Below are 57,671 nucleotides of genomic sequence, written 5' to 3'. Positions count from 1 at the left end.
TACAACCTTAAATGGCGCTTATGGCTCTAAAGTGCTGGTAAATGGAGCGGGCTTCTTGCTTAACAACGAGATGGATGATTTTAGTGTGAAGCCGGGCGTGCCTAATATGTTCGGTCTGGTAGGAGGGGAAGCAAATGCCATTGCGCCCGGCAAGCGCATGTTAAGCTCCATGACGCCAACTATACTCGAAAAGGATGGGAAATTATTTATGGTGGTAGGTACGCCTGGCGGCTCAACCATTATTACGTCGGTTTTCCAGGCTATCCTGAATGTGGTGGAGCATAACATGACCATGCAGCAGGCAGTAGGAGCACCACGTTTTCATCATCAGTGGTTACCGGATGTAATACAGCATGAGCCCAATGCAATTAGTCCAGCCGTGAGATCGGTATTAGAAAGTAAGGGCTACAAACTGGAGCAGCGCAAACCATACGGGCGCGTAGATGCCATACGTGTATTGCCAAACGGAAAACTGGAAGCAGGCGCCGACCCACGTGGTGATGACGCAGCAGCAGGTTTCTAAGATTTGTCGGGACTATAGTTGATCCTGCGCCATCAACTTAAGCCGAATTTGTAATTCCGAGCATTATTGAAACTCTAGTCCATGAGAGCTAGCGTAGCTGTGAGAGATCTATTTAGAATACGAACTTGTTTAAATTTTTTAGTTTCTCAAGTAGAAAACGAGCCATTGTTGGTGTTTTCACCAACAATTCAATTACCTGGCTTTTACCCTTGCTGGTGACAACACGTAGCAAGGGCATAAACTATAGCAGATAATACCCTAAACAGCTTCTACTCTTGCATACATCCGGGATAGATTTCTCACTAAGTTCGAAATGACAGTATAGAAATTAAAGCCCCTTAAATTAACGGTATAAGTTCGCCATCTGTCCCTATTACATATCACACCCATAATCTGAGTTTTACATTTGTGTAACTTATGGCTGCCTGCTGGCCCGTTGCAACTATACAACTATAGATATAAAAAACCAGAATGTTAAAATGCATTACAGGCTCGGGTTTGTGATTATTGCTGGAGCGCTGTAAAACAGGTGTGTTTGTAAAAGGTTGTGAGATAGGGGTTAAAATTGTAAATAAAAAAAATATTTTAGGATTATATAAACATTTGATTTTTTGATGTGTTGGGGAAAATATCATTAACCTCCAAAATATCAAATTATGAAAAAGATTATTTTCTCCTCTTATCTCAAGCTGAAGTCAGCTCCTTTGGCATTTATGTTCGCGCTGCTTTTTGTCGCAGCCAGTTGCGATACCCAGGATGATGTACAGCCAGACAGTCGCGCACTTGTTAGCGACAATATAACGGCCGCGCTGAAAAATAACAACTGGAGTGCGCCTGGAAATTCTTCTGCAAAAGAGCGCAAGCCAACCTTTAACACGCTCCTGGTAGCCCTGGCCAAAACCGGTCTTACATCTACTGTAGCAAAAGAAGAACTGACACTTTTTGCTCCTTCCGATGAGGCCTTTGCCGCATTGGGGCTGTACCCGAATAACATCGGCAATGTACCAAACCTGGAACAGATCCTGCTTTACCACGCAGTGCAAGGCGAACTATACGCCAGTGACCTTTCTGCCGGATTTGTACCTACACTGAATGGAGCGGCGGTGGAAGTAACCCTGAACGGTGGTGTGCAGGTAAACGGTGCCGATGTGATTCTGGCAGATAAGCGCGCCCTTAATGGTGTGATCCATGTAATTGATGAAGTGTTGATGCCACCAACTTTAAACCTGGTAGAACTTGCGTTGAGCTTTAACCCGGAGTTTACCATACTGGTAGCCGCCGTTCAGAAAGCGAACCTGGTAAATACCCTGGCCAATGATGGGCCATTTACTGTATTTGCGCCTACCAACGATGCCTTTGTAGCCTTATTGAACGAGCTTGGTTTCCCTAACCTGGATGCAGTGCCAGACGAAACACTCAGAGATATTCTGCTTTACCATGTGGTGCCCGGCAGAATTTACTCGTCTGATTTAAGCACTGGTGATGTAACTGCTGCCAACGAAGATACATTTTATGTAAACACAAGCAACCTGACAATAACGGATGCGAATGGAAGAGAAGCTAACTTGGTTCCTTCGTTATTGAATGTGCAGGCCACAAATGGTGTAGTGCATGTGATCGATAGAGTCATTCTACCTGAACTCGGAAACTAAACAGCCGGCATCATTTAAACTAAAACAGGGGCCCGGCATACCGGGTCCCTGTTTTAGTTTTATAGTTCATATAGACAAACTTTTCGCTGTTTCTGATTTGCTATCCGAATGCTGGTTACTTGTGGATCTGTAATTTGCTTTATTCTGGGGCACGTTTATAACAGACCCGCAGATTTCAAATCAGAAACAGGAGAACCAGATAGTGGATAGTGGCACTAATTTGCACTCCGCACCAAACAAACTAACCTTGAAACAGGCTACAACTATAGTTTTGTCCTAACTCTTCTCAAAAGGTGCTTCATTTCATTAACTTCTGCAGTTACTTAACGTTAATTGGCTTTAGGTTAACTTTTGAGTTTAGGTTCAGAGCCTGATCCTTGGGAGTTACCAACTATAGTTACCGCATGAAGACACAACATTTTAACGAGAGTATCACCTCCACTTTTATAGAGCAGGTTAAAGAGTACGCCATTTTCGCTATGGACCCTAACGGCATTATCGCGACCTGGAACGAAGGCGCTGAACGTATGAAGGGCTACAAGGAAGAAGATGTGATCGGGAAGTTTTACGGCATGCTCTTTACCGAAGAAGACAGAGCAAATCATAAACCTGAAGAAGAGCTTGAACAGGCGAAGACACACGAGCAATATCAGACTGAGGGCTGGCGTCTGAAAAAAGACGGCTCGCTGTTTTGGGCCAGTATTACGCTTACGCCTATCTATAACGACGAGAAAGAGCTTATAGGCCTGACAAAGGTAACCCGCGATCTGACTGATAAGCGGCGCGCAGAAGAAAACCTGACCCGTAAACACGACGAGCTTGTAGTTACCAACCGCGACCTGGACAACTTTATTTATACTGCCTCCCACGATCTGAAAGCACCCATCCTGAACATTGACGGCCTGGTACACCGCCTGGTACACCTGTTCGAAGATAAGAAGATTGAAGACCCCGAGTTGCTGGAACTGGTCGATTTTTTCAGGAAATCAGTGGACCGTTTTAAATTAACGATTGAAGATTTGACCACCATCAGCAGGCTGCAACGCACAATAGAAGATGAAAGCAACCTGGAGCAGGTTAGTGTTCAACAGGTATTCGATGACATACTTGATGATCTGAAATTTCTGTTCGAGGTGAACACTTTTCCTTGTCAGGTGCAAAGCAATTTCCAGGTTAACGTGCTGAATTTTTCGCGCAAGAACTTCCGAAGTATTCTTTATAACCTGCTCAGCAATGCCATAAAATACCGTTCGCAAACCAACAACTGCCAGATCAACGTCAGTACTTATAAAGAAGGAGAATGGGTAGTGTTATCGGTAAAAGACAACGGGTTGGGTATGAGCCCTGATGACCAGGAGAAACTGTACACTATGTTCAAACGCTTTCACGACCATGTTGACGGGTCCGGCATAGGCCTTTATATCGTAAAACGCATTGTAGAGAATGCAGGTGGCAAAATAACCCTGACTTCCGAAAAAGGAAAAGGGTCCGAGTTTAAGGTTTACTTCCAGAGCTGAACTATAGCCTGACTGAGCGACAACCCAATAAAATAGAATAAAAATAAGAACAGCCGCTTTACCTGTTACGGGCAAAGCGGCTGTTCTGCGTTTATTGTTGGGTTAGCTTAGTTGCCCGGCCATGCACCCCACGGAATACGGATAAGGATAAGGAGCAGACCGATACCATAGAAAATAGCGATGCTCTTAAAACCTTTATTTCCGGCACCAATCTGGCGTTTGGCACGCGAGTAACCGATCGTGATCAGCACTACTGCAATGATCATGGTAAGTGGGTGTTCCAGCATATAAAGTCTGGCTGTTGAGTCGCCCATATTATCGCCCGAAAAGTTTTGCATACCCAGCGGCGATACAAAATACAGGATTAGACCAAACACCCATTGCAAATGCACCGGTATTAAACCAAGTAAACCTGTTTTCCTGTTTTTATCTGTAAATTCTTTGTTACCCAGCCATCCAGCAAGGGCAGCTATAACGCTTACTAGCAAACCTAGCAGCACAAGGTAACTCATAAAAGAGTGTAGGTGTTGTAAACCTGTATACATGTCTTAAGTATAGTTGATGTTGGTTGTAAATATATAGAATAATTGAATATAGATGCCATTAAAACTGATGTAGTTTAAGTAAACTCGATTAGTTTTAAGAAAAGCAAAGGTGACGCTATAAATGATGCTATAGTCTGACTGCCTGTAAGTTAAAATTAGTTTGTAATGGTCTGAATGAGAGTTGTAACTATAGCCTGTTGCCTTGACAGTGTTATCTAATGACAACTGAATGAACATGTTATAATGCCGGTAAATACAGCAGACTTAGTTGAAATATCGCTATTGTACCGTAAAGCCCTGCATGGTATACAGTATCCCCAGGCCCAGCGATTGATTGTATTGCACACCGGGATCCTGGTCATAGTCGTAGATTAAGTTGCCCATCAGGTTTACATTGATGTAGCGGTTAACTTTTGCGGAAAGAACTGCATTAAACAGGTGGTCTATCTTCTTACCTGATAGTTCTTTATAGTTAATGTAGGACAGGTAATTTAGCCTGAGATTCACATTCGTCATGATGTCGCGGGTATAGCTGGCTTGTATCATGGCTGCCAGCCATTCCATTCTTACACTTTTACCTTCCGGCACACCATAGCGTTCGTTTTCGGCTACGGCATCATCCACCAAAAAAGTAAAGCGCGGAGCAAACGGGCTCAGGCGCACCGAGAAATGGGGGTTAGGCTTATACTCTGCACCTAACGCAAAAGTAAGAAACCCGGGTGATAGGAAATTGGATATCAGGCGGTCTGTTCCATCAGTATCCACATCATACTCGTAACCCTTTGCAAACTGAGACAGAAAATTGCCCGAAACGAACACATTCCAGTCAGACGAAATAGCATAGCCATACTTTGAGTCGAGGTAAAGGCGGTCGATGCTTTTACGCTGTTCTTCGCCTTTGTTTTTAAGCAGGCCATATTGCATTTGCAACGCGTTGTCCCACGATATTTTGCCACTTTTATAGTCAGCACGGGTATCCAGGTGAGTGTTAAAAGCCACGGAGCTGATACCACCAGCTTTCCAGTTGTCGCTGAAGGCAGCCTGGTTTAAGTTTATGCCTGCAGAAAAGGTTCTGCGCCAGGTCGTGTCGGCTTCTGCTTCAACTTCAGTCTGGGCAAGTAGTAGGGTAGCATTTGAAAACAATAGTACTAGTAGTAGTAAATTTTTAATCATCTTAATAGGGGTAAGGTTATAAGATTTCAAAGCGCTGGGCTTTGTTTTAAGTACATTTTATTGCCCTTACGTAACAGGTTAGTATTGGTAAGGATTTTTTAAATTTTAATAACTGTATAGTTGCATATTACCATACCTGATATGAAAATAGCTACCTATAATGTGAACGGCATTAACGCCCGACTGCCAGTATTGCTCCGCTGGCTGAAGGAAACAGCGCCCGATGTAGTTTGCCTCCAGGAATTAAAAACACCCCAGGAAAAATTTCCGCTTCAGGCTATAGTTGATGCCGGTTACCAGGCGATCTGGCATGGGCAGAAGAGCTGGAATGGCGTCGCGATTTTGGCCCGTGACACGCAACCTGAAGAAACAAAGCGCGGTCTCCCGGGTGACCCGGAAGATGAACACAGTCGCTACATCGAAGCGAAGATAAAAGGGATACGGGTAGGCTGCTTATACCTGCCCAACGGCAACCCGGCACCGGGGCCAAAGTTTGACTATAAACTTAACTGGTTTGATCGTTTTACTGCCCATGCGGCAGATCTGCTGACTGCAAACGAGCCTGTTGTGCTTACCGGGGACTATAATGTAATTCCCACAGAACTGGATGCATACAAACCGGAGCGCTGGGTAAATGATGCCTTGTTTAGACCAGAGTCGCGATCCGCTTTTGAGAAGTTGCTCTCGCAGGGGTGGACAGATGCCGTTCGCAAACTATACCCCGACGAGACGATCTATACCTACTGGGATTATTTCAGAAACGGGTTCGGGAGAAATGCAGGCTTACGCATCGACCATTTCCTGTTGAGCCCGCAACTCGATAAGAAACTGGTTGCAGCAGGAGTGGACCGCAACGTACGCGGCTGGGAAAAAACCAGTGACCATGCACCGGTCTGGATCGAGCTTGCCGACTAACAGGACCAGAAACTATAGAACTATACCAAAACAAAAAAGCTGCCTGTAACAACAGGCAGCTTTTTAACATTTGAATAAACGGAGTCTTATTTCCCGGGGATGATGTCGATGATAACCGTACGGTTATAAAAGCGCTCTTCGGGATATTTGTTGTTGAATGGTGCCAGTTTCTGGTCTTCGCCAAATCCGTGCACTTCAAAGGTCACATCTTTTCTACCTGCTTTCGCCAGGCTGTTCTCGATGATCCTTTTAACATCGTTAGCACGAGCCAGCGACAGGTTCTTGTTGTTGGTATCGTCACCGATAATGTCAGTGTAACCGTGTATGATCACCTTACCATTCTTAGGAATTTTAGGAGTCACAATTTCGGTCAGGTATTTTTCGTAAGTGGTTATCGCTTTAGAGTCGTTGAACTCATACAATACACTATAACGCTGGCCTTCTTCGTCTTTCGCAGGAGTCCAAAGTACCATGTTCACAGTAGCTTCTTTCTTCTCGATGTTACCATCTTCTTTGGTGCCCAGCATGGTTACCAGGTAAGTGCCTTTAGGGCGTGTACCTAAGATAGATTTGCCTGGGATGCTTACAGTTTCCTGCGTAAATGGTCCGAAGTTCTGAACGATACCTTTTTCATCTGTCATGTTCATTGACCATGAAGTATATGCCTTATCAGAGCCAGCTGCAGTAAATGTTACATAACTATCAAGCGGAGCTTCCTGTATGGCTGATATCACTACCGGTTTCAAAGCAGCTTCAGGGCCACTCTGGAATTCCATTAACAATGCCGGTGCATTACTTTCGATAGACACACGACGGTCGCCTTCACGAAGCAGTTCCAGTTCTTTGGTACCACCCGGTTGTTCCGAAGGCAGTTTTGGTTTGTTACGTCCTTCTATAGCGATGCGCGAAGCATTTATACCAAAGGTATTTACAAGGTAACTCTTTACAGTTTCAGCAAGTACTTTACCTTCCTGCGGACCATTCTCTGATGAACCTACCAGTGTTATAGTTGCTGATGGATTTTTGCCCAAACGGTCACCTAAAATGTTCAGTACATTATAGTATACTGTCATTTCACGATCAGAACGGCCAGCTAATGTTTTAGGTGTGAACACCTCCAGCTGATCTTCTTTAAAGTCTTTTACCTGGTCTTTATTAAGCAGCACATAACGATCCGGAATGGCTGTAGAACCCTGGTTAAAGAATACATAGTTACGAAGCGGGAAGGTCTCTCTTACTCTGCGGTCTGCCGTAATGTTGGTAGGCGAGTTAACAGAGAAAGTTACATCGTTGGTAGCTATAGTTGCGTTTGGCTTTCCACGTCCTAATTTAAGGGCTGCACCAACACGTAACGTATTTACCGTCATGGTTTCGATGCTACGCGGCGACTGGCCAAAGTATGGCTGGTACGTTACAAAAGGGGTAAGTACAAGCTGTGTGCGGTTGTTCTGCGAATTAAGCGGAATGTCGTAACCGGCACCCACCTGCATCGAAAGAAGTCTCTCTTTCACATCGCTCAGATCACCTTTTACAACAGGATTCTTTTCCTGATCCGGGTAAGCCGGGTTGGTACCCTGCTCGTATCTGAATTCTTTCTTTACATTAAAGGCTAACCTTGGGCCACCCATCAGATAAAAACCTGAGGCTTTAAAAGGAGAGAAGCGCAGGCTTGGCTCAACCGTAATGTAACTCAGTTTAGTGCTTAGGTCTGCAGGGCAGTCGCAAGGTGTAATTTGCTGGTCAAATTCACCTCTTCGGCTATCGTAACCAGTCTGCAGCATCAGTCCCCATCTCGATTCCGGGCGACGATACTCTATAAGCGGCGCTGCAAAAAGACCTACACCATTTCCTTCATGAAAAGTTACCGGTGGCGTAAGCTGCGAGTTTAACTTATGAGTAGAACCGTTGTAGAAGTTGAAGTTAGCACCAGCTGCTGCACCAAACCACCAAGATGGTTTCGTGAACGGAGCATCCTGAGCCTGGGCCGGAGCCTGTATTCCTGTAAAGATAATAGTGCTTAGAACTATAGTTTTGAGCGCAAGCTTAGAGGCAGACCACGCTTGGCGCGATCCGGTATTGTTATTTTTGATTGTCATGTTCGTGTTGATTAAGGCTTCTCGATGATGTTTGTGTTGGTCATTACTACCGAGCCATTTCTGGCAAGCATTCTACCTACGGCTGTTGCTCCTGAGTTCATAGTGATTGAGGTCAGGGCAAGTATAGTTCCTTTAAAGGAAGTACCATCGCCTATAGTTGCAGAGCTGCCTGTTTGCCAGAAGATATTTTTAGCCTGTGCGCCGCCTGTAAGTATAATGTTACCGCCTGCGCCACCAATTGTGGTAAAGTCTGACGCTATCTGGAAGATCCATACTGCATTCGGGTCGCCTTGTGCATCCAGTGTTAAATCACCGGCCTGTACTAGTAATGTTGAAGTTGATTTATAGATACCCGGTGCAAGTGTTTTACCACCCTGGTCGCCGGCTACTGTAGCTGGTGCCGGAGAAGATGCTCCTTCAGCAAACAGATACGCTTCTAAGAGGTCTTGCTTAGCCTGTAACAACATAGCTGCAGTTCCCGGAGGTGCAATATCATCAGATGCGTAAATAGCGCCGTTCACCACTATAGCTGGCGGGAAACCGGTTACTGACGAGCGAACACCAGGTGTTATACCTACATCTAAGTTTCTGATCTCACTGAAGCCTGCATTGTTGCTGATGCCTACACCAGCAAAGATACCGAAACGACCAACCGATTTAAGGTCAACGCCCATTGCTGGAGAACCAGGTTGTGTGTTATCAGCTCCTGTTGTGAAAGTCCAGGTATAGTTAGCAGCTAGAGGAACATTGTTTGTGCTCTTGGCATCAGTAGTTATAGTTGCTGTGTAAGTAGTGTTGGCAGCCAGGTTATTTTCAGGTGTGAATTTAGCTGTAGTACCAGTGTAGCTGATAATGCCATCTATAGTTGTTGTACCGTTTTTCAAGGTAAACGAAGTGGCTGTGATCGTTGAGGCATTCATTGCTTCACTGAAACCGGCACTGATCACTTGATTACGGGGTACACCAGTCGCCAGGTTAAGTGGGTTTGTTAAAACTACTGCTGGTACTGAAGCTGCAACGGTTGTAAACGTCCAGAGATAATCTGTTTGTAGCGCGTTACCCAGCACATCTTTAACAGATGTAGCAACTCGGCCTGTATAAGTAGTAGCATAATTTAGTTGGTTTTCAGGTACAAAGGTTAGGGTGTTGGTTTCTGTATCGTAGGTTATTTCGCCTGTTACTTTTTCCGGTCCTGTTAAGGTAAAAGATGTTTGAGTGATGGTCTCAGGATTCATTTCCTCATTAAAGGTAACGGTAACGTGAGAGGTGAGAGGAACGGAGGTAGCTCCGTCTTCAGGAGTGGTACTTAAAACAACGGGGCAAACCCCAAAATTTTCTATGAATGTATCTTCTTTACATCCGGCAATTACAACAACCGATGCAAGCGCAAGGGTAGTCACTAGTGTTCTTAAATTCAATCTGTTTTTGATAAATTTTTCCGTTACTGGCGGGTGCGTGCATCTTTATAAAGCACGGCAGTATTTAATATTACAAAGGTGGTGCAAATCAGATGGGGTTATGTTACATAGTAAATAAAGTATGTTACATAAATCACACGTTTTCCAGATTATCTGATCTTTTATGCTGTAGTTTCTTGTAAACCGTGGGAGAGAGGCCGGTCACTTTCTTGAATTGGTTTGATAAATGGGCCACGCTACTATAGTGTAAGCGGTGCGCGATCTCGGTCAGATTAAGTTCTTTATAGAGCAGCAACTCTTTTACCCTTTCTATTTTGTGCGAAATGATGAATTGCTGAATGGTGATCCCATTCACTTCTGAGAAGATATTCGCCAGGTAGGTATAGTCGTAGTTGAGTTTGTCGCTGATATAATCAGAGTAATTCGATTTCGGGGATTCATCGGAGTAATGCACCATCTCGATAATGACGTTCTTTATCTTCTCGACCAGGATGCTTTTCCTGTCATCCAGCAACTCTAAGCCAGATACCAGCAGATTCTCTTTTAGTTGTATGCGCTGTTCCGGTGTAATAGTACCCACTATTTCCACAGTGCCCAGGTCAACTACCACATATTGCAGGCCGAGATTGAATAATTCTGCCTTCACAAGCATTTTGCAGCGTAGGCTAACCATGTATTTAATAAACAGTGTCATAGCGGTTGTTGAGCCTCTTAAGTCGTTTTTGCGAACTATAGAAAGCCTGTATTAAACTATAATATGTTTGGTTTAACTGTGTTCCTCCGAAAGTAAACCGACTACTTTTCCAGTATCAGGCTATAGTCTGAATCTCCTTTTGTTAATCACTGAGGATGGTGAGAATGTGCTCGTGTAATAATGGTTTTGGGTAGTAAGCGATCGTGTGATTAGCTATTGACCACTTCATTGTAGCGTACTTAGTGTAGATGCTGTTAAGCACTATTTTAGTAAAAGTATGATCTACCAGTTTTAAATTTTCCAGTTCCTTTAAAAAGGTGATTCCACACATTACCGGCATTTCAATATCTGATATGATGACTTGTGGCAGTTCACCCTTCTCATGATACGTTTTTAAAAGCTCCAATGCTTCAGAGCCATTTTCAGCAGTTATGGTTTCCCCAACTATAGCATGCTTTTTCAATAACTGCTTTACTATATAGAGGTAGGTGGAATCATTATCTATCAGCAATATTTTTTTCTTCATCTTATAAAAAGTGAGTTAGAAAAGTTGCACCGTGCCAATTCTTTTAAAGCTTCTTTTATAAAAGTAATAACCCTTCCGAAGCCACTCCTGAATGAGGTTTAAAATGTGTAAAAAGTAGAGTCTGGATCTGTAGCACTTTAAAATGTGTGTTACTTAGACCACGCTTTTTGTAAATTAGAAAGACCTATAGTTGATCTGTACTAAAGTGAGATGTTATAAACAGTAATTACTTTGTGTTTAAGCTTAACCTAAGGGGCTTAACTATACTTACAGGTGATGTTACCTGCTACGGTAACATTGCCTGTAGATTTATGCTGTAACATGTATGCTCGAAATTCCTAAGCCAGCCAACACGCGGCTTCTTACATTTAAAGCTCCTATAATACGGCTAACTGGTGTTGGCTCCATTCTGATAAGGGTAGGTATCGCTATAATGCCGGCTTCCTCAGCCTTATCAGGGTCTTTCTGTATGTCTATAATTTCAAGCTGATAGTTTCCGTTTAAATTCTCCCTGCAAATCTTGAGTAATGTGTCCACAGCCTCAATAGAGTTAAGGCTGTGTCCGTTAATAAAGAGCTGAAATACATGCATGCTCATTGATTAAAATTTGGCTATTAGTGCCGGTTAATTACCGGCTAATTATGGTTGCTTTTTATTATTTACTCAAGCTTAATTAGCATCGGGTTTCCCGTAAGTATGCCGCTTATGCCTTCAAAGTGTTTACCTATGTCTGCTCCGTTATCTGTTATGGTAAACTTCCGGATAGATGAATCGTGTTTGGAGCCGCGCATTTTGAGTACCGCTATACTGCGTTGCATTTCCCCTGACATTTCTACATAGCGCAGCAGTATGATCGTATCGGTGATAGGAGAAATGTTGCCTTCGGTATCGGAGGTGCCGCCTGCCAGCAAAGGAGTGTTAGAAGTAAACATGCCTGTTATTTCCATGTGCTTCAGGTATGCTGTAAAGGCAATTATAAACTCCCGGAACCCTTTGTCTGAGGAAGTGCGCGATAAGGCAGATAAACTATCCATCGCGATTCTGTGAGGTTTAAAGGTTTTTACAACTTCCTGAATATTAATGAAGTGATCTTCCAGGGATGAAACTTCCGGATAAATACAGATCACTTTCAGCAGACCTTCATCTTCCAGTTGTTTAAAATCGATGCCCCAGCCGGCTGCGTTACGGTATAATTGTTCGCTGCTTTCTTCAAAAGCCATTAACAGGCAGCGCTCTTTATTTGCCCTGACGCCTTTTACAAAGTTGGCTACCAGTAATGTTTTACCGGCACCTATTGCCCCTGAAACAAGGTTTATAGAGCCTTTATAAAAACCGCCATTTATCATTTCGTCCAGTGCCGGTATACCGGATGTTACCCGCTCATTAGACGTAATATGTTTCAGGTTCATGGCTGATAACGGGATGATGACGATAGCCTTTTCAGCGTTTACAGAAAAGGGATTTTCACCTTTTTCGTGGTTGCTTCCCCTGAATTTCAGGATCTCGATTGTTCTTCTGCGCTTTTCATTATACAACACATTCCGAAGTATGATCACGTTATCTGTCAGGAATTCTTCTACTCCAAAACGGGTAATTTTGCCATACTCTTCCAGGCGTTCGGCCGTGATGATTGATGTGGCACCCAGCCGTGATAAAGTAAGTGCTACCTGTATCAGCTCCCGGCGGATGGTATGCATCTCTTCGTGGAATTGCGTAAAAATGCTGCCGATAGAATCTATAACTACCCGTTGTGCTCTGCACTTTTGCACAGCTCTTTCCAGTCTTATCCTGAAAGCACTCAGGTCAAAATCACCAACAGCTATTATGTTTTCCTCTTTAGGGGCGGCATCTACAAATATCCATTTCCCTTCTTTTTCCCAGGTGTCAATGTCCCAGTTAAAGCTTTTCAGGTTTCTCCGGATATCATCTACCTGTTCTTCGAAGGTTACAAACACGCCAGGCTGATCGAACAGTTGAATCCCCATCGCCAGGAATTGCGCGCCAAAAAGTGTTTTTGCACTACCCGAGCTGCCTGCAACCAGTGTTGTGCGGCCGAGTGGTAAGCCGCCATGGGCAATATGGTCGAAGGAAGCGTTTCCGGTTTCTAGTTTTTGAAGGTGCATAGGCTGAGGTAAGCGATTTTGGAAATAAAGATATTGTTCGGGACTTTCAGGTCGAGGTGTTACCATGACAGGAAGTATTTAATGAGCTTTGTAAAATATTCACCAGGACCAGCAGCATTCTATCTGTTCCTATAAGTCCGGACATCCCTTAATAGGATTCCGGTTACAGGCTTTAAATAGTCATCATAAGTCTGTTCATTCCTAGAGTATAATGTGTACACACAATGGAATAGACAAAGTTGGGGGTTATGGGGAGGCAATACTTTACATACTTGTTCAAGTATGTTGCATATTTTACAGGTTTTCGAGCACGCCTGCGCGTTTGTCTTTTAAGTGCTTGTAAAAAGAGGGGGAAAGGCCGGTTACTTTTTTAAACTGGCTCGATAAGTGGGCCACACTGCTATAGTGCAGGCGGTGGGCAATTTCGGTAAGGCTTAACTCATCATAAAACAGCAGTTCTTTTGCCTTCTCTATTTTATGGATGATGATGAATTGCTGGATGGTAATGCCTTTTACTTCGGAGAAGATAGTGGCTAAGTATTTATAGTTGTAACCCAGTTTCTCGCTGATGTAAACAGAGTAATTCACGTTCGGCTGTTCTTCCGGCGAATTGATCATCTCTGTTATCAGTTTCTTTATTTTGTCTATGAGTTTGGTCTTGCTGTTATCCAGCACCTCTAACCCTGACTTGTTAAGGTTTTCCTTTAACTGCTCGAGTTGGATGTCGGTAATGTCTTTGTGTATCTCCACCACGCCCAGGTCAACTACCACGTATTCTGACTGCAACCCAAGACTTTTAAGCTCGTTTTCCACCAGCGTTTTACAGCGATTGCTGACCATGTACTTGATATATAATTTCATTAGTTTTAGTAAAGTGCATACTCAAATCCGGGAGTATGGGACGGCGCTGCTGCTGGCAATGTGATAAGAACCCGGTGCGATGTGATGAGCAATGAGATCAGGACCTTACAATAACATGTAAGACAGGTTCTGTGATGTATATGTAAGACGTATACGCGGTAACATTAATTCATTAAGCAGCAAACTATAAACTATGGTTTAAACTATAGTGTGCCTGCTGCAGCGGATTCCTGTATAAACGTAAAATAATTTATCCTGTAACCAACAACCGGGTTTTAAACCAGCAATCAGTTACAGGACAAATTACACTGTTTTGGCTAAAGTTGATTAATGTATTGCGATGCCTATAGTTGATACACCTGTAGAAAGATCTAAGAACGCACCAACTCTGTTATTGAAATGGTATTCGGTACCAACATGCAGGTCCAGGAATAACGGGTTGCCCTTGCGGTAATAGTTTTTGTCACCATCGTAGCCATCATCCCAACGTGAGTTTATAACTGCAAAACCCAATGAGCCTGCCAGGTAAAAATCCCACTTAGAGTTTGCCTGAAGTATATCATCAAAGTAATACGAGCCTTTCACACCAATCGGGATGATAGTTTCGCGGTACGTATAGTTGTTGTTATCATTGTTGTAATCGTTCGAGTAAGTAGAGAAGCTGATGAACGGGGCAAGCGTAAATCTTTTGGCTACATCAAACTCATAGTTCACGTTTATAACAGGCATTGTTCTGTTAGTATATTTATAGTAGCCGCCGTAGCCGCCAATGCCTACACCTAAGTTTAATGTGCTGCCGTGTTTTTCCTGGGCAGCTGCATTTAACGTGAAAAAGCTGACAAACAGAATGGTTAATGTGATTGTAAATAATCTCTTCATATTATGGTTTTTAAAATTCTGATAAGGGGTGATTTTTATAGTTCCTGGTTTGCATTTGCTTTGCCGGAACTGGTTAGGGTTAATTTTCTGAAGCACAAACTATAGCACCTTATTTCAACTGAAACAGGTCATTGCTTTTCGTAATTGGCTTTTGTATGGTTTGGTGTGAGTTGTTGACCAGAAACCTGGCCGGAGAACTATAACCTTATGATAGGATTTGCTGCTTTAGCGCTTGACGTCTTTTTTGATATGCTGCTGGCAGTTTGTTGTGGCTTTCGATGATGCTGGTAATTTGTATCTTAAATTCAATCGGTGTTGTCTTAGTGTTCGTAACTCGCAGTAGCTGGTCTTTCTATAGTTCAGCTGTTTTTGATGTTACAAAGGTGAGGCTAATCAAACTGCCTTATGTTACATAGTAAATAAAGTATGTTACATAAATCACATGTTTTCGAGGTTAGCCATGCGTTTTTGCTTTAATTGTTTGTAAAACGAAGGGGAGAGGCCGGTCACTTTCTTGAACTGGTTCGATAAATGGGCCACGCTGCTATAGTGTAAGCGGTGCGCGATCTCGGTTAGGTTAAGTTCTTTATACAGCAATAGCTCTTTTACCCTTTCTATTTTATGGAAGATGATGAACTGCTGAATGGTGATGCCTTTTACCTCTGAAAAGATATTGGCAAGATAAGTATAGTCGTGGTTGAGTTTCTCACTGATAAAATCGGAGTAATTGGCTTTCGGGAATTCATCGGAGTAATGCACCATCTCAATGATGACGTTCTTTATCTTTTCGATCAGGATACTTTTCTTATCATCCAGCAACTCTAAACCCGATAGCAGCAGGTTGGTTTTAAGTTGCGTGCGTTGCTCCGGTGTTATATCTTCCAATATCTCCACAGTGCCCAGGTCGACCACCACATACTGTAAGCCCAGTTTGCTCAGCTCTTCCTTCACCATCATTTTGCAGCGCAGGCTGACCATGTACTTAATATACAATTTCATAACAAACCGAACTATAAATCAGCCTCAAAAACTACCTTCACTTAACCTTACAAAGGTCCACTATCCTGAAGCAGAAACCTATCCCTGATTAAAGGACTGTAAATGTACACAATCGCTGATGGTAACCACCATACTATAAAAACAGGCAGTGATTATTTTAACAACCGGCAGGAGGTTAGTTATGATGAATTGGGTATGGATGGCGAACCGGTAACTACAAATGAACTATAGTCTCAGATATTTCCTGTTGCATTCACAGCAAACCGGATCGGTAAGTTTTAACTATAAGTCAGAAATTTAAGCTCAACATGAATTACAGAAAGCAACTATAGCTGCTGTACCGATAGGTTTAAAACATAATGTATTAACTTGAAAAACTGGGCCTGATTTACGAGAGCTGTAAAGCTTAACTATAGGTTATAATAATTACAGCCAATAACCGCTCTGAAATGTTAAAGCGGTTATTGGCTGAGAATAGAGGACTATTTAAACGTAAACTTACTAAAATAGCTGGGTTGCTTGCTTCATCAGTTATTCCAGTACTGCGGGTAAGTATCTTCCGAAAGCTGAAGCCAGTAGGCCAGCGTTACCTTCCTGCCATCAGGTGTCTTAAGCCTGCGCTCAAAAATATAGGTAGTCGGGTTAAATACCATATCTGTAACGGCTATAGTATAGAGTTGTGGCTCTTCTTCCGACTTTCTTTTTTCTTCTTCTATCACAACCTCAAAACCGTTGAACTCCAACAGGTTCCTCAGAAAGTCTTTACGGCCTTCTTCCACCTTTTTCTCAACAAAGGAAACCCTTGTTTCCCCGATGCTGCCAAACGAATGTTTTCCCTCGAGTGCCATAGTTGTCTTAGTTAAAAACCCCGCTAAGTGTAAAAATGTAGTCATAAAGCGGACTGTATAGTCCGAGAACTAAAATACCGATCACTGTAATGGCCAGGCCCAGGCGCATGTATAGTTTGTTGCTGAAAGCCGGAACAGGATCCTCGCTTTGTCTCAGGAACATAGCCCTGACAACCAGCAGATAGTAGTAAAGCGAGATAGTTACGTTTACTACGGCCAGAAACACCAGGAAATAATACCCTTCACTTGCCGCTGCTGTAAACAGGAAGAACTTACCAAAGAAGCCTGCCACAGGCGGAATACCAGCCAGCGAGAACAACGCCAGCAGAATGACCAGGCTAAGTCTAGGGTTAGTTTTATAGAGCCCGTTATAGTCATCCATATTCTCTTTTCCGGTCTTAAGCGAAATGGCCTGCACTACCCCAAAAGCAGCAAGGTTAGAGAAAATATAGATCAGCACAAAGTATACGACTGTTGCAGTTCCTAACTGAGTTCCTGTAATTAAACCAAGTAATATAAAACCAGCCTGCGCGATAGATGAAAAAGCCAGGAAGCGCTTCATGTTCTGCTGGCGTAGGGCAAATAAGTTACCAACAAACATCGTAGCTAGGGCAATTACATAGATCAGGTTTTCCCAGACTTCCATCAATGGTTTCAGAACTGTAAACAGCAGGATCATTAATATAAAGGCCGCGGCTCCTTTTGAGATAACAGATAGATAAGACGCCACACTGATAGGAGCTCCTTCGTACACATCCGCAGTCCAGAAATGGAAGGGTACCAGTGAGATCTTAAAGGCCAGTCCGGCAAAGAACAGTACAAAACCTATTACACTTAGGTTTGTAGTGGTAATAACTTTAAGCACTTCATCAAAATAAATGGAACCGGTAGTGGCATACAGCATAGAAATGCCGAACAGTGAAATACCGGAAGCCAGCGAAGCGGATAATATGAGTTTTATGCCTCCTTCGCTTGATCGTCTGTTCATCAGATCGTAGGCTACGAGCGCTGCCACCGGAAGAGTAGATAACTCGAGTCCAATGTAGAACATCAGGAAGTCGCCGGCTGAGATCATAAAATACATGCCCAGCAGCGAGAAGAACATCAGGATAAAGAACTCCGTGCCCCGGCTTTGTGCCACTATCTTTTCCTCCAGCCAGTCAGCCGACTGCAGTAAAAGTATGAATACGCCAATGTTCAGCACATTCTTAAAGAAATGGATCAGGTCGTTTGTTCGAAACATGCCGCCAAACAAACTGCTTTCTTCCAGCGATAGAAAGCCAAGGGCTGTATGTATACCAAACAGGAAAAGCGCTAAGTGCACAACGCTGCTTTTTTTATGGTTTGGTATAAGTATCTCGGCTGTTACCAGTAACAATGTTAGTATTAGGAGTAACAACTCGTGCCGCATCAGGAAAAAACTGCTTAGTTCCATGTCCGTATCTGTTAAATTATAGTAGCCCCTGGATAAAAGGCTGTAAGCTTTTTAAAATCATTTCACTTAGCCAGTAAGGCGCAATACCTATACCCACCATCGGGATAAGCAACAGCATGATACCGGTTGTTTCGTACCAGGTCGCCTGAGGTAGCTTCAGGAATTCTTCGTTCTTTACAGGACCCATCAGCATAATACCCACAACCCGCAGAATGTAAACAGCCGTTACAACTATAGCCGAAACTGAGATGATGGTAGCTACCCTGTAAAACATGGCTTCGTGCTGAAATGCCCCGACAAAGATGTTCATCTCGGCAACAAACCCGCTGAAACCAGGCAGACCGAGGGAAGCAAGACCGGCAATTACATAGATCACCGAAATGAAAGGAATCACTTTTAACAGGCCACCAAGTTTGGTAATGTCGCGGGTATGGGTTCTGGAGTAGATCATGCCGATCAGGGCAAAGAAAAGGGCCGTCATAAACCCGTGCGACAGGGACTGCAATATGGCGCCATTCCAGGCTGTTTTATTCAGCATCAGCAGCGCAAACAGCACCATTCCCAGGTGACTTACCGAAGAATATGCATTGATATACTTAAGGTCTGTTTGCCTGATGGCTGCAAAAGCACCGTAAATAACGCCTGTCGCGGATAAGCTGATAAAGAACCAGGACCACTCCATTGCGCCTTCAGGAAGCAGGAACATGGCTATTCTGAAAACACCATAACCGCCCAGTTTCATTAATACCCCTGCGTGAAGCATCGATACAGCTGTTGGCGCCGAAGCGTGTCCATCCGGTGACCAGGTATGGAACGGGAACAACGCACCCAGCACAGCAAAGCCTATAAACGTTAAAGGGAAGAATAATTTTTGAGCCTCTACCGGGATATTGACTTTAGAGATCTCCAGTATGTTAAATGTTAACGCGCCTCCATCAGCATTAGAGTTAAAGTAAATGCCCAGTATACCCACCATCAACAGGGCCGAAGCTCCCATCAGCATCAGGGTCAACTTCATGGCAGAATATTCTTTAGGACCGGATCCCCAGATGCCAATGAGCAGGTACATTGGTATCACAGCAACCTCGTAGAACAGGAACATGGTAAACAGGTCTATCGAAATAAAGAAGCCGTAAACCCCTGTGGCCAGCACCAGCAGCGAGATAAAGAATTCTTTAGGCAGGTCGTACGTTTTCCAGGAAATGAACACCCCGGCCAGCACTACAATAGCCGTTAAAAGTATAAGTGCCACCGAAATGCCATCTACCCCTATGTTATAGTGTATGTTCAGTTGCTCAAACCAGACAATGTCGCGGGTAAACACAAACACGTTTTCGTTCACAGCACTTTCCTTTATGTAGGCAAAGAGCAGGTTAATGGCCATGCCAAGCTGCACCAGGCTTCCCGCCATAGCTACCAGGCGGGCCTGGTGCAGTCCTTTCGTAAATACCAACGCGATAATTACGAGAACCGGGATCAATACGAAGAGTGATAAAATATCCATGACGGTCAGTTAAATAGTCCAGAAGTAAATAAACACCACAGCCAGCAGTACAACCCCACCTATAAACCCGAAGGCGTAATCCTGCACTTTCCCGGATTGTGTTCCCATTATTTTTTTGGAGAGCAGTACCGTTTTATTTCCGATGCCATCCATGGTGCCATCTACATATTTCTTGTCAAAGAAAGCGATAGGGGCAGAGATGTGCTTAAAGATCACGTTTCGGGTGATGTAGAGGTATAGTTCATCAAAATAGAACTTGTGGCTTGTCCATTTGTAGAACACACCAAAAGCATTGACAAACCTGTCTGCCAGGCCGTTCTCTTTTTTATAGAAGACCCATGCCAGCAGAATGCCTGTAGCGCCTACAGCTATGGCAACAGCTGCCAGCGGATAGTTCAAGTGTGCCTCAAAGCCCATTTTATCGGCAGTTACAAACTCACTGAAAGGTATGAAGCCAACTGCAGCGGTTAGTATTGCCAGTATGATCAGGGGTATGGTCATGGACAGGGGAGACTCGTGGGGTGTATGCTTGTACTGCGTTTCCTTGCCCCAGAAAATACTGAAGTAGATACGGAACATGTAAAAGGCAGTAAGTCCGGCCACGAATACACCCACGCCATAAATAAGCGGGCTGTTCTGGTAAGCTGCTACCAGTATCTCGTCTTTACTCCAGAAGCCAGCCAGTGGTGGTACGCCCGCTATAGCCAGTGCAGCGATTAGGAAAGTAATGTTGGTAACAGGCATGAATTTTCGGAGCCCGCCCATATCTTTCAGGTAGTTGCTATGCACCGCATGTATAACAGAACCGGCACCCAGGAAGAGCAGGGCTTTGAACATAGCGTGGGTAAACAGGTGGAACATGGAAGCCATGTAGCCAACACCTTCATGCCCGTTAAACCCGGATACTCCCAAAGCCATCATCATATACCCGATCTGCGACATAGTTGAAAATGCGAGCACTCGCTTAATGTCGTTTTGTGTTACAGCTATGATAGCCGCGAATAGCGAAGAAAAAGCACCGACATAAGCCACGATGTATAACACAAAGCCATCATCCACAAACATGTACATCGGGAAAAGACGGGCTACCAGGTAAACACCAGCCACTACCATAGTTGCAGCGTGAATTAATGCTGAAACAGGGGTAGGACCTTCCATAGCATCAGGTAACCAGATGTGCAGCGGGAACATGGCCGACTTGCCCGCACCGCCCATAAATATGAGTATGAGCGCCCAGGTAATAGCAGATAACCCCATAAAGGAAGTAGAAGCCCAGTTCAGGATGGCGCTTCCCTGCGGGTCATTCAGTGTTTCAAAGTCAAATGTGCCGGTATAGAACCCGATAATAAGGATGCCGATCAGGAAACCAAAGTCAGCAAACCTGGTAACGATAAACGCTTTTTTTGCCGCGGCAACTGCTGATGTTTTAGTGTAGTAGTAACCGATCAGCAGGAAAGAAGAAACACCTACCAATTCCCAGAAAATATAGATCTGAAACAGGTTGGTTGCCAGCACCAGGCCATACATAGAGAACGTGAACAGCGACAGGAAAGCAAAGAATTTGGTGTAGCCTTCATCGCCTTTCATATAACCCCTGCTATAAACGTGCACCATCAGCGAAACCGTAGACACCACAATAAGCATCATCACAGAGATTGGGTCAATAAAGATGCCCAGGTCAATGTGCAGGGTTTCTGTAAAGCTCATCCACACTTTTTTAAGCACAAAAGTCTGGTAAACACCATCTAGTTTGCCACTTACAAAAAAGTACTGAAAGGCAGCATAGTAAGAAAGCAACGTGGAAGCAGCCAGGCCACCAACACCTATGTAGCCGGAAACAGCGGGTTTGATTTTTTTATTAAAGATTCCGAGCAGTAAAAAAACGGCCAGCGGAATGAACGGGATTAAAAGGATGTAGCTGAGTTGCATGGCTTCCAGTTGTTTAGTACTTCATTGTTTCCGTTTCTTTCACTTCAACAGAGCTTGTCTGCTTGTACAGGTTAAATATAATGGCAATGGCCAGTGCAGTTTCGGCGGCGGCAACAGCTATTATAAAAATGGAGTAGACCACACCCTGCAGCATGTCAGGGTAGAGGTATTTGTTGATGACCACAAAATTTATAACCGAAGCATTTAAAATAAGCTCAACCGAGATCAAAATTGAAATGAGGTTTGTGCGTGTTATAAATCCGTAGACCCCTATAAAGAACAGGATAGAGGTGACGGTCAGAATTTCAGTTATACTTATACCCGGTATCATATGCTTGCCTTTTAAAGGTTAATGGATCGGCTCCAGAAGCTCGGTTTCTTCTGAAAATATAGTTGATTCTTCTTCAATGATGATCACTTGCCGCTCAACAGGTTTTTCTTCTTTAAGCGGAGTGATCTCTTCTGTATGTATCTTGTCAGCTTCAGGTGTTTTTCCTCCTTTAGCTATAGTTATAGCCCCAATGATGGCAGCCAGCAACAGAATGCTTATCACTTCAAAAGGAAGTATAAAGCCCCCGGCATCATAGCTTAAAAGTTTCATGCCTATTTCGGCGGTAGAGGTGGTTACAGCACTTGGCACCGCAACAAAAGGATGCGTATACAGCACGTTTAGAAATACCCCCAGACCAAGCAGGCAGACGAATGCCGTCATGATCCGTTTTGACTTTTTAGCAACCTCCAGTTCCATATCAATGTGGTGCACCAGCAATACCGAGAAGATGATAAGGACGATGATGCCACCTGCATAAACTGTCAGTTGAATAGCAGCCAGAAAGTTATAGTCTGCCATAAAGTATATACCGGCTGTTCCAATCAATACAAAGAGCAGATAAACAACAGAGCGCAGCATTTTGCGGCTTGTAACCGAAGCGATCGCGGATACGATCATGGTCAGGGCTAGCGTATAAAATATTATCTTTTCCATGGCTTATTCTTCTACCCCGGCTCTTACTTTAGAACCCGGTTTGTTTAACACTCTGGTAAGGCTGGTCCTGTCGTAAACAGAGTTCTCAAAGTTCTGACCCCACACTATAGCTTCTGAAGGGCAGGCCTTTACGCACAGGCCACATTGGGTACACATGCCTAAATGGTAGATATGCTTTTCGATGAATTTCTTTTTCTTGCCGGTTTCCGGGTCCACGCCGCGGTCCCAGATGATCTCTATACTTCCGTTAGGGCAGGCCAGCTCGCATTTCTGGCAACCGGTGCAGCTGTGCTCGTTGTTCTCGTCGTGCAGCATCACCACTTCCCCTCTGAAGCGCTCAAACATTTTAAGCGTTTCCCTATTCTCAGGGTAGGATTGCGTAATGGCTCCCTTTCCTGAGTTCAGAAAGTATTTTCCGGTAACACTCATGCCTGTCAGGAGTGTTTTGATACCATTGTATATGTCTCCGAAGTAACTCATAGCGCTAGAATTGAATTGTTAGGTTCAGCCACACGATCAGGGCCATCAATACAATGTTCATCAGGTTTAATGGGAGCAGGTATTTCCATTCCAGGGTAAGTAACTGGTCAATCCGTAAGCGTGGGAATGTCCATCTGAACCACATCATTAAAAACACGATGACCAGCGTTTTGCCGAGGAACCAGAATACGCCCAGCCAAGGAAGTGAATCTGTTATGCCGAATGGTGAAAGCCAAGCGCCGAAAAAGATAGTTACCGCAATGGCCGCAATGATAAACATGTTGATGAATTCAGCGAGGAAAAAGTAGGCGAACTTCATACCTGAATACTCCGTGTGAAAGCCCGCACCCAGTTCCGATTCAGCTTCAACCAGGTCAAAGGGTGCCCTGTTGGTTTCGGCAGTTCCTGCTATCATGTAGATCATAAAAGCGATCAGTGCCGGTATGTGCCCCTGCACTATAAGCCAGCCATCTTTTTGTATAGCTACTATTTCAGATAACTGCAGGGAGCCTGTAAGCAGGATCATGGTCAGCAACGACAACCCGACAGAGAGTTCGTAACTGATAGTCTGCACGCCGCTGCGCATGGCGCCAATCATAGCAAACTTGTTGTTGCTACCCCAGCCTGCCAGTAAAATACCGATAACACCCACTGATGAAATAGCGATCAGGAAGAAGATACCGATGTTAATATCAAAGGCTTGAATACTACCTGAGAACGGGATAACAGCCAGTCCCATCAGCGCCGTGATGATCACAAAATAAGGGGCCAGGTTATAGAGGAATTTATCAGCTTTTACAGTTCCGGTAAGTTCTTTTGAAACCAGTTTCAGAGCATCGGCCAGTGTTTGCAGCAGTCCATAATAACCTACTCTGTTCGGGCCTAAACGCAACTGGAAACGGGCTGCTACCTTTCTTTCCATTAAAACCAGGAACAGACCTGCCAGGGCAAAAAAGGTGAGGTATGCTACTGCTATCAGGGCCATGGCTGTGATACTTGCTGCGCTTGCGGGCATTATAGTTAACAGCCAGTCCTGAATATTTTCCGTGATGCTTAATGATGTATTCATCGCCTTATAGTTTATCGGTCAATATCTGGTATTACCAAGTCCAGGGTTGCCATGGAGGCTACTAAGTCGCCAATTTTACAGCCCACGGAAATGTGGTTTAGAAGGGATAAGTTAGAGAAGCCAGGTGAGCGGAATTTAAGCCGGTAAGGGCTTTTGGTGCCTGTGCTGATAATAAACACGCCCAGTTCACCTCTGGCTGTTTCCACTTTCTGGTAGTATTCTCCTTTCGGTAATTTTATCACAGCATCTGTCTCTACCTGTATAGGCCCATCCGGTATGTTATCTACTAGCTGTTCTATAATGGACATGGATTCCCACATTTCCAGGATACGGACCTGGTAACGGGCAAAGGCATCTCCTTCGGTGTGTAAGATCTCGTGAAAGTTTACCCGGTCCAGCGCACTGTAAGGATGATGTTTTCTTACATCGCAGGAATAGCCGGAAGCACGACCGACAGGGCCGGAGGCACCAAAAGAAATGGCATCCTCTTTTGATAAAATGCCAACTCCCTTCGTCCTTTTCTGGAAAATGATGTTGTTGGTTAAGAGGCTGTCGTATTCGGGTAGCTTTGTTCTGAAATGGGCAACAAATTCCTTCACTCTTTTTACAAAGTTGGGATGGATGTCATGCATCAGGCCGCCGGGCAAACTATAGTTCATGGTCAGGCGGGCACCGCATGTTTCCTCAAAAATATCGTTGATCATTTCACGCTCTCTGAAACCATAGAAGAAGGTTGAAAGCGCACCAACATCCATGCCCATAACACCCCACCAAAGGCAGTGAGAAGAGATCCTGGTAAGTTCACCAAGTATAGTTCTGATCACTTTTACACGATCCGGAACCTCCAGACCCAGTGCGTTCTCCACTGTCAGGCAAACGGCTTCGTTATTGATATGTGCCGACAAATAGTCCAGCCTGTCTGTTAAATGGACGATCTGCTGGTAACTGTCACGCTCGCACATTTTTTCAATGGAACGGTGGATGTAGCCCAAGTCAGGCTCAACCTTTTTAATGACTTCCCCATCTATAGTTAGGAGGAGGCGGAGAACACCGTGTGTGGCCGGGTGCTGAGGACCCATATTCACAAAGTACTCTTCGGATTTGAAGCGGTTTTGAGTAGTAGCTGTTTCCATGATACCTTATTTAATAATCATGTTAACTTCATCTTCAAAGTCTTTTCTCAGCGGGAAACCCTCATAGTTTACGTCCAGGAAGAGCCTTTTTAAATTGGGGTGGTTAGTGAATCTGATGCCGAAGAAATCGTACACTTCTCGTTCATGAAAATTGGCAGTGCGCCATATATCCTGCACAGAGTCAAAAGCTGGTTTCTCCCTGTCTTCAGTCTGTACTTTAACAACTATAATATGGCGGTGCGTGGTAGACTCCAGGTGATAAACTATACCCAGCTCTTTTCCCCAGTCCACACCGGTAAGGCAGAACAGATAATCAAAACTGGTTTCGCTGTTCGCTTTAAGTGTTGCCATCAGCTCGTGCAGGTAGGTGGGGTTGATACTTACCGTCAGATATTGAGAGCCTTCCTCTGAAAACTGGAGGCCTACAGTTTCTGCATCCGGGTACCAGTCCGTCAGGATGTATTTTAATGCTTCGTTTGTCATGATTTCTGCCTTTTAAAAGCCTTCATCAAATCCCTCGATCGGGTTCACTTTTTGCTTCATACTTTCCTTCCGGATCTTGTCCTGCAGCATTAGCATACCTTCCAGCAGCGCTTCCGGTCGGGGAGGGCAGCCCGGTACGTAAACATCTACCGGAATAATGTGGTCTGCACCTTTCACAACAGAGTAGGAATTATAAAAGAAGGGACCACCAGAAATAGCGCATGCTCCCATGGCAATAACATACTTGGGTTCTGCCATCTGGTCGTAAAGGCGGCGCAGCACAGGAGCCATTTTGTTGGTTATAGTTCCTGCAATCACGATCAGGTCTGCCTGTCTCGGCGAAGGGCGGGCCACTTCAAATCCAAACCGGGAGTAGTCGTGGCGGGCGGCCCCTGTCTGCATCATTTCTATGGCGCAGCAACTGGTACCGAAGTATAACGACCAGAGTGAATTTGCCCGGCCCCAGTTAATGATCTGGTCTAAAGCCGTTACAACTATATTGGCACCATTTCCTGCCGGAATCACTTTGCCTGGAAAATCCTCCGGAATGTTACCTGCGGGTGCTACAGGCGTTTGTGTAGTTTCTACTGCCATTTCAGTGCTCCTTTCCTCCAGGCATAAGCCAGTCCTAAACCAAGTATTACCAGAAAGATGATGATCTCAATAAATGCCACGGTTCCCAGGTCTTTAAAAACAACCGCCCATGGTACTAAGAATGCGATCTCCACATCAAAGATCAGGAACAGGATAGCGTACAGATAGTAGCCAACCTTAAACTGAACCCAGGTAGGGCCAATGGTCGGCATGCCGCTCTCGTAAGGCTCTCGTTTCTGAGGATTATCTGATTTATGTGAAATTAGATTTGAGATAAAGTTTGCCCCTGCGACCAAAGCTACGCCGGCCAGGAAAAATACAATGAGTGCTTCTGATTCCATTTTCGTGATGCTTTACTTTTAAGTAATATTAGCTGTAGGAGAGGGTATTTAAACTGATATAGATCAGTGGACAATCATGATCTATATCAGTTTTTTACTATATAACCTCGTAAATCTCACCGGAGAAGAACAGGTCATCCGTTTTGCGGAAGGTTGATTTGGCTTTAATCTGTTCTGTCAGTGCATCTTCTCTTTGCTCCAGGGTATGATCCTCGTAACTTCTGATGATACCGGTCACGAGCGGATGTTCTAACCTGATCAGCATCTGGTGCAGTGTCGGGTCTTTCTCTCTGGCATTGTGCACCAACAGGTCTTCCTGGGTAATGCCGTTCTCACCGATTGTCACTACTTCCAGTTTCAGTCCATTCAGTACCAGACCCTTATCCCGGCTTTTGCCGAAGATCATAGGTTTGCCATGCTCCAGGAATATCTGCTCATCTTCTTTCACCTCTTTATTGGTGATGCCATCATAACAGCCATCGTTAAAGATCACGCAGTTCTGAAGCACTTCTACCAAAGAGGTTCCCTTAAACTGGTGGGCCTGAATGAAGATCTGCGAGATATCTTTCGGGTTATTGCCGGCAATGCGGGCAAAGAAGCGTGCATTGGCGCCAAGTGCCAACTCACCGGGAGAGAAAGGTGGCTGTGTGTTGCCGTAAGGAGACGATTTTGTTTTCTGGCCCAGCAGGGAAGTAGGAGAGAACTGGCCTTTGGTTAAACCATAGATCTCGTTGTTGAACATCACGATGTTCAGGTCCACGTTCCGGCGGAGGGCATGTATAAAGTGGTTACCGCCAATTGCCATAGAGTCGCCGTCGCCGGTAATTACCCATACACTAAGTTCCGGGTTGGCCAGTTTAACGCCGGTAGCAATACCCGGTGCCCTGCCATGGATGCTGTGCATGCCATAGGTATCCATGTAATACGGGAAACGGGAAGAGCAGCCAATGCCAGAGATGAACACGACATCTTCTTTCTTAACACCCATTTCCGGGAGGGCTTTTTGCATGGCACGTAATACAACATAATCGTCACAACCCGGGCACCATCTTACCTCCTGATCACTTACAAAATCCTTGTAAGTATATTTTTGTACAGCTTCTATAGTTTCCATAATTAAATGAGTTCTTTAAATTTTTGGATAAGCTCGTCGTTGGCAAATGGCAAGCCCTGAATTTTGTTGTATTGCAGGAATTCGAATTGTCTGAAGTTTGACTTTAAAATGCTGGCGAACTGGCCTGCATTTAATTCGCAGACAATGATCTTTTTAAACCTGGAGAAGATATTTTCAGTGTTCGCAGGCAGAGGATTGATATAGTTGAAGTGTGCCAGCGCCACATCTTTATAACCCTGCATGTTCAGCTCTTTCACTGCTGAGTGTAATGAGCCATATGTGCCGCCCCAACCTACTACCAGCAGCTCACCTGATGAAGCAAATTCGGTCTGAAGGTCTGGTATTCTTTTCTGAACACGTCTGATCTTTTCAGCTCTGATGTGTGTCATGGTCTGGTGGTTATCAGGTACGTGCGATACGTTACCGGTTATGCTGTCTTTTTCGAGACCACCTACGCGGTGTTCCAGTCCTGATGTTCCGGGCACAGCCCAGTTACGGGCCAGTGTTTCCTCATCTCTGCAGAATGGTCCGTTTGCTATAACTTCTGTCAGCTTCCTGTTTATGATAGGAGGCATCTCTGCAACTGTTTTTATCTTCCAGGGAGCGGATCCGTTCGCGATATAACCATCTGTCAGTAAGATAACCGGGGTCATGTGCTCCAGTGCAAGGCGGGCTGCTTCGTAAGCATAGTTAAAACAGTTGGCCGGTGTGCTGGCAGCTATCACGATCACAGGGCTTTCCCCGTTACGGCCATACATGGCCTGTAGTAAGTCTGATTGCTCTGTTTTAGTAGGCAAGCCTGTAGATGGTCCGCCACGCTGCACGTTAATGATAACAAGTGGCAGTTCTGTCATAACAGCCAGACCAATGGCTTCACCTTTCAAGGCTAATCCTGGACCTGAGGTGGTGGTAACTGCAAGGTCGCCGGCAAAAGCTGCACCAATAGCTGATGTGATACCTGCAATCTCATCTTCTGCCTGGAAAGCCTTCACGCCAAAATGCTTGTGTTTTACCAGTTCATGCAGAATGTCGGTGGCAGGAGTGATTGGGTAAGATCCTAAAAACAACTCTAACCCGGATTTTTCAGAAGCAGCTAACAGGCCCCATGCGGTAGCCGTGTTGCCCATAATAATACGGTAAGTTCCCGATGGCATTTTTGCCGGTGAAATTGCATATGAATTTGGGATGAGCTCAAGGGTCTCGGCATAATAAAAGCCTGCATTCAAAACCTTGGTATTGGCATCTATCAGATCGGGCTTATTCTTAAATTTCTTCTTAAAGAAGTCAATAGTATGTTCCGTGGAGCGGTTATACATCCAGTAGATCATGCCCAGGGCGAACATGTTTTTGCTTCTTGTGATCACATCATTATCCAGGCCGTCAAAGTCTTTTAAAGCATCTCTGGTCAGCGAGGTCATGCCTACTTCAATTACCTTATAGTTCTCAAGACTTCCATCTTCCAGCGGGTTAGCCAGGTATGCCGCCTTCTCCAGGTTTTTCCTGTTAAAGGAATCGGAGTCAACTATAATAGTGTGACCTGTTTTTACAGCATGCAGGTTAGACTTTAAAGCGGCTGGGTTCATGGCAACCAGCAGGTCTACATTATCGCCTGGCGTGCTTACCTCCACACTGCCTATATGCACCTGGAAACCGGATACACCATATAAACTTCCCTGCGGAGCCCTGATCTCAGATGGATAGTTAGGGAAAGTGGCCACATCGTTACCAAACATGGCAGAAGTATCTGTGAACTGTGTGCCGGTGAGCTGCATTCCGTCACCGGAATCCCCAACAAACCGAACTACTACATGCTCCAGTACCTCGGGTTCAATTTTTATTTTCTCTGTTATCATGGTTAGGCTATTTGAAATGAATGGAGGAAAGAGAAATAGTGCTATCTGATTCAAATGTAGTTTTACTTTTAGTTATAGGGAATGACCCTCGTCACATAACTATGTGACCCTTATCATAAAAAGTTATGGCTGTAAGTCATTTAAGTATGTGACCGCCGTCATATTTATCCACTACAGAGAAGTCTATTTTTATCATAGCTAATCAAAGCAGAAGAAATCATCTCTATCACTTTTAAAAACACATGTTATGGCACTCATAATCACCGACGACTGTATCAATTGCGATGCCTGCATCTCTAAATGCCCGAACAACGCAATTCAGGAACCAGATGAAGAATGGACTTTTTCGGATGGAACAACTTTACGTGGCTTGGTAAAATCACTTACCGGACAGGAACTTGACGCGGACGCTAAGAACGGCCCTCTCTCAGATGAATTCTATTTTATAGTAGCGGATAAATGTACCGAATGCCAGGGCTTCCATGAGAAACCACAGTGCGCTTCTGTTTGCCCTGTTGACTGTTGTGTAGTGGATGTTAACCATGAAGAAACAGTAGAGCAGCTCCTTGAAAAGAAGATCTGGCTGCACGGCGCCTAAGCCTTTTTTATGCCGCCGCATAGTTGCAGTAAATGCTTTAAAGAATAGCGGAATGGTGTTTACATTCTCAGAAAGCTGAAGACGTGAATACCATTCTGCTATCCTATAAAAAGACAGGTCATAATGGGGTATAATAAACTTGTTTCTGATGAAAAGAAATTTCCCAAAACTAATTTGCGACGCTAATGAGGCGGTAGCAAGAATTGCGCACAAGACAAATGAGGTCTGTGCTATTTACCCGATCACGCCCGCCTCACCGATGGGTGAGCATGTGGATGTTTATAGTGCAAAAGGCAAGAAGAATATATGGAATAACATTCCGAGAATTGTAGAAATGCAGAGTGAGGGCGGTGCAGCAGGTACTGTGCACGGATCTTTGCAGGCAGGGGCATTAACGACCACATTCACCGCCTCGCAGGGGTTGTTGCTGATGATCCCGAACATGTATAAAATAGCAGGTGAGCTTTTGCCATCTGTTATTCACGTAGCAGCCAGAACGTTGGCAACGCACGCCCTTTCTATCTTCGGTGACCATTCGGACGTTATGGCCGCCAGGCAAACAGGCTTTGCCATGCTGTTTGGTGGTACAGTGCAGGAAGCCATGGACTTTGCCCTGATCTCACAGGCAGCTACACTCCACTCCAGAGTCCCATTCCTCAATATTTTTGACGGGTTCAGAACCTCCCACGAAATTTCCAAGATCGATGGCATTCCGGATGATATCATCCAGGCGATGATGCCGGAAGATAAGATCATGGAGCACAAGAAACGTTCGCTTGATCCTGACCATCCTGTTATAAGAGGAACATCACAGAACCCCGACGTTTTCTTCCAGGCCCGCGAAGCCGCCAACCTGTATTATGACAGAGTACCTGGTATAGTTCAGGATGTGATGGATGAGTTCTATACCCATACCGGAAGAAAATACCAGCTCTTTGATTATGTCGGGCACCCGGATGTTGAGCGCGTTATCATCATCATGGGATCCGGGGAAGGAGCGGTGCTGGAAACCGTAGATTCGTTAGTAGCACAGGGCGAAAAAATAGGCGTACTGTTGGTGCGTTTATACAGACCTTTCTCTATTAAACACTTTATAGATACGTTACCGGAGTCAGTTAAAAAGGTAGCTGTTTTAGATAGAACCAAAGAGCCCGGAAGTACAGGTGAGCCACTGTACCTTGACATTGTAACTGCTTTTGCTGAAAGTAACAGGGAAATGCCGCTGATCATAGGTGGCAGATACGGGTTATCTTCCAAAGAATTCAATCCGGCTATGGTGAAGGCTGTGTATGACGAGCTCTTGAAGGATAAGCCAAAGAACCACTTCACGATAGGTATAAACGATGATGTTACCTTCACTAGTTTAACATATGCCACTGATTTTAAAGCCAGAAAGACAACTATAAACTGCCTGTTCTATGGTTTGGGATCGGATGGTACAGTAGGTGCTAACAAGAACTCTATCAAGATCATTGGTGAAACGACAGACAACTATGTGCAGGGTTATTTTGTATATGATTCCAAGAAAGCGGGCACACAAACAGTGTCTCACCTGCGCTTTGGTAAAGAACCTATCCATTCCAGTTACTTAATAGATACTGCAGACTTTATAGCCTGTCATCAGTTTAATTTTATTGAGAAGTATGACATCCTGCAAAAGATAAAACCAGGCGGTACTTTCCTTCTTAACTCACCATTTTCTAAAGAGGAAGTTTGGGATGAACTGCCAGAGCATGTACAGGAAATTATAGTAGCCAATAAGCTGGAGTTTTATGTTGTAGATGCGTCTAAAGTGGCGATGGAGGCCAACCTGGGCAAGCGTACCAATACTGTACTGCAGACCTGCTTCTTTGCCATATCCGGTGTGTTGCCAAAAGAAGAGGCTATCCAGAAGATCAAAGATGCCATTGTAAAATCTTACTCTCATAAGGGAGATAAGATCGTAAAAATGAACTTTGATGCGGTGGATCAGTCACTGGAGCATCTCTATAAAGTAGATTATCCTGAACTGGTATCCAGCACCAAGCAGTTGAAGCCAATGGTTACCGGTAATGCAGACGCTTTTGTAAAAGAAGTGCTGGGCAAAATTTTAGCCGGAAAAGGAGAGGAACTTCCAGTAAGTGCATTCCCTGTGGATGGCACCTTCCCGACCGGGACATCGCAGTTTGAAAAGCGCGGGGTAGCTGACTTTATACCTGTGTGGGCTGATGCTGACCTGTGTACGCAGTGTAACAAGTGTGTGGCTATTTGTCCGCATGCTGCCATCAGGGCAAAGGTAGTGTCTAATGACCTGCTGAAAGATGCACCTGCCTCCTTGAAGATAGTTCCTGCCAAAGGAAGACCGTTCGATAGCGATACAGAGTCGTATGTGTTGCAGGTTTCTCCGGAAGACTGTACAGGTTGTGACCTGTGTGTGGCGGTTTGCCCTGTAGAAAGTAAGCTGATAGAAAATTCAAAAGCAATTAACCTGCAGCGAAAACTGGATGTGGAGGTAAGCGAAAATGCCAACTGGGATTACTTCGTTAACCTGCCATATTATGACCGTAAGGATCTGCAACTGACAGTTATTAAAGGATCTCAGTTCCTGGAGCCATTGTTTGAGTTCTCAGGTGCCTGCTCAGGTTGCGGTGAAACGCCTTACATCAAGATGCTTACCCAACTATACGGAGACAGTATCATGATCGCGAACGCAACAGGCTGCTCCTCTATTTACGGTGGTAACCTGCCTACTACGCCATACAAGACCAATGCCTGCGGCCGTGGTCCGGCATGGGCTAACTCGCTCTTCGAGGACAATGCAGAGTTTGGTCTGGGCATGAAACTGGCACTGACTAAAAAGCAGGAGATTGCAGTTAACCTTCTGAAATCAGTGGAACCTATAGTTGGTAGTGAACTGGTAAAAGCTATCCTGAATAATCCTGAACAAACCGAAGCAGAAAAGGAACAGAAGTTAAACGATATCGGAAAACTGCAACGGGTACTGGCAACACATACAAACAGCCCTGAAGCCGTTAAACTGAATCAGTTGACCGAGTACCTGCGCAATAAAGCAGTCTGGATACTGGGTGGTGACGGCTGGGCCTACGATATCGGCTATGGCGGTGTAGATCATATACTTGCTTCTGGCGAAGACATCAACATTATGGTGTTAGACACAGAGGTTTACTCCAACACCGGCGGACAGAAATCCAAATCTACGCCACTGGGAGCCAGCGCCAAGTTTGCGGTGTCAGGCAAAACAACCAGCAAGAAGAGCCTGGCCTTGCAGGCGATCTCTTATGAGAACGTGTATGTAGCCCAGATCGCGATCGGTGCAAAAGACCTTCAGACACTCAAAGCCATAGAAGAAGCTGCGGCTTATTCTGGTCCTTCCCTGATCATTGCTTACTCCCATTGCGGTGAGCATGGCTACGACCTGAAAGACGGGGTGTCTCACCAGGAGAAAGCGGTGGAAACCGGTTACTGGCCACTCTTCAGATTTGATCCATCCAAGCCAAAAGGCAGCAGGTTTAAACTGGACTCAAAGCCACCTTCAGCACCACTAAGCGACTTTATGTATAAAGAAACACGCTTTACCAGAGTAGTAAAAGATGATCCTGAATTAGGTGCAGAGCTGCTGAAAAGAGCACAGGAAGAAGTAGAATCTAAATGGCAGAAACTGGAGCTTTTAAAGGATATGTAACAGGATGTAAATAACTGATTTTTCAAACAATACCTCAATTTAAATTTAACAGATATGGAAGCTAAAGCAGAAGAACTGTTTCAGGACGCGATCCAAAAGCTGAATCAGGCCAGGGAAGAATCCTGCCGCCCTGAGGAAGACGTAGTGACTTACCTGGTATGTAAAAATGCACAGGTTTCCGTTGACAGCTTTTTAAGGGGGTACCTCCTGCAGCATAATATAGACCCGGCAAACTATACCACCCTGGAGTCGCTTTATGAGAAGTGTAAAACCATAAACAAAAACTTTGAAAAAGTAGACCTGCAGCCTTTTGACTGTAAATCGGTAATACCGGATGCAAGTTTTTGTGATGACCCTACAAAGGTATGCGACTGCCTGAGTGTTTCAGGTAGCCTGGAAGAATTATTGAAGCAGGAAAAAGTGATCGAGTAGAGATAACTGAATAACTCAGTTAGGTAGCTTTAGCGGCTTTTGTTCTGTAACATATGCCCCGTTCTGGCAGTTGCCAGGGCGGGGTGTATAGTTTTAGTACAGCCCTTAAATGCAACTATAGTTTAGACAGGATTAATTAATAGGGTTAGAAATCTGAAAATGACTTGAGTCATAGTTTAAGAGTGCAGCAGCCATTTACTTTGGGCTTTCAGAAAAATCATTTCCATGATCACACCGCAACTTCTTAACCCTGCCAGCATAGCCCTTGTAGGCGCATCAAATGATGTCTCCAAACCGGGAGGGAAAGTACTATACAACATCCTGAAGCATGGGTATAAAGGGGAATTGTATGGTGTTAACCCGAAAGAACAGCAGGTGCAGGGCGTGCCCTGTTTTGCAACCTGCGACGAACTGCCCGAGATAGACCTGGCTATAGTTGCCATTGCTGCCAACCAGGTAGAGGCAGCACTTCGCTCACTTGCCTATTATAAAAACTGCAAAGCCTTTATCCTTTTCTCGGCAGGTTTTAGTGAAGCTGGAGAGGCAGGCAAAATGCTGGAACAGCGGTGTGTGCAGATTGTAGAAAAAACTGGAGGAACGCTTATCGGGCCAAACTGCATCGGTGTAATTACCGGCAACTATAAAGGCGTGTTTGCAGGCCCTGTACCAGCTTACGACCCTATGGGCTGCGACTGTGTTTCTGCATCGGGCGCTACGATGGTGTACCTGCTGGAATCTGCCATACCAAGAGGACTAAAGTTCAGGGATATTTTTTCGGTTGGCAACAGTGCCCAGGTAGGCGTGGAAGATGTGCTGCAGTATTGGGATGAGACCTATGACCCTGCCTATAGTTCCAGCATCAAGCTACTGTACATGGAGCAGATCGCTGACCCTGCGCGTTTCCTGAAACATGCCCGATCGCTGGTAAACAAGGGCTGCCGTATTGCAGCTATAAAAGCAGGTAACACGGAGGCCGGTTCAAGAGCCGTTTCATCGCACACAGGAGCGTTGGCTGGCTCCGATGCGGCCGTGAGTGCGTTGTTTCGTAAGGCAGGTATCATTCGTTGCTACAGCAGGATAGAACTGGTATATGTTGCGGCTATCTTTACTATAAAACCGTTGCAAGGTAACCGGATTGCCGTTATTACCCATGCTGGTGGACCGGGTGTAATGCTGACCGATATATTGGTTAAAGGTGGAATGGAAGTGCCGCCTATAACAGGTCCGAAAGCCGACGAATTGCTGGCAAAACTATATCCTGGGTCGTCTGTATCAAACCCGATCGATTTTCTGGCAACTGGTAACGCGCAGCAACTGGGCGAGATACTAGACTATGTAGACAACGAGTTTGATGACATAGACGGCGCTGTGGTCGTGTTCGGGACTACAGGCATGTGGCGGGTGGATGATGTGTACCAGGTGCTTCATGAAAAAATAAAGACCTGCCGCAAACCCATCTTCCCGATCCTTCCGTCGGCGATACAGGCGGCAGAAGAGGTAAGCCATTTCCATACGATGGGCCATGTGAACTTTACAGATGAGGTAAGCTTTGGGTATGTACTAACAAGGGTAAATAAACTACAACTACCTTACCCAGATGCCCAGTTGCCTGCTGAAGATGCAGATCTTATAAGGGAAGTTATAAGGAGAAATACAGCAGGATACCTGCAACCTGATGAAGTAACCGCATTACTTCGCGCTGCCGGCATACCCACAGCAGGCCAGGCGACAGCAAATACGCAGGAGGAAGCTATAGTTGCAGCTAACCGGTTAGGTTTTCCGTTGGTGATGAAAGTGGTGGGACCTGTTCATAAATCAGATGTGGGTGGTGTGGTGTTAGGTATAGAAAGTGAAGCTGAAGTAACCGCTAACTATAAACAGCTGATGGGCATAGCAGGAGCCGAGGCGGTATTGTTACAGCAGCAGCTTAGTGGCATAGAAGTATACATGGGCGCCAAAGCAGAGCCTCCGTTTGGCAAACTTATCCTTTGCGGTTTAGGTGGCATTTTTGTAGAGGTCTTCAAAGATGTATCGGCAGCCTTGTCGCCGGTTCACCCAGACGAAGCGGCTCGCATGATTCGCCGCCTGCGTTCTTACCCGATCATACAGGGTGCAAGAGGCAAAGCAGGTGTTAACGAGGAACTGCTCGTTCAGACGATCTTAAAACTAAGTGCTTTACTTGAAGCAGCTCCTGAGATAATTGAAATGGACATAAACCCTTTGCTTGGTAACCCTGATGTACTGGTAGCAGTTGATGCCAGGATTTTGATAGAAAAGTAAAGCTGAAGCCTGGCAGGTTATAGTTATAGCTCAGAAAACTATAGTTTCTTTTATAGTGCAGGTGATTTCCCTGACTATAGTTTGAAACTATTTGAAGTTTTATCAGGCTATAGTTTACGCCCTTGCTGCGTGTTTTCACCAGCAAGTATCAAGACCATCGGGTTGTTGGTGAAAACACCAACAATGGCTCTTTCTACTGCAGAAACTATAAATCCTAAACGCGGAATCTCCTAAAAAGGAATAAATACAAAGGCCGCTCAGAAACTGGGCGGCCTTTGTTATGTGGCTAAAAGTTAGTTATTGTATCGTCTTACCTTCAACTGCAGTCGGGTGCTCTTCAAGCGAAACGTCTTCGTCCTGTTCCAGCGACCAGCCTGTTTTCAGGCCGATTATGAACCAGGCCAGAGCAACTATGCCACCCGCAAAGATCGTATCGCCGATCACGCGTAGCCACCGCAAGGTATCCATGGTGTCTGTCTGCATAAACTCTGCTGAGCGGGCATACCATAAACCGTACTCCACACTTGCCCATGTCTGCATCAACCCGATTGGTAATACACTGATCAGCACCATGAGAATCAGGCCAATGTTAATAGACCAGAAAGCAAAGTTGATCACACCATCTTTCCATCTTCTGCGAGCCGAAAGGCCTTTCAGCACGAACAGCATTAAGCCTATCCCCAACATACCATATACCCCGAACAAGGCAGTGTGCGCGTGCACTGGAGTCGTATTCAGGCCCTGCATGTAGTAAAGTGCAATAGGCGGGTTTATCACGAAACCAAATACACCGGCACCTATCAGGTTCCAGAAGGCCACAGCCACGAAGCAGTAGATAGGCCATTTATAAGCTTTAATCCATTGGGTCAGCTTGCTGATCTTCAGGTTATGGTAAGCCTCAAAACCGATAAGCACCAGCGGCACAACTTCCAGAGCACTAAAACTGGCACCCAGGGCCATAACAGCTGTTGGCGTACCGCTAAAGTACAGGTGGTGGAACGTGCCGATTATACCGCCAAACAGGAATATGATAGTAGAGAACAGCACTGTTGCTGTAGCCATTTTGGTGTCCAGTAGTCCCATTCGTACAAACAGGAAGGCGATAACTACGGTGGCAAATACTTCGAAGAAGCCTTCTACCCACAGGTGAACTACCCACCAGCGCCAGTACTCTGCAATGGCCAGGTTAGTGTGCTGCCCCCACATTAAGCCGGACGCATAGAAAATAGCAATAGCAGCTGAAGAGATCAGGAACATGCCCAGCAGGTGGCGACCCTCTACGTCGTTGCGGAAAGCAGGCATAATAGCACGCACCATCAGGCCCAGCCACAGGAATAAACCCACTAACAGGAAAATCTGCCAGAAGCGACCAAGGTCTACATATTCGTAACCCTGATGACCGAACCAGAAGTTTTCGGCATAACCCAGTTTCTGCATCACGCCATACCACTGCCCGGCTAATGAACCAGCCACAATGATAAGAAGACAGATGAACAGGAAGTTTACTCCAAGCTTCTGGAATTTTGGCTCATGGCCTGAAACAGCGGGAGCAATGTATAAACCGGTTGCCAGCCAGGAAGTAGCTATCCAGAAAATGGCCAGCTGCACGTGCCAGGTGCGTGTAATAGAATAAGGCAGGTAATCAGCCAGCGGGAAGCCGTAAAGTGCCTGGCCCTCTACGCCATAGTGCGCCGAAACTACCCCCAGCGTGACCTGCACCAATATCAGCGCTGTTACGATCCAGAAATATTTCAGCGTAGCCTTCATGGAAGGAGTGGCTTTTAAGCCCAACAGCGGATCCTGCTTCGGAAGTTTTGATACATCTATATCGTCTTCTTTGTTGGAAGCATAGTAATACGCCAGCATGCCCACACCAGCGATCAGGATGATCACGCTGAAACCGGTCCAGATGATCAGGTCGCTGCTTGGCTCGTTGGCAACCAGTTTTTCGGCTGGCCAGTTGTTGGTGTAGGTGATATTTTTGCCTGGTCTTTCGGTTACGCAGGCCCAGGATGCCCAGAAAAAGAAGCTGTTCAGCTTTTCCATTCTTTCTGGATCTTTCACCGTGTTATTTGCCATCGCATAAACATCACGAAGTTTCGCAAATTCCGGGTCGTTCATAAACAGGCCGGTATAATGCCTGCTGTTTGATGCTATAGCTTCCGCTCTTAAATCAGAGATGGTCAGAATGCCGGTTTCCGGATCATAGGTGTTTGCACGGATCTGTTTCTGCAGACGTGCCTCCAGCATCGCTTTCTTCTCTTCCTCCAACTCTTCGTACGTTACGCCGCCTTCCTGCTGAGCCCAGTGGTTCAGGAAAAACATAGCTTCTTTATGCAGCCAGTCGGCACTCCAGTCGGGCGCTATGTAAGCTCCGTGTCCCCAGATAGAACCCAATTGCTGCCCGCCAGTTGACTGCCAGACGTTTTGCCCGTCCTGAATGTCTTGTTGGGTAAAAATTGTTTTGCCTGATGTGGTGACCACCTTCAATGGAGTAGGCGGGGCCTCGCGGTAAATCTCAATACCGTAGTACCCAAGCACGGCAAAGGAACCGACGATAACGGCGATAAACCCAAGCCATAGGTTTCTGTATTTCATACAAGTTGCTGATATAGTGGAATAATTGGTTTATATCCAACAAGGGTATCAAGCCTGATCAACTCCTAATCAACTATAGAAAGATCAGGCCTTTTTCATCTGTCAATTAGCCTGGATTCTCTCTAAAAAATAGTTAAACTACTCCCTTTTGAACAGTCCCAAAGGTCATACCGGAGCCTTAGCGGAAAAATGACCTATCTTTCTTTCGGAAGTGATTTAGCTCTCTATTTTGCTGCTACTTTATCCTTAATACAAATGCCGCGGAATGGTGAGAGTGAGGAAGATGTAGGCTTATGAAGGTTTATCAACTATAGTTTTACATCTGGAATATGCTATAGTTTAAAGTATTGGGATAGACTGACAATAATGTCCGGAAACAAAAAAGAGCAGAAAGTATATACCTTCTGCTCTTGTAAATTATAATTGTAAACCAGCTATAGTGCCGGTAGTTAGTGTGTCGATTTCTATTTGGTTGCTAACTTCTGGAGAAATTCAACAACTTCCGGCGTATCGTAATCGGCCATACCTTCCTGCTTGGCTACGATCTTACCTTCCGGTGAGATGATAAATGTAGTAGGAATGGCATTAGAGTAAAATTCCTGCGGAAACTGGCTGGCCGGCATGTATACCGGGAATGTATAGTTTTTCTTGCCTATAAACTTTTTCACCTTTTCCATACCGCCCTCGTCTACCGACAACATTACAAAAGCAATTTTATCAGAGCCTACTTTGTCATATAGTTTCTGGATGTTCGGCATCTCCGCGATACACGGCGGGCACCACGTAGCCCAGATGTTCAGGAAGACTACTTTGCCTTTCAGGCTCTCAAACGCTACTTGCTTACCCTGCAGATCTACCATTTTAAAACCAGATCCTGCCATTTCTGAGTTAGCTACAGCTGATGCACTGGCTACTGCATTTGCATCGGGGTTTTGCAGGGTTTCTGGTACATCGGCATTTTTAACACCGGTTGCCAGCAACAAGCGCTGCACCTGCCCGATGGCTTCGGTGTGCAAACCGGTTAAGTATAAAACCCCGAAAACAGCCAGCATTACGGCCCAGCCCGGTATATTTTTGATTGAAAATTTATTCTTATTCATCGTTATGGTCTTTTATTCTGATTTAACCCTCTCAGAAGAGAGCGGTATTTGAGTTCTTAAATATAGTTTATAATTCAACAGTGTTTATAATTCAACAGTTTTGTAGCCCTGCTGTTGCAGGTCAAACATGTAGGTCAGACCATTGGGTTCTATTTCTAAACCCTCTGCTAATGTGTTTGGGTCTACATTGAACTGCTTCAGCGACATACCGCATATTTTGAAGGTCACGCCAAGTGCTTTGCCTTGCTCCATAAACTGCGCCATATCACTACCTTTCTGAAAAGCTTCCACTGATTTACCACAGGCCATGATCACAAAAGCTTCGCTGTTATACTTGCTGTCTTTCGTAATGCTTTCGGCTGTATTAATGGCGGCTTTCAAATGTCCTGGCTGGCTTATAAGTACGGCATATTTCTGTTTGGCTGTGGTTTGCTGGGTACTGGTTTGCGCCAATGTGCCTGTTGAAGTACAGGAACCAAGTGTAAATGCCAAGCCAAGGACTAACATACTTACATAGTGCTTGTTACCTATAGTTTGATACGCCGCCTTCTTTTTTAATGCAAGTACCTGGTCGAGGCCATAATATACAGCCCCGTTCACGATAAAGAAAAACAGCATGCCGGACAGGGCCATGTTCTTGAACAGCGGCCCGGCACCTTCAGGGTTGGCTACCTGCACGGTAAGTGTAATTGGTATAAGTATAGCGAGCAGCCCCAACGAAGCCAGCCTGGTTTTAAAACCAGACAACAGCATTAATCCACCAACCAGTAACCCTATACCAGAAAGTATAATTAAGGACTCGGCTGGCGCGATGGCTGTTGCCAGGTGACCGAAAGCTGATTTCTGAAGTTTGGCAGTTGCGCCGGCTGTTTTCAAAAGGTGATTAATGCCGGCTAGAATAAAAATAAGGCTGCCCATGATGCGGAGCACCAGGAAGGCTGTTTTCTGCAAAAAAGTAAATTCCATTTGGTTTGTTCTTAAAATGAATGAAACAGATTAGTGTCTTCTGACATCGGATTGAATGCAGGAGGACGGACATGGCGAAGCAAAGGCAACACGAAGAGCCGTTGCATATTTACCATAACATCTAAAGAAAAATCATTTTAAAACAGCCGGGGAGGGGCGTGTTCCGTTTCGAGGTACGGGGACTGGTGTTGGTTACTATTAGTAACTATAGCTGGTTGAACTATAATTAAACTATAAAAAGCGTGCAGTTGCTGTGACGAAACTATAGCGTAAACCTGCTGCGTGCAGTCAGTAACTGTGTTGGCAGCACTTTTAGATTCTGAATGGGTCTGGTGTTTCAGGCACTTTTTAGTGCATGGTTTTTTAAAACCCTGGTGGCTATAGTTACAGCTTTTTGACACGAGACTCTGCTTAAAATCAGCGAAACCAGGCAGGCTGCTACTTTTCTGTATGCCGAAAAGTAGGAGAAGGGTGCTGAAAAATAAAAGCAGGTACGTTTTCATGAATTAAGTAAAAGTACACAATTAAGATTGCTGAAGCAAACCGGTACTACATTCGTGGCTATGCCAGAGCAGTTTTTTGGTGCAGCACATCCGTATTTCTGATAAAGCACCTGCTCCTATAGTCAGGGCAGCAGTGCCAACTATAACAGCGCCCAGCCCGAACATATCGCTTAATACACCGGCTGCTACCGCACCAGCCACATACCCAAAGTCACGCCAGAACCTGAAAATACCCAGGCTTTGCGGGCGCTGGCTCGGGTGCGTATTTTCGGCTACCACCGCCAGGAAGTTCGGGTAAACCATGGCTGTGCCTACCCCAAGTATAACCAGCGCCGCTACAAGTGCAGGATAGTAGTCTGCAAACAATAGCATCCCAATAGCAGCACCCTGTATCATCATGCCCATACTAAGCAGCTGTTTTTTGCAAAGTATATCGCCCAGTCTGCCGGTTACCAGCTGTCCTAACCCCCATACTACCGGGTAAATACCTGCCAGCAAACCTGTTTCGGTAAGTGAATACCCTTTTGTACTTAACAGCACCGGAAGCAAGCCCCAAAGTATGCCGTCGTTCATGTTGTTCACGAATCCATTAAAGGTAACTGAGCCCAGGTTTGCGTGTCGGAAGGTGGTGTCTTTCCAGATGTTCTTTAACAGTGGAATAGTAGTTTGAGCAGCCTCTGTTTGTACATGGGCATGGGTGTCGCGCACAAAGAGCAACGTAAGCAGCAGACCAACTATAGAAAAGCCGATTCCTGGCACAAAGGCGTAGGTAACGTTACCTGAAGTAGATGCGATATAGCCTGCCAGGAAAGCTACCAGACCAACCGCCAGGTAACCGGCAAATTCGTTAATGCCCATCGCCAGTCCGCGGTTCTTTTCGCCCACCAGGTCAATCTTCATTACCACCGTAGCCGACCATGCCAGTCCTTGGTTTATACCCAGCAACAGGTTTGCAAAAATCACCCACCACCAGTTGTCAGCATACAGCAGTAGCCAGGGCACAGGCAGTGCAAACAACCAACCAATTAAAAGCAGTTGCTTGCGGGTAAACCGTGCCGTAAGGTGCCCCATCAGCATGTTGGCAATAGACTTGGCGAGACCAAAAGCAACTATAAAAGAAAGAAGCGCAGTATGCCCGTTTATGCCGAAAACCGTTTCAGCAAACTCCGGGATCACAGAACGCTCCAAACCCACCATAGAACCAACAAACCCGTTCACGAGCACCAGCAGCCAGAACTGGCCTGCGTTCTCTTTTAAACCGAGTTTGGCATCTGTAGTGTTTTTCATAGTTCAGGTCGTTTTTACTTTTGTTTTGATATGCCTGAAAGCCACCGTTATTTTACCGGTGACTTTCATAACATATTCCACTTTTTGCCAAAGTTTTTAGTGTGGTAATCTGTCTTTTATGGCTCCGTACATATAAGTGCCTGCTAATGCACCAACCACCGCTATCAGGATGGACCAGTACTGGAAGCCGATGTTTACGAACATAGGCCCCGGGCAAGCGCCTGTCAGCGCCCAGCCCAGCCCGAAGATCGTACCCCCGATCAGGTAACGCGGAACAGACATTTCTTTAGGCGTAAATACGATTGGATTGCCCTGGAAATCATGCAGTTTATATTTTTTTATAACGTAAGTAATGATGATCCCCAGTACAACGGCCGTTCCAATAATGCCATACATATGGAACGACTGGAAACGGAACATCTCCTGGATTCGGAACCATGAAATAGCCTCCGATTTGCTCATCACGATACCGAACAGAATGCCGGCTATTATAAATTTTAATCCTCTCACGGTAATGTAATTTTTAATGATTAATGATGAACGACTAATTATGGATGATGAAAGATTAATTGGAAAAAGAGCTCAATGGTATTCCAGTTAATATTCATTTCGCATTATTAATTATTCATTAAAAAATAAGCGGCATCAGCAGGAATGTGGTGATCAGACCTCCAATAAAGAAACCGATAACAGCTATAAGTGAGGGTAACTGCAGGTTAGAAATACCGCTGATCGCGTGACCAGAAGTACAGCCACCGGCATAACGGGCACCAAACCCAACAGCAAATCCACCCAGCAGCAGAATCAGGAAACCTTTCAGCGAAAAGGCATTCTCCAGGCTAAAGATCTCTTCCGGCTGAATGCCCTCCGGAGCTGAAATACCTAGTTCACTTAGATCCCGTATAGTTGCCTGTGAGATCTGCACGGCCTCGCCATTAGATAAAAACTCAGACGCGATAAAACCACCTATAATAGCACCTACCAGAAACAAAAGGTTCCAGGTCTGAGACCGCCAGTCAAAATCAAAGAACTTCACGGTTTTACCGGCACCGCAGGCAGCGCAAATGGTGCGCAGGTTTGATGAGAAACCAAATGATTTACCAAAAAATAGTAGGATCAGCATAACAAGGGCAATAATGAGACCCGACGTATACCAGGGCCATGGCTGACTCAAGAATTCTAACATTTCTTACTCGTTTAGTTTAGGTGTAACAGGTAGGGCAGGAGCCAGGTGTCAGATCACTGCCCTGACATTTTTATAGTTAATTACTTAGGCCAGGCACCGATTCCGCCAGCCAGGTTATAAGCTTTAAAGCCTTCTTTGCTCATGATGTCGCAGGCAGAACCGCTGCGGTTGCCACTGCGGCAGAACACGAAGTATTCTTTGTCCTTATCCATTGTCTTCAGCGCCTGCTGAAACTGCGATGAAGTTACATCCAGGTTTTTAGCGCCTTTGATAGAACCTCCTGCAAATTCACCCGCCGTCCGCACATCAAGCAGTTCTGCTTTTGGGGTGTTCTGGTACCTGGTTCTGAATGTGGTGCCATCCAGGTTCTCGTAGTTTTTGGGTTTTGATCCGAATATGTTAAACATAGCTCTATTACTTTTAAATGCTTGTTGGTATTTTTTTATTATGATACAAAGGTCGGTATTATTGTGGCCTTTATCTGTGACTTTGGTCACGCAGGAAAAGTAGTTCTTATAAACTTAAAGGCCGGCGCTGCTTTACACTACGCCAACTCTTCAAGCGTCTTTAACTATAAAAAAAAGTATTATTTCAGCGTGCTAGGGCAAACGTAAGCTGTTTTCGGTACTGCTGTTTCAGCAATTGCCTTGAAACCACCTTCCACGTTCACTACATTGTCAAATCCCCTTGCTTTCAGGATAGACGCTGCGATCATGGAGCGATAGCCACCAGCACAGTGCAGGTACATGGTCTCTTCTTTAGGAAGCTCTGCCAGGTGCTCGTTCAGGTAATCAAGCGGCGCAGATTGTGCAGTTTCTACGTGTTCAGACTGGTACTCGCCCGGCTTTCGAACATCCACAACCTTAACGACGTTGTTCTGGGCATAGCGGTTTGCAAATTCATCGGCAGAGATAGACTGTATAGTATCAGTTTCTTTTCCTGTTTCTTTCCAGGCTGCAAAACCACCTTTCAGGTAACCAATGGTATAGTCGTAGCCTACACGAGCCAGGCGCGTCACTACTTCTTCTTCGCGACCTGCGTCGGTTACCAGTAATATCTGCTGCTTAATGTCCGGGATAAGGGTTCCTACCCAAGGTGCAAAGCTGCCATCGATACCAATGTTAATGGAGTTTGGTATAAAACCTGCTGCAAATGTTTCCGGGCTGCGCGTATCCAGTACCAAAGCACCGGTTTCGTTGGCTGCGGCTTCAAATGCTTCCGGTGATAGCGCCTGCAGGCCTTGCTCCAGTACGCTTTCAATATTGTCGTAGCCTTCCTTGTTCATTTTCACGTTCAGCGGGAAATAGCTTGGCGGTGGTGTTAAGCCATCCGTTACTTCCTTAATGAACTCTTCTTTGGTCATGTCAGCACGCAGGGCATAGTTTGTTTTTTTCTGGTTGCCCAGCGTATCGCTTGTTTCCTTACTCATATTTTTACCACAAGCCGAACCTGCACCATGCGCTGGATAAACGATTACGTCATCCGCCAGCGTCATGATCTTGTTGCGAAGCGAGTCGTAAAGGTGGCCGGCCAGTTGGTCCTGTGTTAAGTCAGATTTAGCTGCCAGGTCCGGACGGCCCACATCTCCGATAAACAGCGTGTCGCCAGAGAAAAGCGCATAGTCTCTACCATTCTCATCGCGTAGCAAATAAGTGGTAGATTCCATGGTGTGGCCTGGTGTGTGCAGCACTTTTATAGTTACATTACCCACCTTAAGTTCTTCACCATCTTTGGCTATGTAAGCCTCATACGTAGTCTGGGCATTGGGCCCGAAAACGATGGTAGCGCCCGAAGCTTTTGCCAGGTCTACATGGCCTGAAACAAAGTCGGCGTGGAAGTGTGTCTCCAGTACATACTTAATTGTGGCGTTGTCTTTCTCTGCTTTTTCCAGGTATGGTTTTACTTCACGAAGCGGGTCAATAATAACCGCTTCACCGTTGCTTTCGATGTAATATGCGCCTTGTGCCAGGCAACCGGTATAGATCTGTTCTACTTTCATGGTAGCTGATTTTTTGTGGTTATAAATTTATAGTTCTATAGTTTGTATCATCATATTGCTTTGATGACACTACAAATTTCGGAATAATAAGTGCCTGTGTCTGTGACTTATATCACGCTGCATGCTTATGCGAAAAATATTTCTTTGATGATAATGTAGATACCCATCAAGAGCACAAACCAGCCAAAAGAGGTCTTCAGTTTATCAGCGTGGATCTTGGTGGAGAGGTAAGTACCAATGAAAATACCGGCAATAGAAATGGTTGAGAAAATGCCCAGGAACATCCAGTCGATCTCATAGTTGAACACGTCGCCTATAAAGCCGAACAGCGATTTAACAGCGATGATCAAAAGGGAAGTACCCACAGCCATCTTCATGTCCAGCTTACTGAAAAGTACAAGCGCCGGGATGATCAGGAAACCACCGCCTGCACCTACCAGTCCGGTAAGTGTACCTACTACCAGTCCTTCAGCCAGGATGCCGCCATAGTTGAATTTCGGTTTTGGGTGAGTTTCTGTTTTGTCTGTATGCTCTACGTCCAAATCAGTGTCAATATTCTCATCCACAACATCAACAGGCTCAGCGGGTACTTCTTTTTTCTTTTTGATCATCGAAATAGAAGCAAACACCATAAGACCGGCAAACAGGAGCATTAGCAGCACACCTTTCGTTACGGCGAGGTCGCCTACTGTAAACAGGTTTTCAGGTATAGCGGGCACCAGGTAGCGGCGTGTCAGGTAAACTGCAACTATAGATGGCAAGCCAAACACAACAGCTGTTTTCATGCTCACCAATCCTTTCTGGTAAAACTTATAAGACCCCACCAGGCTGGTAAGGCCAACTATAAATAGGGAGTAAGCCGTGGAGATAACAGGGCTAAAACCGAGCAAATAAACCAGTACCGGTACCGTAAGTATAGAGCCGCCCCCACCAATCAGGCCAAGTGATAGGCCTATGAGCATGGCAGCAATGTATCCTAATATTTCCATTCGTTTTGTAAGTTTTAGATGTAACGATACAAAAGTACAGCAGGTTAAAAGGGACTACAGTGACTGTTGTCACAGAAAGGGATTTTATAGTTAAAGAGTTTGTGAGTTTAGGAGTTAGAGAGTTGGGAAGTTAGAGAGTTGGGAAGTTAGAAAGTTAAGGGTTAAGTGAACTAGGGCTAAAGTGAATAAAATGAAAAGAGTTAGAAAGTGGATGCGCTCCGACTCTTTAACTCTTAATTCTTAGACTCCTAAACTCTTTAACTCCTAAACTCTTTAACTCACAAACTCTTAAACTAAGCTTAGATTTTGTACTTCTATGTAATTTCGGTGGAGGGTTACGGCGCCGGTTTGCTCCAATTTTTTGAGCAGCCTGGATATAACTTCGCGGGAACTACTGAGTTCTGTGGCGATCTGTTGGTGGGATAGTTTAACATGATTACCGCTTACTTTTACATGGCGTTTCAGGTAAAAAAGTAAACGCTCATCCAGCCCTTTAAAGGCAATGCTATCCAGGGTTTGCAACAGCTCTTCGAAACGCTGACGATACGATGCAATCACAAAGTTATTCCAGCTTTTATATTTAGCCAGCCATAGTTCAGACAAATGTGACGGTACTAGAATAAGCTCTGAATCATCTACGGCTTTTATCATGATTTGACTCTGTTCATCACGGGCTGTACACATCATCGATAGGGCGCAGGCATTCCCGGCTTCCAGGTAATACATCAAAAATTCATTGCCTTCGTCGTCTTCGCGGTATACTTTTAACAGGCCACGCAGCAGCAAAATAGTTGACGTAATGTATTGCCCTGAGCGCATTACATCTTCTCCTTCTGACACTTCTTTCAGGGTACTTTGTGCTAAAAGCTCATCGAGCAAGGCATCTTCCAGGGAAGGAAATTTTTTATGTACAAGTTCTTTGGGGATTGTCTGCATGAGGTAAAGTTACGTAGATCTGTATATAGTTTCAGGAGCGCTTTTTATTTATATAACTATACGCCCTGAACAGGATAGGGATGTAAGCAAATAGCCGTTGCAACCGGAAGCTGCAACGGCTTTATAGTTCAGAATGAGCGCCAGGAGCTCAATTGATAGTTTATTTTTGTTTTAACTCTGTAACGGCTTCGCTCATATCCAGCACCTTCACATTTGGCAGGGCGGCTTCAACAATACTGCTGCCGGCTGCCGAGCGATAACCACCAGCGCAATGCACTACCACCGGTTTGTCGGTCGGAATCTCCTTCACGCGTTCGCGTAATTCCGGCAATGGAATGTTGATGGCGTTATCGAAGAACTTTCCAGACTTCACTTCCGAAGTGTTGCGGATATCCACGATGGTATAGTCTTCCTTGTTCGCTTCAAAAGTTAACTTGTCGAATTTATCGCTCGATTCACCGTCCTGCTTGTCGTACACAAAAGCGCCTTTTATAAGCAGTTCGTAACCGATCTTAGAAGCTTTGGAGATCAGCTCATTCAGTTGTTCATCGCTTTCACCAACCAGGTAATAGTGCTCATTCGGACCAACTATAGATCCCAGCCACGTTTCGAATTTACCACCATTCTGGATGTTGATAGCACCTTTGTAATGTCCTTTCTTAAATGTGCTCTCGCTACGGGCGTCCACTATAACAGCACTTTCTTCAGGGGTATAATTCTTCTCCAGTTTCTTAACACCTTCCAGGCTTGGCTTATAGTCCGGGGCACCCTGCTTGTTAAGGCCTACATCGTAACCAAAATATTTCGGTATGAAAGGCTGGTCTTCTGTCAGTACTTTTACGAAGGCATCTTCGCTCATTTCCTGCAGGGCATAGTTTCCTTTTTTTTCGTCGCCTATGGTGCTGGTGTTCGCATCGCTCAGGCCTTTACCACACAATGACCCTGCTCCGTGTGCAGGGTAAACTACAACATCATCGGCCAGTTTCATTAACTTCTCGCGGGTGCTCTTGTACATCTGTCGGGCCAGTTCTTCGCGTTTGGCAGTTACGTTACCCGCACTTTCGCGCAAATCCGGGCGACCAACATCACCTATAAACAAGGTATCTCCTGTAAACACGGCCTTATCTTTTCCTTCATGCTCCAGCACAATACTTATCGAGTCAGGGGAGTGGCCCGGTGTGTGCAGCGACTTCAGTTTGATGTCACCAAATTCAAGAACAGCGCCTTCGTCGAATGCCTGATGCGGGTAATCTGCACCTACCAGGCTATGGGTGTAAATAGTAGCTCCGGTTTTCTGGTGTATCTCCAGGTGCGAGCTTACGAAATCGGCATGCGGGTGCGTCTCAATTACCCCTACAATCTTAGCATCATGTTCTTTGGCATAATCATAATATGGCTGCGGGTCGCGGGCCGGGTCTATCAATACCACTTCCTTTGCACGCTCGCTTAAAATAGCATATGCATAATGGGCTAAGCCTTTGTCTTCAAACTGTTTAATTTTCATAGATATAATATTGTTCTTTGAATGAATTAATTTCTGTTACAAAATTAAAGTATACGCTAACTAAGTTCAGTGATGTTTATCACACAATGTACGCTACGATTTAATGCTATTGGGTTCAACGTTTTTGCAGGAAATGATATTGGTTAAATCCCTGAACTATAGTTTCAATTCATCACTTTCTGAGTCTGAAAAAATTACATCAGATGATAGGTCATAAGGGGACGAATGCAGTGATTGACGAGCGTTTCGGCAATGCTGCCATAGAACAGGTGATTGATTCCTTTTCTGCCATGTGTACCGATCATTACCAGGTCCATAGCCGACACCTCGTTGAAGTTGCGCACGCCAGCCGGAACTTTATAGTTATGATGCAGGTGCAGTTCAACGTTTTGTAAGTTCAGTTGCTCCACGAAATCCTGCATTTTGCCTTTCAGCTGGTTCAGTCTGCTTTCATCGTTCTTGTCTACAATTTGCAGCAAATGCAGCTTTGCATTAAAGAGCTGCTGCAAAAATTTAATGGTAGCTACGCTTTGTTCCGGTTGCTTTTCTGCTTCAAAATCTGCCACCCATAACAGATTCTGGATAGGCGAAATGGCAGCATGTTTATGAATGGTGATGACAGGAATATTGGTATACCGGACAACATGTTGTGCTTCTGAGCCCGATACTTTTTCGAGCCAGCCCTCTGCACCATCTGTCCCCATAATCACCAGGTCTGTTTGCTGTTTGTTTGCATAGTCAGCGAGGGTGGTAGTTAGTCTGCCAAATAAGATCTCGCTGGTGAAGCTGAAAGTCAGGTGCTGTTTTAGTTCTGCAAACTTCTGTTCAGCCAGCTGTTGTTTTTGTTTTAACTCAGTTTTGTTCAGTGTTTCAGATGCCTCAACAGAACCGCCCCATTCGGCTGCATTCACTTCTATAACATGTACCAGGTGCGTGTTGACAGGCGTCTTGTCCATCAGGAAAGCCAGAAATTCTATCGCTCTGTAAGACACCGGTGTGAAGTCAACCGGTACCATAATGTTCAATGTATCTTTCATTTAAGTATAACTTATAGCTTTTTATGTGAGTTAATCCAGCAATAAAATAAATCCGTTACATGGGTCATTCTTGCTTGACTGACACAAAGATGCAGAATGCTTTTCCTTAGTTCAGTGACATTGGTTACATAAGCTATTTATACTACAAAAGATGTTAGGCTTGGCAGAAAAAAAAGCTGCACTTTACAGCGCAGCCTCTTTATAGTTTATAGTTTGATCGATCGCTATAGTTAGAAAGTGTCAGCTAAAACCGGCCGGATACAGCGTCTTTAAAATCAGGAATGTTCAGAAGGTGAATCCTGTGCCGGGAATGTATTTTTTCTCAGGTTCATGCCATAGGTATAGTTTGTAGATAATATCACGTCGTTGCAATCGAAATGCTTGATGACACCATCTTTTTGCAATGCAACCACCCAACAGGTATTCTGATGCATACCATAGTCTATGATAAAGATTGCCTGCCCGGTACCCAAGGGTGTTTCGACAAGGATAGTAGGTTTTAGCTGAAGTATGGACATGTCGTTTGTTTATAGTCTGGAGTAATTTTTTTCTATATGATCAACTCTCCGGTAAATAAATAGTTTACACATTATTAATGGCTTTTTTTAGTTTCTGGCTCACTTCTTTTGCTAATACTGTAAGATTTGGGTTGTCGACGGCGGCCATAGTTTCCATGGGGTTGATAGCAGTTATTTCTACTTCGCCATTTTCATGTTCCTGCAATAACACATTGCACGGCAGCATAACACCGATAGTAGGCTCTTGCTGTATGGCCTGGTGTGCCAGCTTCGGGTTACAGGCACCCAGTATCTTATAGTTCCTGAAATCTACCTGCAGCTTTTCTTTAAATTTTTGTTTCAGATCTATCTCACTGATCACACCAAAACCTTCCTGTTGCAGTGCTTCTTTTACTCTGGTGGTGGCTTCATCAAAAGAGCCGTTTATCTTTTTGCTTACATGGTAACTCATAGCTTTTGGTAGTTTGTGGTGATACAGGAAGAATTATATGGATATTGAAATTTACAGTTCTCAAACGCATAAAAAGGACTAGTGTTTGCATATCTGTCCCGAAAAAAAGAATCCTCTTTTCTTTATATTTCAACCTTCTATGGCTTATCCTGTTGTAATGTTTCAGTTAGAAAACTAAATGAGATTTACTCTGATATTTAACTTACATTTACTTGAAGTGGATAGAAATGATATTTAGTTTGTCTTTTCGCTGTTTTTAAAACACCCTCAACCGGACCAACGAATGCGTGAAAATTCCTTACAATTTATCCCTGTTAACCCGGAAGATATTGCCCATATTTTAGGCTTGCTTTCTACAGTATATCCTGTCAGCGAAGAACTTCAGAAAGAATTCTATGAACACGCCAAGTCGATACAGCTCCGGGAAGGGGAGCACTTGCTGTATGAGGGCGACCTGTGCAACTACATGTATTTTATAAAGCAGGGCGCACTCATGGCGTACTCCACGCACAATCAGAAAAAGATCACTACATATATTTCAGTCGAGAATGAATTTGTCAGTTCCTTGTCGGGACTTTACGGCGAACAACCCTCCCGCGAAGCTATAGTTGCCATAGAACCGACGCTTTTGCTGTGCGTGCACACAGATACACTACAGGACTGGTACAAACGTTATTTTGATCTGAATTATATCATCAGACAGGTATACGAGAACTATTACCGCGACGCCCAGGAACGAACCCATGTGATTCGTGTCGGAAATGCCACCGAACGCTACCTGTATTTTGTGAACTCCAAGCCCGGTTACATTGACCGCCTCCCATTGGACTGTGTTGCTTCTTTCCTTGACATGAAACCCGAAACTCTTTCACGAATCATAAAACAAGCAAAGGTTAATGTGCAGGAACAGGATGCCGAAATCCTGCATCAACGGATAGAGCAATTCATGCTAGCATCGGAGTGCTTTAAAGAGAAGACCTTAAAAGTTAATGATGTTGCCGCACGGCTGGATATACCCGCCTATAAACTGTCACAAGCACTAAACGCGTTTGCTAAAACCAGCTTCAACGATTTTGTAAATAACTACCGCATAGCCTACCTGAAATCGCAACTGGAGAAAGATGGTATTCTGCAGAACTATACCATCGAAGCCCTGGCCTTACAGGCTGGTTTTGCCTCGAGGAGCGGATTTTACAAAGCATTTAAAAAGATAGAAGGTATCAGTCCTAAAGAATATCTGGCTGCTTCAAAGGTTATAATTTAAGAAGAATCTTAACTAGGAGTGATTTAATTATTCTGTTCAGGATTGCACTTAAAATAAGCAGGTAAGATTATACTATGCTTTTTATTTATAGTTGCTATTTGTAAGATTTCTTAAAGAATTATTTGTGTCCGTTTTAAATACGGGACAAATCAGTGCAATTCTATATTGGATGTACTCTATCTTAACCTGTAACTTGCGCTAAGTTTTAGATGCACGCTTTATAAGATTTCCTTAAAGTATTTAGCCTTTGCAGATGCCGAACTATAGTTTAGTATTTGCACCGCAGCTAACATTCTGTAATACATCTCATTAGGATTTTAATTCTTGAGGTTTTTAAAGTGTTAGAACTATAACACTTCCCGCTTATTTGCTACCAGTACAACTACTGAAAACAATGAAATTAAGCCTGCTTCAGCTTATAGTTGAGGCTTACTTGTATTCAATACCAAATTTCAATTTATAGCCAAAACTTTACACCCTATTTATGAAACGATTTGCTGCCCTCTCTGCAGAGTGGGTCTGTGCGCAAGCTGTTACCACATTACAGCCTACATATAAAAAACTGCTATCCTTTGCAGTAATGCGCAACTCATTAGCAACTATAGTTCATCTAGTCTTAAGTAAGGGCAAACTGCAACTTCTTCCTTCTACTAAGTAATCAACAACCAACCTTTTTATATGAAACAATTTTACATGCAGTTATCCGTGTGGTGGGAGACTTCTCACACCTATAGGGTAGCAAAATTTAAAGGCCTCGCTCTGGTCTTTTTCCTGTTATGCACTGCACAAACTATGCAGGCACAGCAGGTCTATAATTTTACTTACACTGGTACAGTACAGGATTTTATTGTACCAAATGGTGTATCATTGATACAAATTAAGACTTATGGAGCTTCTGGTGGTACAATAGCAAATAGTGGAGGATTAGGAGGATATGCTGAAGGAACCCTAGCTGTAACATCAGGTCAAGTATTAAAAGTTAATGTTGGAGGCATGCCGAGCGGAAGTACGGGTGGTTACAATGGAGGTGGAAAAGGTTTATGCTATAACGGAGGTGGAGGTGCTTCTGATGTAAGAGTGACTCCTTATTCCTTAAATGATAGAAAAATTGTGGCAGGCGGCGGCGGTGGTCAACTAAATGGTGCTACTGCAGGTAATGGTGGGGGTTTAGAAGGCGGAAACTCAAACGGTGGTTATGGTACACTTTATTCAACTTTGGGTGGTACTCAAGTAGCAGCAGGTTCTCCTGGTTCTGGTGGAGGCTTTGGAATAGGACAAAGTGAAAGCAGTGAAGGTCGCGGCGGCGCTTGCGGCGGCGGCGGCGGCGGCGGCTGGTACGGCGGCGGTTCGGTTAATCCTACTTTAAATGCTAATGTTCCAGGTGCAGGCGGATCAAGCTACATTGGTGGAGTGTTAAATAGTTCAACTAATTCTGGTGTAAACTTAGGACACGGCAAAGTTGAAATTACAATACTATACGGAGTAACTATATCAGAAACTAAGTCAATATCATGTGCTGGTGATGCCACAGGAGAACTTACTGCAACAGTTACAGGCGGTACAGCACCTTATACTTATAATTGGTCTGCAGGAGGAAGTACTACAAATGTTAATTCTAACTTAACAGCAGGTGAATATACAGTTACTGTTAGTGATGCGGCTGGTAATACTTCAACAGTTACTAAAACTATAGCCGTTAACGATACTGAAAAGCCTGTAATTACAGCGCCATCTGATGTAACAACAGATCTTATTAAAACAGCAACTGTTACGCTGCCAAATAATAATGCCTATGCGAGTTCTTCGCCAATGGTAATCAATTTTCAGGATCCACTTCCGGTTGGTGCTGAAATGACCGGAGTTACTTTAACATTTACTGTTCAGTCTTCCTATTTAGCTGCAGTATCATCCAGCATTTCCGGAACAGGAACTGGTGATTTTCATCCTAATGCAGAAACAAAGACTGTTACATTTAATTATAATGGTAAACTGCCTAACTATGTTTACGGTGGTACAAACAACTTCACATTATACTCCTGGTGGAACGGCGTAAGATTTAAAGGAGGGACGATAACTATACATTACGCTACACAAAATCCAGTTGGATGTACAGCTCTGGTTACAGTGCCTGCTCCAACTGCTTCAGATAATTGCGGTGCTGTTACCTTAGTAAATAATTTTAACGGCACTGCCGATGCAAGTGGGGCATACCCGGTTGGAACAACTGATGTGATCTGGACAGCTACAGATGCAAATGGTAACGCAACTACTTATACCCAGAAAGTAACGGTAGTTGATAACGTGAAGCCAACTATAACTGCTCCGGCTACTGTTACTATAAATACTGACCCAGGCAAAAATACCGCATCAGGGGTAGTGCTTGGTACTCCAGTAACAGCTGACAATTGTGAAGTTGGTACTACCACAAGTAATGCACCTGCTACTTTCCCGCTAGGCAATACAACCGTAACCTGGACGGTAACAGATAAAGCAGGGAATACTGCAACAGCTACACAGGTTGTGACAGTACAGGACAACGAGGCACCGGTGCCAACTATAGCTACCCTACCAGATGTGATAGCAGAATGTGCTGCTACAGTTACAACTCCAACCGCTACAGATAATGTAGATGGTGCAGTTACAGGTACAACTGCTGACGCGGTGAAGTATACCGAACAGGGTACTTATACTATAAACTGGACATACACTGATGCTGCAGGCAACAAAAGCACGCAGGAGCAAACGGTAATTGTAAAAGATTTTACTAAACCAACCGTAGTAGCTCAAAATATTGCCATTGAGCTTGATGCTACAGGTAATGCAAGTATTACGGAGGCGCAGATAAACAATGGTTCTACAGACAACTGCGGAATCAAAACCATTACATTGGATAAGACGGACTTTACGTGCAGTGATGTGGGCAATAATACTGTTACCTTAACTATAACAGACATTGCCGGTAACACTGAAAGTAAAACTGCCACTGTTACTGTAAAAGACGTAATGGCCCCAACAGCAAAAGCAAAGGCCTTAACAGTTCAACTGGATGCGAATGGCACAGCAACTATAACACCGGCTATGGTGGATGATGGCTCTTCTGACAACTGCTCCATTTCTGGTATGAGTTTAAGCAAAACGACATTCGATTGCTCAAACATTGGTACGAACTCTGTGATATTGACAGTGAACGATGCAGCTGGTAATGACCGTATGATTCCTCAGGGGCTTATAGGTCATTGGGACTTCGATGGTTCTAACCCAAATGCAGATCTTACAGGAAATTGGGGAGACCTTATTTTAAATAGCTCTGCAACTATTACTTCAGGTAAACTGAATGTGGTTAATGGAAGCATTGCAAGAACTTCTTCCTATACAGGCCAGACAATTACTAGCAAAACGCTTGTATCGTATGTGTCAATAAACAACCTTAATGTTCGTTCGGGCTCAGCTATGACGATTGACAGAATAGCGACAGATGAGTTTGATGGTATAGTGTATGCGGAGAATCAACCTAACAAGTGGATGAATGGTAGCTCTATAGCCAGAAGAACAATTGACCTTACTCCAGGCTTTGCTGAAACTGTACCTAACCAGCTGGTAATGATAGCTATTACATATGAAAATGTAGCTGATAGCAAAGTTCAAATCACATTATACAGAAACGGCGTTAGTATTGGGAGCTATTTAGCAAACAATGCTACAAGTTGGAGTGCAGGAAATGCAGAAATTATTTTTGGTGCGCGTCATTTTAATAGTAACACCGTGATTGGTGGTATAGATGCAAAAATTGATGAAGCCATGATATTCAACAGAGCACTTTCAGCTTCTGAAATAGTAAGTTTAGCTGAAAAAGCTAATCAGGCTACTGCCATCATAACTGTAGAAGATAAAATCGCTCCTTTAGCTATCACCCAAAACATTACAGTAAAACTAGATGCTACGGGCAACGCAACCATAACTGCAGCACAGGTAAACAACGGGTCTTCTGACAACTGCGGTATCGAAACGATAATGCTTTCTAAAACAGCTTTTGATTGCAGCAATGTTGGCGAGAACACGGTAACCTTAACAGTTACAGATAAGAGTGGCAACGCGCACGAAGCAACCGCTATAGTTACTATAGTAGATGAAACGCTTCCGGTTGCTGTTGCCAAGAACATCACTGTTCAGTTAGATGCTAATGGTGTAGCTACAATTACTGCCACTGACATCAACAACGGTAGTTCGGATGCGTGCGGCATTAAAACAATGACGCTGAGCAAAACTTCTTTTGATTGCAGTAATGTAGGTGACAACAGTATAACCTTAACCATAACCGACAACAATGGCAATGTGGCAACTGCTACCGCTATTGTTAAAGTAGAAGACAAGGTTATCCCAACTGCTAAAGCTCAGAATGTAACGATAGAGCTTGATGCCAATGGCGTTGCAACTATAACAGCAACGGCTGTAGATAATGGAAGCTCAGATATCTGTGGTCCTGTAACCTTAGATTTATCTAAAACTACTTTCGGTTGTGCAAACGTAGGAGCCAACACGGTGACTTTAACCGTAACCGACAAGAATGGTAACAAGGCAACTGTTGATGCAACGGTAACAGTAGCTGATAATATAGCACCGGTAGCGCTTGCCAAGAACATCACCGTTCAGCT

General features: G+C 44.6%; 51 protein-coding genes (1 of these 51 running past the window's edge). 11 read left to right on the top strand and 40 right to left on the bottom strand.

Features of this window, described 5'->3' with window-relative positions; genetic code table 11:
• The 3 genes from ggt to ABS362_RS03735 form a co-directional block, all read left to right on the top strand.
• On the top strand, positions 1–523 hold the 3' portion of the coding sequence (gene ggt / locus ABS362_RS03745) for a gamma-glutamyltransferase (protein ID WP_434086513.1). 1,208 nt of this gene lie to the left of the window's left edge; 523 of the gene's 1,731 nt are visible here — the last part of the coding sequence; its start codon lies beyond the left edge, outside the window; the stop codon is at positions 521–523.
• Between the two features lie 656 nt (positions 524–1,179).
• Positions 1,180–2,175 (top strand): fasciclin domain-containing protein, encoded by a 996-nt coding sequence (locus ABS362_RS03740; protein ID WP_350410958.1) that lies wholly within the window; start codon positions 1,180–1,182, stop codon positions 2,173–2,175.
• A gap of 404 nt (positions 2,176–2,579) precedes the next feature.
• Entirely contained in the window at positions 2,580–3,692 is a 1,113-nt protein-coding gene (locus ABS362_RS03735) for an ATP-binding protein (protein ID WP_350410957.1), read from the top strand.
• 107 nt (positions 3,693–3,799) lie between these two features.
• Here ABS362_RS03735 and ABS362_RS03730 read toward each other — a convergent pair whose 3' ends face one another.
• Entirely contained in the window at positions 3,800–4,204 is a 405-nt protein-coding gene (locus ABS362_RS03730; protein ID WP_350410956.1) for a hypothetical protein, read from the bottom strand.
• Positions 4,205–4,516: 312 nt separating this feature from the next.
• Positions 4,517–5,410, bottom strand: coding sequence for a DUF3078 domain-containing protein (locus ABS362_RS03725; RefSeq protein WP_350410955.1), 894 nt, complete (start codon positions 5,408–5,410; stop codon positions 4,517–4,519).
• 141 nt (positions 5,411–5,551) lie between these two features.
• Here ABS362_RS03725 and xth point away from each other — a divergent pair, with 141 nt between their 5' ends.
• Positions 5,552–6,325 carry an exodeoxyribonuclease III gene (xth, locus tag ABS362_RS03720; protein WP_350410954.1) on the top strand — a complete coding sequence of 258 codons (774 nt, stop codon included), beginning with the start codon at positions 5,552–5,554 and terminating at the stop codon, positions 6,323–6,325.
• Between the two features lie 86 nt (positions 6,326–6,411).
• Here the strand turns inward: xth and ABS362_RS03715 are convergent, their stop codons facing one another.
• From ABS362_RS03715 to ABS362_RS03675, 9 genes are all read right to left on the bottom strand, one after another.
• Complete coding sequence (locus tag ABS362_RS03715; RefSeq protein WP_350410953.1) at positions 6,412–8,421, bottom strand: outer membrane beta-barrel protein; 2,010 nt, start codon at positions 8,419–8,421, stop codon at positions 6,412–6,414.
• An 11-nt stretch (positions 8,422–8,432) separates the two neighbouring features.
• The gene (locus ABS362_RS03710) at positions 8,433–9,821 is read right to left on the bottom strand and encodes an ice-binding family protein (protein ID WP_350410952.1); all 1,389 of its coding nucleotides are present in this window, start codon (positions 9,819–9,821) and stop codon (positions 8,433–8,435) included.
• A 151-nt stretch (positions 9,822–9,972) separates the two neighbouring features.
• Positions 9,973–10,533 carry a helix-turn-helix domain-containing protein gene (locus tag ABS362_RS03705; RefSeq protein WP_350410951.1) on the bottom strand — a complete coding sequence of 187 codons (561 nt, stop codon included), beginning with the start codon at positions 10,531–10,533 and terminating at the stop codon, positions 9,973–9,975.
• A 142-nt stretch (positions 10,534–10,675) separates the two neighbouring features.
• Positions 10,676–11,059 (bottom strand): response regulator, encoded by a 384-nt coding sequence (locus tag ABS362_RS03700; protein WP_350410950.1) that lies wholly within the window; start codon positions 11,057–11,059, stop codon positions 10,676–10,678.
• A gap of 309 nt (positions 11,060–11,368) precedes the next feature.
• On the bottom strand, positions 11,369–11,650 hold the full coding sequence (locus tag ABS362_RS03695; RefSeq protein WP_350410948.1) for a circadian clock KaiB family protein: 282 nt from the start codon (positions 11,648–11,650) through the stop codon (positions 11,369–11,371).
• A gap of 68 nt (positions 11,651–11,718) precedes the next feature.
• The gene (kaiC, locus tag ABS362_RS03690) at positions 11,719–13,182 is read right to left on the bottom strand and encodes a circadian clock protein KaiC (RefSeq protein ID WP_350410947.1); all 1,464 of its coding nucleotides are present in this window, start codon (positions 13,180–13,182) and stop codon (positions 11,719–11,721) included.
• 294 nt (positions 13,183–13,476) lie between these two features.
• Complete coding sequence (locus ABS362_RS03685; RefSeq protein ID WP_350410946.1) at positions 13,477–14,043, bottom strand: helix-turn-helix domain-containing protein; 567 nt, start codon at positions 14,041–14,043, stop codon at positions 13,477–13,479.
• A 327-nt stretch (positions 14,044–14,370) separates the two neighbouring features.
• On the bottom strand, positions 14,371–14,922 hold the full coding sequence (locus tag ABS362_RS03680) for an outer membrane beta-barrel protein (RefSeq protein WP_350410945.1): 552 nt from the start codon (positions 14,920–14,922) through the stop codon (positions 14,371–14,373).
• 438 nt (positions 14,923–15,360) lie between these two features.
• Positions 15,361–15,921: a helix-turn-helix domain-containing protein gene (locus tag ABS362_RS03675; RefSeq protein WP_350410944.1), complete on the bottom strand. Its 561-nt coding sequence runs from the start codon at positions 15,919–15,921 to the stop codon at positions 15,361–15,363.
• A gap of 102 nt (positions 15,922–16,023) precedes the next feature.
• Here ABS362_RS03675 and ABS362_RS03670 point away from each other — a divergent pair, with 102 nt between their 5' ends.
• A complete protein-coding gene (locus ABS362_RS03670) occupies positions 16,024–16,152 on the top strand; it encodes a hypothetical protein (protein WP_350410943.1) in 129 nt (42 codons plus the stop codon).
• A 296-nt stretch (positions 16,153–16,448) separates the two neighbouring features.
• On the opposite strand, the gene ABS362_RS03665 is transcribed toward ABS362_RS03670, so the two are convergent.
• From ABS362_RS03665 to ABS362_RS03600, 14 genes are all read right to left on the bottom strand, one after another.
• Positions 16,449–16,769, bottom strand: coding sequence for a hypothetical protein (locus ABS362_RS03665; RefSeq protein ID WP_350410942.1), 321 nt, complete (start codon positions 16,767–16,769; stop codon positions 16,449–16,451).
• A 7-nt stretch (positions 16,770–16,776) separates the two neighbouring features.
• Entirely contained in the window at positions 16,777–18,204 is a 1,428-nt protein-coding gene (locus ABS362_RS03660) for an NADH-quinone oxidoreductase subunit N (protein ID WP_350410941.1), read from the bottom strand.
• 16 nt (positions 18,205–18,220) lie between these two features.
• Positions 18,221–19,708 (bottom strand): complex I subunit 4 family protein, encoded by a 1,488-nt coding sequence (locus tag ABS362_RS03655; RefSeq protein ID WP_350410940.1) that lies wholly within the window; start codon positions 19,706–19,708, stop codon positions 18,221–18,223.
• Between the two features lie 9 nt (positions 19,709–19,717).
• Positions 19,718–21,637: an NADH-quinone oxidoreductase subunit L gene (gene nuoL / locus ABS362_RS03650; protein WP_350410939.1), complete on the bottom strand. Its 1,920-nt coding sequence runs from the start codon at positions 21,635–21,637 to the stop codon at positions 19,718–19,720.
• A 13-nt stretch (positions 21,638–21,650) separates the two neighbouring features.
• Positions 21,651–21,968: an NADH-quinone oxidoreductase subunit NuoK gene (nuoK, locus tag ABS362_RS03645; RefSeq protein WP_350410938.1), complete on the bottom strand. Its 318-nt coding sequence runs from the start codon at positions 21,966–21,968 to the stop codon at positions 21,651–21,653.
• Between the two features lie 18 nt (positions 21,969–21,986).
• Positions 21,987–22,622, bottom strand: coding sequence for an NADH-quinone oxidoreductase subunit J family protein (locus ABS362_RS03640; protein WP_350410937.1), 636 nt, complete (start codon positions 22,620–22,622; stop codon positions 21,987–21,989).
• Between the two features lie 3 nt (positions 22,623–22,625).
• Positions 22,626–23,102: a 4Fe-4S dicluster domain-containing protein gene (locus ABS362_RS03635; RefSeq protein WP_350410936.1), complete on the bottom strand. Its 477-nt coding sequence runs from the start codon at positions 23,100–23,102 to the stop codon at positions 22,626–22,628.
• A 4-nt stretch (positions 23,103–23,106) separates the two neighbouring features.
• Complete coding sequence (gene nuoH / locus ABS362_RS03630; RefSeq protein WP_350410934.1) at positions 23,107–24,171, bottom strand: NADH-quinone oxidoreductase subunit NuoH; 1,065 nt, start codon at positions 24,169–24,171, stop codon at positions 23,107–23,109.
• A gap of 11 nt (positions 24,172–24,182) precedes the next feature.
• The gene (locus ABS362_RS03625; protein ID WP_350410933.1) at positions 24,183–25,304 is read right to left on the bottom strand and encodes an NADH-quinone oxidoreductase subunit D; all 1,122 of its coding nucleotides are present in this window, start codon (positions 25,302–25,304) and stop codon (positions 24,183–24,185) included.
• Positions 25,305–25,310: 6 nt separating this feature from the next.
• A complete protein-coding gene (locus ABS362_RS03620; RefSeq protein WP_350410932.1) occupies positions 25,311–25,787 on the bottom strand; it encodes an NADH-quinone oxidoreductase subunit C in 477 nt (158 codons plus the stop codon).
• A gap of 12 nt (positions 25,788–25,799) precedes the next feature.
• Positions 25,800–26,381: an NADH-quinone oxidoreductase subunit B gene (locus ABS362_RS03615; RefSeq protein WP_350410931.1), complete on the bottom strand. Its 582-nt coding sequence runs from the start codon at positions 26,379–26,381 to the stop codon at positions 25,800–25,802.
• Positions 26,372–26,722, bottom strand: coding sequence for an NADH-quinone oxidoreductase subunit A (locus tag ABS362_RS03610; RefSeq protein WP_350410930.1), 351 nt, complete (start codon positions 26,720–26,722; stop codon positions 26,372–26,374). The genes ABS362_RS03615 and ABS362_RS03610 overlap by 10 nt, the downstream gene beginning before the upstream one ends.
• 97 nt (positions 26,723–26,819) lie before the next feature.
• The gene (locus tag ABS362_RS03605) at positions 26,820–27,836 is read right to left on the bottom strand and encodes a 2-oxoacid:ferredoxin oxidoreductase subunit beta (RefSeq protein ID WP_350410929.1); all 1,017 of its coding nucleotides are present in this window, start codon (positions 27,834–27,836) and stop codon (positions 26,820–26,822) included.
• A gap of 2 nt (positions 27,837–27,838) precedes the next feature.
• Positions 27,839–29,689, bottom strand: a complete 1,851-nt coding sequence (locus ABS362_RS03600; protein ID WP_350410928.1) for a 2-oxoacid:acceptor oxidoreductase subunit alpha — start codon at positions 29,687–29,689, stop codon at positions 27,839–27,841.
• 247 nt (positions 29,690–29,936) lie between these two features.
• Here ABS362_RS03600 and ABS362_RS03595 point away from each other — a divergent pair, with 247 nt between their 5' ends.
• The 4 genes from ABS362_RS03595 (at position 29,937) to ABS362_RS03580 (ending at position 36,681) form a co-directional block, all read left to right on the top strand.
• On the top strand, positions 29,937–30,287 hold the full coding sequence (locus ABS362_RS03595; RefSeq protein WP_350410927.1) for a 4Fe-4S binding protein: 351 nt from the start codon (positions 29,937–29,939) through the stop codon (positions 30,285–30,287).
• Between the two features lie 148 nt (positions 30,288–30,435).
• On the top strand, positions 30,436–33,969 hold the full coding sequence (nifJ, locus tag ABS362_RS03590; protein ID WP_350410925.1) for a pyruvate:ferredoxin (flavodoxin) oxidoreductase: 3,534 nt from the start codon (positions 30,436–30,438) through the stop codon (positions 33,967–33,969).
• A gap of 54 nt (positions 33,970–34,023) precedes the next feature.
• On the top strand, positions 34,024–34,401 hold the full coding sequence (locus ABS362_RS03585) for a hypothetical protein (protein WP_350410924.1): 378 nt from the start codon (positions 34,024–34,026) through the stop codon (positions 34,399–34,401).
• Between the two features lie 225 nt (positions 34,402–34,626).
• Positions 34,627–36,681, top strand: a complete 2,055-nt coding sequence (locus tag ABS362_RS03580) for an acetate--CoA ligase family protein (RefSeq protein ID WP_350410922.1) — start codon at positions 34,627–34,629, stop codon at positions 36,679–36,681.
• A 297-nt stretch (positions 36,682–36,978) separates the two neighbouring features.
• On the opposite strand, the gene ABS362_RS03575 is transcribed toward ABS362_RS03580, so the two are convergent.
• The 15 genes from ABS362_RS03575 to ABS362_RS03505 form a co-directional block, all read right to left on the bottom strand.
• Positions 36,979–39,279 carry a nitric-oxide reductase large subunit gene (locus ABS362_RS03575; RefSeq protein WP_350410921.1) on the bottom strand — a complete coding sequence of 767 codons (2,301 nt, stop codon included), beginning with the start codon at positions 39,277–39,279 and terminating at the stop codon, positions 36,979–36,981.
• Between the two features lie 464 nt (positions 39,280–39,743).
• Positions 39,744–40,379 carry a TlpA family protein disulfide reductase gene (locus ABS362_RS03570; protein ID WP_350410920.1) on the bottom strand — a complete coding sequence of 212 codons (636 nt, stop codon included), beginning with the start codon at positions 40,377–40,379 and terminating at the stop codon, positions 39,744–39,746.
• An 84-nt stretch (positions 40,380–40,463) separates the two neighbouring features.
• Positions 40,464–41,345, bottom strand: coding sequence for a DoxX family membrane protein (locus tag ABS362_RS03565; protein ID WP_350410919.1), 882 nt, complete (start codon positions 41,343–41,345; stop codon positions 40,464–40,466).
• A gap of 137 nt (positions 41,346–41,482) precedes the next feature.
• On the bottom strand, positions 41,483–41,848 hold the full coding sequence (locus ABS362_RS03560; protein ID WP_350410918.1) for a hypothetical protein: 366 nt from the start codon (positions 41,846–41,848) through the stop codon (positions 41,483–41,485).
• A 21-nt stretch (positions 41,849–41,869) separates the two neighbouring features.
• A complete protein-coding gene (locus ABS362_RS03555; RefSeq protein WP_350410917.1) occupies positions 41,870–43,135 on the bottom strand; it encodes an MFS transporter in 1,266 nt (421 codons plus the stop codon).
• A gap of 96 nt (positions 43,136–43,231) precedes the next feature.
• Complete coding sequence (locus ABS362_RS03550) at positions 43,232–43,645, bottom strand: YeeE/YedE family protein (protein ID WP_350410916.1); 414 nt, start codon at positions 43,643–43,645, stop codon at positions 43,232–43,234.
• A gap of 118 nt (positions 43,646–43,763) precedes the next feature.
• Positions 43,764–44,321 carry a YeeE/YedE family protein gene (locus ABS362_RS03545; protein WP_350410915.1) on the bottom strand — a complete coding sequence of 186 codons (558 nt, stop codon included), beginning with the start codon at positions 44,319–44,321 and terminating at the stop codon, positions 43,764–43,766.
• Between the two features lie 80 nt (positions 44,322–44,401).
• The gene (locus ABS362_RS03540; protein WP_350410914.1) at positions 44,402–44,728 is read right to left on the bottom strand and encodes a rhodanese-like domain-containing protein; all 327 of its coding nucleotides are present in this window, start codon (positions 44,726–44,728) and stop codon (positions 44,402–44,404) included.
• Between the two features lie 179 nt (positions 44,729–44,907).
• Complete coding sequence (locus ABS362_RS03535) at positions 44,908–46,320, bottom strand: MBL fold metallo-hydrolase (RefSeq protein WP_350410913.1); 1,413 nt, start codon at positions 46,318–46,320, stop codon at positions 44,908–44,910.
• Positions 46,321–46,445: 125 nt separating this feature from the next.
• Entirely contained in the window at positions 46,446–47,309 is an 864-nt protein-coding gene (locus ABS362_RS03530; RefSeq protein ID WP_350410912.1) for a sulfite exporter TauE/SafE family protein, read from the bottom strand.
• A gap of 288 nt (positions 47,310–47,597) precedes the next feature.
• Complete coding sequence (locus ABS362_RS03525; protein WP_350410911.1) at positions 47,598–48,245, bottom strand: Crp/Fnr family transcriptional regulator; 648 nt, start codon at positions 48,243–48,245, stop codon at positions 47,598–47,600.
• 160 nt (positions 48,246–48,405) lie between these two features.
• Positions 48,406–49,749 (bottom strand): MBL fold metallo-hydrolase, encoded by a 1,344-nt coding sequence (locus tag ABS362_RS03520; RefSeq protein WP_350410910.1) that lies wholly within the window; start codon positions 49,747–49,749, stop codon positions 48,406–48,408.
• 194 nt (positions 49,750–49,943) lie between these two features.
• Positions 49,944–50,786, bottom strand: a complete 843-nt coding sequence (locus ABS362_RS03515) for a universal stress protein (protein ID WP_350410909.1) — start codon at positions 50,784–50,786, stop codon at positions 49,944–49,946.
• Between the two features lie 275 nt (positions 50,787–51,061).
• Positions 51,062–51,304 carry a hypothetical protein gene (locus ABS362_RS03510; RefSeq protein WP_350410908.1) on the bottom strand — a complete coding sequence of 81 codons (243 nt, stop codon included), beginning with the start codon at positions 51,302–51,304 and terminating at the stop codon, positions 51,062–51,064.
• A 64-nt stretch (positions 51,305–51,368) separates the two neighbouring features.
• Positions 51,369–51,755, bottom strand: a complete 387-nt coding sequence (locus ABS362_RS03505; RefSeq protein WP_350410907.1) for a DUF302 domain-containing protein — start codon at positions 51,753–51,755, stop codon at positions 51,369–51,371.
• Positions 51,756–52,038: 283 nt separating this feature from the next.
• Between ABS362_RS03505 and ABS362_RS03500 the strand changes: the two genes are divergently transcribed.
• Entirely contained in the window at positions 52,039–53,019 is a 981-nt protein-coding gene (locus tag ABS362_RS03500) for a helix-turn-helix domain-containing protein (RefSeq protein WP_350410906.1), read from the top strand.
• Between the two features lie 678 nt (positions 53,020–53,697).
• Positions 53,698–57,671, top strand: a 3,974-nt coding sequence (locus tag ABS362_RS03495) for a beta strand repeat-containing protein (RefSeq protein ID WP_350410905.1), incomplete at its 3' end; no start/stop codon positions are given.

It is taken from the genome of Pontibacter populi (assembly GCF_040278685.1).
GTDB classification, from domain to species: domain Bacteria; phylum Bacteroidota; class Bacteroidia; order Cytophagales; family Hymenobacteraceae; genus Pontibacter; species Pontibacter populi.
Note: the sequence above shows the minus strand (reverse complement) of the source record. Positions and strands in the feature narration are given on the sequence as shown.

What these genes read in the sequence shown, in the direction of transcription:
- ABS362_RS03615 (WP_350410931.1), bottom strand. Translation starts at nt 26,381, where the DNA reads ATGGCAGTAGAAACTACACAAACGCCTGTAGCACCCGCAGGTAACATT.
- nuoL (WP_350410939.1), bottom strand. Translation starts at nt 21,637, where the DNA reads ATGCAACTCAGCTACATCCTTTTAATCCCGTTCATTCCGCTGGCCGTT.
- ABS362_RS03555 (WP_350410917.1), bottom strand. Translation starts at nt 43,135, where the DNA reads ATGAAAAACACTACAGATGCCAAACTCGGTTTAAAAGAGAACGCAGGC.
- ABS362_RS03740 (WP_350410958.1), top strand. Translation starts at nt 1,180, where the DNA reads ATGAAAAAGATTATTTTCTCCTCTTATCTCAAGCTGAAGTCAGCTCCT.
- ABS362_RS03735 (WP_350410957.1), top strand. Translation starts at nt 2,580, where the DNA reads ATGAAGACACAACATTTTAACGAGAGTATCACCTCCACTTTTATAGAG.
- ABS362_RS03680 (WP_350410945.1), bottom strand. Translation starts at nt 14,922, where the DNA reads ATGAAGAGATTATTTACAATCACATTAACCATTCTGTTTGTCAGCTTT.
- ABS362_RS03505 (WP_350410907.1), bottom strand. Translation starts at nt 51,755, where the DNA reads ATGAGTTACCATGTAAGCAAAAAGATAAACGGCTCTTTTGATGAAGCC.
- ABS362_RS03610 (WP_350410930.1), bottom strand. Translation starts at nt 26,722, where the DNA reads ATGGAATCAGAAGCACTCATTGTATTTTTCCTGGCCGGCGTAGCTTTG.
- ABS362_RS03580 (WP_350410922.1), top strand. Translation starts at nt 34,627, where the DNA reads ATGATCACACCGCAACTTCTTAACCCTGCCAGCATAGCCCTTGTAGGC.
- ABS362_RS03500 (WP_350410906.1), top strand. Translation starts at nt 52,039, where the DNA reads ATGCGTGAAAATTCCTTACAATTTATCCCTGTTAACCCGGAAGATATT.
- ABS362_RS03565 (WP_350410919.1), bottom strand. Translation starts at nt 41,345, where the DNA reads ATGGAATTTACTTTTTTGCAGAAAACAGCCTTCCTGGTGCTCCGCATC.
- ABS362_RS03535 (WP_350410913.1), bottom strand. Translation starts at nt 46,320, where the DNA reads ATGAAAGTAGAACAGATCTATACCGGTTGCCTGGCACAAGGCGCATAT.
- ABS362_RS03715 (WP_350410953.1), bottom strand. Translation starts at nt 8,421, where the DNA reads ATGACAATCAAAAATAACAATACCGGATCGCGCCAAGCGTGGTCTGCC.
- nuoK (WP_350410938.1), bottom strand. Translation starts at nt 21,968, where the DNA reads ATGATACCGGGTATAAGTATAACTGAAATTCTGACCGTCACCTCTATC.
- ABS362_RS03560 (WP_350410918.1), bottom strand. Translation starts at nt 41,848, where the DNA reads ATGAAAACGTACCTGCTTTTATTTTTCAGCACCCTTCTCCTACTTTTC.
- ABS362_RS03515 (WP_350410909.1), bottom strand. Translation starts at nt 50,786, where the DNA reads ATGAAAGATACATTGAACATTATGGTACCGGTTGACTTCACACCGGTG.
- ABS362_RS03570 (WP_350410920.1), bottom strand. Translation starts at nt 40,379, where the DNA reads ATGAATAAGAATAAATTTTCAATCAAAAATATACCGGGCTGGGCCGTA.
- ABS362_RS03605 (WP_350410929.1), bottom strand. Translation starts at nt 27,836, where the DNA reads ATGGAAACTATAGAAGCTGTACAAAAATATACTTACAAGGATTTTGTA.
- ABS362_RS03545 (WP_350410915.1), bottom strand. Translation starts at nt 44,321, where the DNA reads ATGTTAGAATTCTTGAGTCAGCCATGGCCCTGGTATACGTCGGGTCTC.
- ABS362_RS03525 (WP_350410911.1), bottom strand. Translation starts at nt 48,245, where the DNA reads ATGCAGACAATCCCCAAAGAACTTGTACATAAAAAATTTCCTTCCCTG.
- ABS362_RS03640 (WP_350410937.1), bottom strand. Translation starts at nt 22,622, where the DNA reads ATGGAAAAGATAATATTTTATACGCTAGCCCTGACCATGATCGTATCC.
- nuoH (WP_350410934.1), bottom strand. Translation starts at nt 24,171, where the DNA reads ATGAATACATCATTAAGCATCACGGAAAATATTCAGGACTGGCTGTTA.
- ABS362_RS03705 (WP_350410951.1), bottom strand. Translation starts at nt 10,533, where the DNA reads ATGACACTGTTTATTAAATACATGGTTAGCCTACGCTGCAAAATGCTT.
- ABS362_RS03530 (WP_350410912.1), bottom strand. Translation starts at nt 47,309, where the DNA reads ATGGAAATATTAGGATACATTGCTGCCATGCTCATAGGCCTATCACTT.
- ABS362_RS03675 (WP_350410944.1), bottom strand. Translation starts at nt 15,921, where the DNA reads ATGAAATTGTATATTAAGTACATGGTCAGCCTGCGCTGCAAAATGATG.
- ABS362_RS03620 (WP_350410932.1), bottom strand. Translation starts at nt 25,787, where the DNA reads ATGACAAACGAAGCATTAAAATACATCCTGACGGACTGGTACCCGGAT.
- ABS362_RS03600 (WP_350410928.1), bottom strand. Translation starts at nt 29,689, where the DNA reads ATGATAACAGAGAAAATAAAAATTGAACCCGAGGTACTGGAGCATGTA.
- ABS362_RS03625 (WP_350410933.1), bottom strand. Translation starts at nt 25,304, where the DNA reads ATGGAAACAGCTACTACTCAAAACCGCTTCAAATCCGAAGAGTACTTT.
- kaiC (WP_350410947.1), bottom strand. Translation starts at nt 13,182, where the DNA reads ATGCACCTTCAAAAACTAGAAACCGGAAACGCTTCCTTCGACCATATT.
- ABS362_RS03695 (WP_350410948.1), bottom strand. Translation starts at nt 11,650, where the DNA reads ATGCATGTATTTCAGCTCTTTATTAACGGACACAGCCTTAACTCTATT.
- ABS362_RS03635 (WP_350410936.1), bottom strand. Translation starts at nt 23,102, where the DNA reads ATGAGTTACTTCGGAGACATATACAATGGTATCAAAACACTCCTGACA.
- ABS362_RS03730 (WP_350410956.1), bottom strand. Translation starts at nt 4,204, where the DNA reads ATGAGTTACCTTGTGCTGCTAGGTTTGCTAGTAAGCGTTATAGCTGCC.
- ABS362_RS03575 (WP_350410921.1), bottom strand. Translation starts at nt 39,279, where the DNA reads ATGAAATACAGAAACCTATGGCTTGGGTTTATCGCCGTTATCGTCGGT.
- ABS362_RS03595 (WP_350410927.1), top strand. Translation starts at nt 29,937, where the DNA reads ATGGCACTCATAATCACCGACGACTGTATCAATTGCGATGCCTGCATC.
- ABS362_RS03585 (WP_350410924.1), top strand. Translation starts at nt 34,024, where the DNA reads ATGGAAGCTAAAGCAGAAGAACTGTTTCAGGACGCGATCCAAAAGCTG.
- ABS362_RS03665 (WP_350410942.1), bottom strand. Translation starts at nt 16,769, where the DNA reads ATGGCACTCGAGGGAAAACATTCGTTTGGCAGCATCGGGGAAACAAGG.
- ABS362_RS03540 (WP_350410914.1), bottom strand. Translation starts at nt 44,728, where the DNA reads ATGTTTAACATATTCGGATCAAAACCCAAAAACTACGAGAACCTGGAT.
- ABS362_RS03685 (WP_350410946.1), bottom strand. Translation starts at nt 14,043, where the DNA reads ATGAAATTATATATCAAGTACATGGTCAGCAATCGCTGTAAAACGCTG.
- xth (WP_350410954.1), top strand. Translation starts at nt 5,552, where the DNA reads ATGAAAATAGCTACCTATAATGTGAACGGCATTAACGCCCGACTGCCA.
- ABS362_RS03655 (WP_350410940.1), bottom strand. Translation starts at nt 19,708, where the DNA reads ATGGATATTTTATCACTCTTCGTATTGATCCCGGTTCTCGTAATTATC.
- ABS362_RS03510 (WP_350410908.1), bottom strand. Translation starts at nt 51,304, where the DNA reads ATGTCCATACTTCAGCTAAAACCTACTATCCTTGTCGAAACACCCTTG.
- ABS362_RS03725 (WP_350410955.1), bottom strand. Translation starts at nt 5,410, where the DNA reads ATGATTAAAAATTTACTACTACTAGTACTATTGTTTTCAAATGCTACC.
- ABS362_RS03700 (WP_350410950.1), bottom strand. Translation starts at nt 11,059, where the DNA reads ATGAAGAAAAAAATATTGCTGATAGATAATGATTCCACCTACCTCTAT.
- ABS362_RS03670 (WP_350410943.1), top strand. Translation starts at nt 16,024, where the DNA reads ATGTACACAATCGCTGATGGTAACCACCATACTATAAAAACAGGCAGT.
- ABS362_RS03660 (WP_350410941.1), bottom strand. Translation starts at nt 18,204, where the DNA reads ATGGAACTAAGCAGTTTTTTCCTGATGCGGCACGAGTTGTTACTCCTA.
- ABS362_RS03520 (WP_350410910.1), bottom strand. Translation starts at nt 49,749, where the DNA reads ATGAAAATTAAACAGTTTGAAGACAAAGGCTTAGCCCATTATGCATAT.
- nifJ (WP_350410925.1), top strand. Translation starts at nt 30,436, where the DNA reads ATGAAAAGAAATTTCCCAAAACTAATTTGCGACGCTAATGAGGCGGTA.